This window comes from Paenibacillus sp. cl6col (assembly GCF_900102125.1).
GTDB lineage: Bacteria > Bacillota > Bacilli > Paenibacillales > Paenibacillaceae > Paenibacillus_B > Paenibacillus_B suaedae.
In genome coordinates, this window is record NZ_FNAZ01000010.1 from 57,672 (window position 1) to 115,342 (window position 57,671).

The 57,671-nt window shown below is 49.9% G+C and carries 17 protein-coding genes (2 of these 17 cut by a window edge); 16 read left to right on the top strand and 1 reads right to left on the bottom strand.

What is annotated here, in order from left to right; translation table 11 throughout:
- On the bottom strand, window positions 1-470 hold the 5' portion of the coding sequence (rluF, locus tag BLS15_RS22760) for a 23S rRNA pseudouridine(2604) synthase RluF (RefSeq protein WP_021252566.1). 244 nt of this gene lie to the left of the window's left edge; the window shows 470 of its 714 coding nt (coding positions 1-470); its start codon is at window positions 468-470; the stop codon falls past the left edge of the window.
- A 335-nt stretch (window positions 471-805) separates the two neighbouring features.
- Here rluF and BLS15_RS22765 point away from each other — a divergent pair, with 335 nt between their 5' ends.
- The 16 genes from BLS15_RS22765 to glpK form a co-directional block, all read left to right on the top strand.
- Window positions 806-1,621 (top strand): MBL fold metallo-hydrolase, encoded by an 816-nt coding sequence (locus tag BLS15_RS22765; protein WP_321163052.1) that lies wholly within the window; start codon window positions 806-808, stop codon window positions 1,619-1,621.
- 284 nt (window positions 1,622-1,905) lie between these two features.
- Complete coding sequence (locus tag BLS15_RS22770) at window positions 1,906-2,382, top strand: hypothetical protein (protein ID WP_021252564.1); 477 nt, start codon at window positions 1,906-1,908, stop codon at window positions 2,380-2,382.
- Window positions 2,383-2,620: 238 nt separating this feature from the next.
- Complete coding sequence (locus BLS15_RS22775) at window positions 2,621-2,998, top strand: SH3 domain-containing protein (protein ID WP_021252563.1); 378 nt, start codon at window positions 2,621-2,623, stop codon at window positions 2,996-2,998.
- A gap of 15 nt (window positions 2,999-3,013) precedes the next feature.
- Window positions 3,014-3,409 (top strand): DUF6508 domain-containing protein, encoded by a 396-nt coding sequence (locus BLS15_RS22780; protein ID WP_021252562.1) that lies wholly within the window; start codon window positions 3,014-3,016, stop codon window positions 3,407-3,409.
- Window positions 3,410-3,622: 213 nt separating this feature from the next.
- Window positions 3,623-4,753 (top strand): amidohydrolase/deacetylase family metallohydrolase, encoded by a 1,131-nt coding sequence (locus tag BLS15_RS22785; protein WP_090513865.1) that lies wholly within the window; start codon window positions 3,623-3,625, stop codon window positions 4,751-4,753.
- Complete coding sequence (locus tag BLS15_RS22790; RefSeq protein ID WP_021252560.1) at window positions 4,707-5,819, top strand: DgaE family pyridoxal phosphate-dependent ammonia lyase; 1,113 nt, start codon at window positions 4,707-4,709, stop codon at window positions 5,817-5,819. The genes BLS15_RS22785 and BLS15_RS22790 overlap by 47 nt, the downstream gene beginning before the upstream one ends.
- Window positions 5,812-6,567: a 2-dehydro-3-deoxy-phosphogluconate aldolase gene (locus BLS15_RS22795; protein WP_090513869.1), complete on the top strand. Its 756-nt coding sequence runs from the start codon at window positions 5,812-5,814 to the stop codon at window positions 6,565-6,567. The genes BLS15_RS22790 and BLS15_RS22795 overlap by 8 nt, the downstream gene beginning before the upstream one ends.
- Complete coding sequence (locus tag BLS15_RS22800; protein WP_021252558.1) at window positions 6,560-7,597, top strand: sugar kinase; 1,038 nt, start codon at window positions 6,560-6,562, stop codon at window positions 7,595-7,597. The genes BLS15_RS22795 and BLS15_RS22800 overlap by 8 nt, the downstream gene beginning before the upstream one ends.
- 9 nt (window positions 7,598-7,606) lie before the next feature.
- Window positions 7,607-8,320, top strand: a complete 714-nt coding sequence (locus BLS15_RS22805; protein ID WP_028532443.1) for a GntR family transcriptional regulator — start codon at window positions 7,607-7,609, stop codon at window positions 8,318-8,320.
- 639 nt (window positions 8,321-8,959) lie between these two features.
- Window positions 8,960-28,921 (top strand): non-ribosomal peptide synthetase, encoded by a 19,962-nt coding sequence (locus tag BLS15_RS22810; protein WP_090513872.1) that lies wholly within the window; start codon window positions 8,960-8,962, stop codon window positions 28,919-28,921.
- A 166-nt stretch (window positions 28,922-29,087) separates the two neighbouring features.
- Window positions 29,088-50,858 carry a non-ribosomal peptide synthetase gene (locus tag BLS15_RS29640; RefSeq protein WP_254777388.1) on the top strand — a complete coding sequence of 7,257 codons (21,771 nt, stop codon included), beginning with the start codon at window positions 29,088-29,090 and terminating at the stop codon, window positions 50,856-50,858.
- A 409-nt stretch (window positions 50,859-51,267) separates the two neighbouring features.
- On the top strand, window positions 51,268-53,079 hold the full coding sequence (locus BLS15_RS22835; protein WP_021252552.1) for an ABC transporter ATP-binding protein: 1,812 nt from the start codon (window positions 51,268-51,270) through the stop codon (window positions 53,077-53,079).
- Window positions 53,076-54,917 carry an ABC transporter ATP-binding protein gene (locus BLS15_RS22840; protein ID WP_021252551.1) on the top strand — a complete coding sequence of 614 codons (1,842 nt, stop codon included), beginning with the start codon at window positions 53,076-53,078 and terminating at the stop codon, window positions 54,915-54,917. Before BLS15_RS22835 ends, BLS15_RS22840 begins: the two co-directional genes overlap by 4 nt.
- A 223-nt stretch (window positions 54,918-55,140) precedes the next feature.
- Window positions 55,141-55,701 (top strand): glycerol-3-phosphate responsive antiterminator, encoded by a 561-nt coding sequence (locus BLS15_RS22845; protein WP_021252550.1) that lies wholly within the window; start codon window positions 55,141-55,143, stop codon window positions 55,699-55,701.
- 173 nt (window positions 55,702-55,874) lie between these two features.
- A complete protein-coding gene (locus BLS15_RS22850; RefSeq protein WP_090513875.1) occupies window positions 55,875-56,675 on the top strand; it encodes an MIP/aquaporin family protein in 801 nt (266 codons plus the stop codon).
- 139 nt (window positions 56,676-56,814) lie between these two features.
- A protein-coding gene (glpK, locus tag BLS15_RS22855; RefSeq protein ID WP_021252548.1) for a glycerol kinase GlpK crosses the window boundary here: on the top strand, window positions 56,815-57,671 show its 5' portion. 634 nt of this gene lie beyond the right edge of the window; only the first 857 of its 1,491 coding nucleotides appear in the window; it begins with the start codon at window positions 56,815-56,817; its stop codon lies off the right edge, out of view.

A 57,671-nucleotide genomic window follows, 5' to 3' on the forward strand; every position in this document is an offset into this window, starting at 1 on the left:
GTTGTACCTAATATTTTGACACCCTCTGACATCCTCTTCAAGAATTCAGGAGTAATTGGCTTGTCTACTGTAACGATATATTCCTTTTCGTGCTTATTTTCAGCACGCAGAATTTCGTTAACAATGTCGCCATCGTTTGTAAGTAGAATTAGGCCCTCTGAATCTTTATCCAGGCGTCCAATATGAAATATTCGTAATGGATGGTTGACGAAATCAACAATATTCCCCTTTACACCTTTTTCTGTTGTACTAGTGATGCCTACAGGTTTATTTAAGGCAATATAGACATTATGTTTTGCTTCTCGGTTTTGGATTGGATTGCCATCTACTCGAACGTCATCCCCTGCTTCAACTTGGCTTCCTATAGTTGCAAGTTTACCATTAATAGTAACTCTTCCATCGGTAATTAATTTATCGGCACCTCGTCTAGATGCTTTTCCAGATTCACTTATATATTTATTAATACGCATGCTGACACATCCTTAATGAGAGGATTATTTAATTAGATACTAACTATACTTTATTTTAAGGATGAATCACATACTATTATTCAGATATAACGGATAAAAATTTCTTCCAAAAGTATCCGTCTCTTTTCTGCAGGAGTTATTATTAAATTTAATTAAAATTTTATTTTCTTAAATAGTTAAAAGGTTAATTTACTTATATTCTAAATAGAGAAGGCTGTATTGTTGGAAGAATAACGATAAGAAGGAGTTTATCGAAACTCCTCGAACTTTTTTAATTTAAGAGAGAATAAATTAGGGGATTAAAGGCGCGAATAATAAGGGGAAAAGGAAGGTTCATGATGATTCAATTCCAAAAAGATAATATTACTGTTTTTCAAAGTGCACTATATATGACTACCACGGCAATCATTCAAACTAATGAAGCAATCATTATGACGGATCCGAATTGGTTGCCTACCGAAATTGAAGAAATTAAGTGCTATATAAATAAAATGAAAGGTGATAAGCAACTATATATTATTTACACACATAGCGATTTTGACCATATTATTGGGTCGGGGGCCTTTCAAGAAGCTAAGGTAATTGCATCTAAACAATTGGATAAAAATCCGAATAAAGAAGACAGCATTCAAAAGATTAAACAATTTGATCAAAAGTACTATTTACATAGAAGCTATTCACCCGTATATCCAACGGTAGATATTGTTGTTTCAGCGGATGGACATAAATTAGAATTAGATTCGATAGCTATGACATTTTATCAAGCACCTGGTCATACGAATGATGGTTTATTTACAGTGATCGAGCCATATGGTCTATTTTGTTCTGGAGATTACCTGTCAGATGTTGAGTTTCCGTTCATTTTTAGCAGTTATGAAGACTATGTAAATACTATCAATAAAGCAGAAAATATTTTGCTAAATCATCAAATAACGACTCACATACCTGGACATGGATCGACAACACAGTATCAGGAGGAAATTCAAAAAAGGATAAACAGTTCAAAATATTACTTAAAACAGCTTCTTCATGATAACGAAGAGTTAGAAAAATACTTAAGCAGGGAGTATCCATTTTTTGAAGGAATGAAAAGCATTCATGCTGACAATAAAGAGATGGTCAAGGTGCCTTCCCCTCCTTCAAGCAGCTAAATGTCTGCATGAACTGCTCCTTCGTAATCGATACGGTCGATCCAATTTGGTTAAATACAGCATGCGATTGGCGGATTGGAGCGTTTTGCTTGCCCCGCTAGATGAGGGGATTGGATGCAACAACGTCGTATATCTAGAGAGACATTTGTTAATACCAGTCTATGTGAACACCATTTAATAAACCAGCAAATTTGCCAGTCGAAATTTTCCCTTGAATCATCATTTTTGGCATTAGTTTTGATAAGAGAATTAGGAAACCAAAGAAAGAGAAATGAGGGATCGAAGTGTCGTATATCGTTGATTTTAAAAATGTGTCTACGGTTGGTTTAGAATCTTCACCTGTAGCAGAAACACTTGCTGGTTTACGTGCTAACGAAGCCCGTTACTTCATGAATAAATACAAACATGAATTTACGGTTGTACCAGCTAGCGAAAGTCAGGAGAACCTTGATTACGTGAACCGAATCTTGAAAGAGGAACGTGATATTGAGTTTGCGGCCAAACCTTTAGAAACGTCGCACTTTCAAGTGGAAAATATTCAAATCACCTACGTTTTTTATGAGGATGGCCTTGGACTCAATGTCATGTATACGGTGGATGACCCGAAGAAGCGAGCTGTTGGATTTAAGCTTTCTGAGGGGATGGAGGTACCAAAGGAGTTAGAGGGGAAGTTTAAGTTTGCCAGACAGAAATCAAAATTGGCGGGAACAATTCGGGGATCGTATTTTGTGATTAAAGGAGAATATGAATATACATTGTGACAATATGCAGGCCATCCACACTGGATGGCCTTAAAATTTGCCGTTAAAGAAGCGCGATGAACTGTATTACAAGTAAGGCGAGAATGATGTTTTGAGGGATGTGAAAGTTCAGCCTCAGCAGCTAGTACGCGGGGTAAGTAACGTTTCATAATATCGAACATTTGTTCTTTTCCGGGAAAGGCTATGATGGTACAATACTCGTATGTGAAGCAGTAATTACATGATGAGGTGTGTACAAATGAATGATTATATCGTGATCAAGAAGCATAGATCCAATTATCCCAATCCGCTGACGTTAATAAAGGGTCAATCCGTCATTATGGGTGAAAAATATGAAGGGCCTGAATATTGGGAGAACTGGATTTTCTGCACGACACAATCAGAGGGAAACCAAAAAATCAGCGGATGGGTTCCGATGCAGCTCCTTGACACTAAGGGGACGGAAGCAATTGTCATTGAGGATTATACCGCACGAGAATTGAATGTTGATGAAGGCGATCAGCTCGTGGGTCATAGGGAGCTGAATGGTTGGAGATGGTGCACTCATCGGATGAACTCCGAAGAAGGATGGGTACCAGCGGGAAATCTACAACTTGCAGACGAATATTTTTTGTAAAGGGTGGTTAGCGCATTGAGTGACATTCATATTCTAACAAGGACAGAAATAGAAAGACTCCTCGTTTTCATTGATTGTTTACAAGACGCCGATCATGAACATATTCGAATCGTGAACGGGTATCCTTGTGAAAGTGAAGTGGTTACCGCATTTCGAAAAGCGCTTGATGATAGCGGATTTTTGATTGTGTTTGATTGGAAAGCTTGGCTCGCGGAGCACGAAACCTATCAGGACATCAGGAATAATATCGATGAACAAATTAGGAACGCGGATATCGATACGCTTCGTAAACTTATGACCTGCTATATTCGTGGCGATCGATTCAATGAAGGAATGTTCGCAGCCGTTATTCAAAATGGGAATGTTTCGATAATTTTGCGTCGATTAAGAGAGTTATTTCCGGAGGAATAAAGAGCACTATTAGGTGTCTAGTCAACGAGTTATGGCGAAAAAACGATAACTCGTTTTTTATATCCATAAACATTATAACGTTATATTGACGTCGGTGACATGCGGTGCTACTATGAATTCAAACATTATAATGTTTGGCTTGGCCTTAATTCAACCATTATGAAATCAAGTTGTTAGATTGATAGATTGTTTACACGAAGCGAGGTGAGCAGCATGAGCGAACGGATCGTCGTAAGAGGCGTGAAGTGTGTGGACGGCACAGCAATAGACATCGTAGTCGAAGATGGAATTCTCTCCGCCATAACGGAAGCAGGCAAGGGTCAAGGTGGCCGGATATTGGATTACAGCGGAATGAATACATACGTATCAAGTGGCTGGATTGATATGCACGTCCATGCCTTCGAGGAATTTGATCCTTATGGCGACGCTATTGATAAGATAGGTGTCGAGCAGGGAGTTGCGACCATCATTGACGCCGGAAGCTTGGGGGCAGAGCGAATAGGGGAACTGAAGGAGAAGGCGGAACAATCTGTCACGAATGTACTGGCATTCCTCAATATCTCCAAAATTGGGCTGAAGCGTATCGATGAATTATCGGATATGTCTTGGGTCGATCAATCAGCGGTGAAGGAAGCGGTAGAACGATATAAAGACTTCATTGTTGGCCTCAAAGCTCGGATTAGTCGAAGTGTTGTGCTGGACAGCGGCATTGAACCGCTTCGCAAGGCACGGCAGTTTTCCGAAGACATGGGGCTCCCTGTTATGGTGCACATCGGGTCAGCACCTCCGGATATTGAAGAGATCGTTCCTTATTTGCAGCAGAAGGATATCATCACACATTATTTAAATGGTAAAGCAAACAACTTATTTGATGCGAAGGGAGAACCGCTTCATGTGCTGAAGGAGGCGGTAGCACGCGGTGTCCATCTTGATGTTGGACACGGAACGGCGAGCTTCTCCTTCAAGGTAGCGGAAGCGGCTAAGTGTCATCACATTCCCGTGGATACAATCAGCTCAGACATTTATCGCGGCAACCGGCAGAACGGTCCTGTATACAGCTTGGCGCATGTGCTGTCGAAGTTCTTGTACTTAGGGTATACGCTTGAAGAAGTGATCGGCGGCGTGACGACACGTGCTGCGGGATGGTTAGGCAAGCCGGAGCTTGGTCGCATTCAAGTAGGAGATCGCGCGAACTTGACGCTGTTCGAAGTACGCAATGAGCCAATTGAACTCATCGATTCAGAAGGCGATGTCCGTATCGGGCATCAACATATCGTAACCAAGGGAGTGTTTGCAAATGGCGAGTACGTTGCATGTAAAGTACGGACTGAAGCGCGTCATTAATGCCAGCGGACGCATGAGTATTCTCGGCGTATCGGCGGTGTCCGATACGGTAATGGAAGCGATGAAGATCGGCGGACAGAGCTATGTGGAAATTTCCGACCTTGTCAATAAAGCAGGCGATTACGTTGCAGCGCTCATCGATTCCGAAGCAGCCGTTATTGTCAACTCAGCATCAAGCGGGATTGCACTGTCTGTTGCGGCAATCGTGACGCAAGGCAACCGCCGCAAGAGTCTTCGCCTGCATCAAGATCCGATTGAGAAGAACGAGATCATTATTTTAAAAGGTCATAATGTCCAATACGGTGCACCTGTCGAGACGATGGTCTACTTAGGCGGCGGGAAACTCGTGGAGGTTGGGTATGCGAACGAAGGCAAGGCTGAGCATATCGAGGATGCCATTCATGAGCACACCGCGGCAATTCTCTATGTGAAATCCCACCATGCTGTGCAAAAAAACATGATATCCGTTGAGGAAGCTTGGGAAGTCGCGCAGCGTAATGGGGTACCGCTCATCGTCGATGCGGCTGCGGAAGAAGATTTGCACAAGTATGTGCAGGTATCTGACCTTGCGATCTATAGCGGCTCCAAAGCAATTGAAGGTCCAACGACAGGCATAGTAGCGGGCAAACGTCAAGCCATCGAATGGGTGAAGGTACAGCTTCACGGGATCGGGCGGAGCATGAAGGTAGGCAAAGAATCCGTGTTCGGACTGCTGCAGGCTTTGGACGAATATATGGTGAAGGAAGACAAGAGCGAACAGGAGAAGGCAGAGCTTGCCAAGCTTATGCCGCTGAATGAGCTCCAGGGTGTCACATGCACGATTGTACAGGATGAAGCGGGGCGTGCAATATACCGTGCTCGCATTCAGATCGATCCTGCTCTGGCCAGCACGACGGCGAAGGACGTTGTGAAGGGCTTGCAGGAAGGGGAAATCGCTATTTATACCCGTGACTACGGGGTTAGACAAGGATACTTCGATATCGATCCGCGTCCGCTTATGGGGGATGACATGGACGTCATTGAGTCACATATTCGCAAATTAGTGGGAGGGCCTACTCATGTCTAATATGGATAAACGTTTATACAAAGGACGCGCGGCGCTTAATGTGCTGGCAAACAGTGTGGAAAATGCAAAGGAAATTTTCGAGGCGGCAGAAGGTCATGTACTTGTTGGCGTCCTGTCCAAAAATTATCCGACGGTTGAGTCGGCTGTAGAAGCGATGAAGGAATACGGCGCTGCGATTGACGATGCAGTTTCAATTGGACTCGGGGCTGGCGACAATCGTCAAGCGGCAGTAGTGGCAGAGATTGCGAAGCATTATGGCGGCGGTCATATCAATCAAGTATTCCCTTCGGTTGGGGCAACACGCGCGAACTTGAATGGCAAGGATAGCTGGATTAACAGCTTGGTATCGCCGACTGGGCAGGTGGGATACGTTAACATTTCGACAGGTTCAGTAAGTGCGGATCAGGCAGACAAGGCCATTGTTCCTATTAAGAGTGCAATCGCGCTTGTACGTGATATGGGTGGGAATGCATTGAAATACTTCCCGATGAACGGGCTTGCCTGCGAAGAAGAGCTTCGGGCGGTTGCAAAGGCGTGCGGTGAAGAAGGGTTAGCACTAGAGCCGACGGGCGGCATTGATCTGGATAACTTCGAAGCGATCCTGCGCATTGCACTGGAAGCGAAGGTGCCCATTGTCATTCCACATGTGTACTCTTCAATCGTGGACAAAGCAACGGGCAACACGAAGGTAGAGGATATTCGCACTTTATACGCTGAGATGAAGAAATGGGTCGAGTATTATGCCTAATGTGCCTAAGCTGGGCATGAAGAAAATAGCGGCCTTCGGCGAAGTGATGATGCGACTGACGGTGCCTGGCGTGGAGCGATTAAGCCAAGCCAATCATCTGGATTACTCGTTTTCGGGTACAGGCGTCAACGTTAGCTCGCAGCTTGCTCGCTTCGGCCATGATGCCTATTTGATATCGCGGCTGCCAGACAATCCGCTTGGCGAAGCTGCGGAGGCATATCTGCGCAAGCTCGGGATAGGCACGGCATTCATTAGCCATGGCGGCAAATATATCGGCATGTACTTTTTAGAACAAGGATTCGGTCCCCGTCCTGGGCGCGTAACTTATACAGATCGGCTTGGAAGCAGCTTCAATACGGCGCCCGATGATGTGTATCCATACAGTGGGATTGCTGGCAGCATCGATGCGATTCACTTCTGCGGCATTGCACTCGCGATGAATGATGGTGTTCGCCAACATATGAAGGCATTAGCTGCCGCCGTTAAGGCTGCGGGAGGTACTGTCATCTTCGATTGCAACTATCGTCCTGCGCATTGGGGCGAAGAGGGCTATGTGAAGGCAAGGGCACATTATGAAGAGATGCTTAGGTTCGCGGACATTGTCATGATGAATGAGAAGGACGCGATGCTGACGCTCGGGATGGAGACTGAGAAGACGGAGCGGCGCGAACAGCTGGAGGAGTTGATTCCTCGAGTTGCGAAGCTGTATAATATTTCGGTCATAGCAGGTACTCACCGCGCTATTCACGAGAATCAGACGCATTCCTTGCAAGGCTTCATGTATAAGCAGGATTCCTTTACCTTCTCGGAACGATTAACGTTTGCGGTTCATGATCGGATCGGAGCGGGGGATGCCTATACATGCGGTATTTTGCACGGAGAATTCCAAGGCTTCGCTCCAGAGCAGACGGTAGAGTTCGCCGCTGCTTCCAGCATGCTTGCACACACATTTGAGGGTGATACACCAATGGCCACGGAGCGTGAGGTGCTGCGAGCGATGGTGGAGTCTGGGATAGATGTAGAAAGGTAGGCAGTAACATTGAGATTGTCACGCAACAAACGTCCCTTGTACGTACAGGTAAGAAATATTTTGCGAGAGCGCATTTTGCACGGTGTATATCCGCTAGGGACATACATCCCTTCGGAACCGCAGCTTGAAGAAGAGTTCCATGTTAGCAAAATTACAGTGCGCAATGCAATTATTGAGCTTGTGCAGGAAGGGTATGTGGAGAAAGGAAGCGGCAAGGGAACCAAGGTCATTCGCAATACTTCCGTCTCGAAGCTGTCCAAATGGAAGCGGTTCACGGAAATCCTAGTCGAAGAAGGCCACAAAATTCAGAAAAGAATCATTCGGGCCGAGGTCATACACAATGAAGCAGGAACGATTCCATTTCAGTTGTTCGGAGGACATTGCCTGTGCATTGAACGGGTATATGATTTGAACGGAACGCCATATATTCACTATACCCATTATGTAAGGCTGCAGGAGGAAGGGCTCGATCTATCTGAATTGAGCGAGCAGTCGCTGTATGAATGGCTCGAAGATCAACATATCGAGCTTGGAAAATATAAAGACGAGTTTGCTGTTGCGACTGCACCAGAGGCTGCGAGATCAATACTAGAAGTCAATCACGAAATGCCGCTATTAAAGCGTTCCCGCTATTCATATGACATTGACGGGGCGTTGATTGAATATAGCGAAGGATATTATCATACGGAACTTCACAGCTATGTTGTCAATTATGATGGTTAAATCCATACCTGTTCGAATCAGATGTACGTAAATTCATAAAAGACAGAAAGCCCGCTCTTCATGCAGATTTCAGTTCGATTGCATAGGGGAAGAGGGATTTCTGTCTTGTTTTGTTTGGGGGATTGTACAGCAGTGGGTGAATTGTGAAAAATGATTGACAGAAAACGGTGATCATTTACAAAAAATTAAAGAATTATGCTAATTTATAGTAAATGATATTGTTAATGGCCTCAATACTGTATATAATACGTTATGGAAATCATTAACTTTCTCTACAGAAGGTGCATCTTCTTCCTCCATAGGGTTACACATGTAGAGTTTTATATGAGGAGGTGTCCAGCATCACAAGCAATGCCTAATTCGAGCCTCATAAATGTCTATATTCGTTTCTGCCTCTATACTACTTCGTCACAATTTGTCAGGAACAGGTTTTGCCCGTAATCCAACTTAGATCCCCATCACAGTTTACGATTTTTCAACAATAGCCTTGATAACCACGATCATGACGAGCAATTACAACTTCATATAGCCATGTATCTTATCTCTTCTGCGGATATGATTGTGAACTCTTTTGGAACAGAATCCACTGATGATGTTTCCGGACGCTTACGAATATTTTTCGAATAGGGGAGAGTCAACGTGAACGCGAATCCTAACGAATGGTATCCTTTGACGCAAGCGCAGCGCAGAATCTGGTACACAGAAATGATGCATCCTAATACGTCAGTTACTACCGTTGCTGGAACAATGTACATACGAGGCAAGGTAGACGTTGAGATTTTGAAAATGGCGATATATCAAGTGATTATGCAGCATGATGCCTTCCGAATACGAATCGCAATGACAGACAATCAGCCGAAGCAGCAATTTGCTCCCGTAGAGCAAATCGTCCCTCACGTTGATTACTTAGAGTGGGATAATCAGATTGAAGCTGAGAGCTGGTTACAGCGATTTAATCATATTCCTATCCATATGTTCGACCCAGCGTTATATCACTTTGTCGTATTTAACGTCAATGATGAGGAAGCATGGTTCAATTTGAAAATGAATCATATTGCAACGGATGGCGTCTCTTCTCATCTTATCGCTTATAAAATCATGAAGAATTATACCGCAATGGTGAGTGGCAACGCGGACACGGATGAACAAGAGAGCACTTACCTGGATTACATATTCGCGGAACGAGAGTATGAACAATCTGATCGATACGCGAAAGATAAGGCTTATTGGCTGGATAAGTTCAGCACAATGCCAGAAGTGATAGGTATCAAATCTTACCCTCCTCATTCAATCGGCACTGAGGCCAGTCGGACAAGCATCACGGTTAGCGGAGAAATGTACGAGAAGCTTTACCGATTTAGCCAGCAGCACAATATCAGTCTCTTTACTCTATTTCTAGGTTCTTTATACGCATTTCTATATAAGACGACAGGGAACAACGATATTGCTGTCGGTGCCGCTTATGCGAATCGAACTTCCAGGCAAGACAAGGATGCGCTGGGCATGTTCGTAAGCACGGTAGCCGCTCGTTTGACGATTTCCCCAGACCAAGATGTACTAACCTTCCTACATAACGTTGCCAAAGAGCAAAAAGCAATTTTGCGGCATCAGAAGTATCCTTACAACCAGCTTATTCTTGATTTAAGAGAGCAAAATAATAGTGTTGAGATTCAGGATTTGTACCGTATTTCCATCGACTATATGCCGATACGCTGGTCCAGTCACGGAGAACTAGCCGCCCGCCAACGCAGCAGCTTTTGCGGTCATGAGGTAGACGATTTTGCAGTTCACGTAGAAGATATGGTGGATGATAATCAGATCATTTTCAATATCGATTATCGCAAACAGTTGTTCGAAGAGCATGAAGTCATTCGTATTATCGATCAAATGATGACCATCGTTGATCAGATGTTGAGTAATCCGAGCCAGAGCTTGCAGCAGTTGTCCATGATCAGTGATAAGGAAGCTCAGATCATCCTGACACGCTTCAGCAACGGGAATTGGTCAACGCCGCAGCCAGTTGGACGAACGATTCACCAGTTGTTTGAGGAACAGGTCGAACGCACGCCTGATCAGGTTGCTGTCGTGTTCGGAGATCGGCACCTAACCTACAAGGAACTGAACGAACAAGCCAATTGCTTCGCTCGAACATTGCGAGCCCATGGTGTAGCAGCAGAGCAATTCGTAGGCATCATGGCAGACCGCTCGATTGAGATGGTCGTCGGTATACTTGCAATATTGAAGGCGGGTGGAGCCTACGTTCCGATAGATCCTGAATATCCAGAAGAGCGCATTTTATATATGCTGGAAGACTCTAATGCAAGAGTACTCGTATCGCAAAGTCATTTACAGACACGGCTCGGTTACACAGGAACATGGGTATTGCTTGATGATGAGAACGACTATGAAGCAAACCGCGATAACTTGGAGTCGGTCAACGAAGCACATCATTTGGCTTATGTCATCTATACATCCGGTACAACTGGCAAGCCGAAGGGCGTCATGATTGAGCATAAGCAGATTACAGCCTTGGGGGATGCATGGAAGCATGCCTATCAATTAGATGAATCGGGAATTCGGACGCTGCAATGGGCAAGCTTCTCCTTCGACGTATTTACGGGAGACATGGTACGAGCGCTGCTGTACGGAGGCGAGCTTATCATCTGCCCAAGCGAAGCGCGAGCTAATCCTGAAGCGATATGCGAGCTAATCGCAAGACATCGCATCCACATATTCGAATCAACCCCAGCCCTCGTTATTCCGTTGATGGAATATGTGCATGAACATGGCAAGAATGTAAGCAGTCTGCGCCTGCTCGTTGTTGGCTCGGATCATTGCCCGGCTGCGGAATATCGCAAGCTGATTGAACGGTTCGGTTCGCAAATGAGAATCCTGAACAGCTATGGCGTGACTGAGGCTTGCGTCGATGCGTGCTATTACGAGAGAAATTGTAGTGCGGATTCCATCACAATGCTTCCGATAGGCAAACCACTGCCTTCGGTATCCATGTACATTCTAGACGAGAACAAGGCGCTTCAGCCAATTGGAATTGTAGGAGAGCTCTACATAGGTGGAGCCGGTGTCGGCAGAGGTTATTTGAACCGTGATGACTTGACAGCAGAAAAATTCGTTGATGACCCCTACTCACAAGGAAAGATGTATCGGACAGGTGATTTGGCAAGATGGCTGCCGGACGGAAACATCGAATACCTTGGAAGGCTCGATCATCAAGTCAAAATTCGGGGTAACCGGATAGAAATAGGAGAAATTGAAACGCGCATGCTGCAAACATCACTCGTGCGGGAAGCCGTTATCGTAGCGCGCGAGGATGAAAATGGACTGAAAGCTCTGTGCGCCTATTATGTTGCCGACAGCGAGATATCCGTACAGCAATTGCGTTCAACCCTAGCAGAACAAGTACCGGATTATATGATTCCGTCTTATTTCATGAAGCTGGAACGATTGCCGCTTACGCCGAACGGCAAAATCGATCGGAATGGATTGCCTGCACCGTCTGGTCAGGACTATTCCGGCAAGATTTATGTGGAGCCTCGTAACCAAGCGGAACAAACGCTGGCTAGCATCTGGAAAATGGTGCTTGGAGTCAAGCGAGTGGGTATTTTGGATCATTTCTTCGAGCTAGGTGGAGATTCGATCAAGTCCATTCAAGTATCTTCTCGCATGCAGCAAGCTGGATATAAGCTGGATATCCGGGATCTGTTCAAGTATCCGACCATTGAACAAATAAGTCCACATCTGGTGGAGGTTCAGCGAAAAGCTGAGCAGGGAGAAGAGAGTGGTGAGGTTGGGCTCACTCCTATATTGCGCTGGTATTTTGATCGAGATGAAGTGAGTCTGCATCATTACAATCAATCCATAATGCTGCACCGCAAGGCTGGATTCGATGAAGCGGCACTTCGCAATGCATTGCACAAGATAACGGAACATCATGATGCGCTGCGCATGGTATTCCGCCGCACGGAACAGGGAGAATACGCGGCCTGGAACCGGAGAATCGAAGAAGGCGAGCTTTACCGTCTTGATGTGTTGGATATCAAGGAACGTTCCGCTGGCGTAGAAAGCGAAGAATCTCTTCACAACATGCTCATAGCTGAAGCCAATGTGATTCAGGCGGGGTTCGATATAGAGGCAGGGCCACTTGTAGGCGCAGGATTGTTCCGCTGCCCAGATGGAGATCACCTGCTTATCGTCATTCATCATGCTGTTATTGATGCCGTATCTTGGCGAATTTTGCTCGAGGATCTCGCCACCGGATACGAACAGGCACTTCAAGGCAGCGAGATTCGTCTCCCTGACAAGACCGACTCCTTCCGGTTATGGTCAAGAGAGCTTTCAGCATATGCACAGCAGTCTAACATGAACGAGGAGCTGAAATATTGGCACCAAGTCGCACAGACGACGATTACTCCACTGCCGACGGATTATGCTGGGATTGCTCTTCAACGAGATAGCGAATCGGTCACGGTTGAATGGAGTGCTAGTGAGACCGAACTGCTGTTGAAGCAGGCGCATCGGGCCTATAACACGCAGATGGACGATCTTCTCTTAACGGCACTCGGCATTGCATTCCGGAGATGGTGTGGGCATGAGCGCATCCGAATTAATTTGGAAGGACATGGTCGGGAGTCGATCCTGCCAGATCTTGATATCACACGCACGGTAGGCTGGTTCACGAGTGAGTATCCGCAGCTTCTCGAGGTGGGCTCTGAGGAAGAACTGCCGCGAATCATCAAGTCGGTCAAAGAAGATTTGCGCAGCATTCCGAATAAAGGGATTGGTTACGGCATTTGTCGATATTTATCCAACACGGGTATTTGTGAGGTTTGGGGAACAGCTCCTGAGGTCAGCTTCAACTACTTGGGGCAGTTCGACCAAGATTTCCAGAACAGCGGGTTTTCTCCATCGCCGTATTCTACCGGCAGCAATATTGGGGGAGATCAGCTAAGACCTTATCTGCTGGACATGAATGGCATGGTCTCGGACGGCAAATTGCAGCTCGACATCAGCTATGGACGGACGCAATATCGTGCTGAGACGATTGAGCGATTGGCAAGCTTGATTCGGGACAGCTTACTTGAAATCATCGAGCATTGTGTGGCCAAGGAGCGAACAGAGCTCACGCCAAGTGACGTGTCATTGCAGCGCATTAGCATTCAAGAGTTGGAGCAGATCGTTGAACGGACAAGCGGTATCGGTGAAGTAGAGGATATCTATGCATTAACGCCGATGCAGAAGGGAATGTGGTTCCATACAGCTATGGACAGCCAGGCGGGGGCCTATTTCGAGCTTACACGCTTAACGCTTGAGGGAACGCTGAACATCGAAGCCTTCGCTGCAAGCTGGAATGAACTGGCGGCTCGGCATGCTGTATTCCGTACCAACTTCCTCGTCGATTCGAATGGCGAACCACTGCAAGTTGTATTTCGGAGCAAGCGCATCAGCGTGAAGCACGAAGATTTGCGTTCCCTGAATGCATATGAGCAGGCTGTGGCGATTGAGAACGAAGCGGCCAAGGAACGCGAACAAGGCTTTGACCTTGAGAATGGGGATGTCATGCGCGTGTCCGTACTCCAGACGGCAGACGAAGTGTATGAAGTTCTATGGATCTCCCATCACATCGTCATGGATGGATGGTGTCTCCCGCTCGTCGCTGCTGAAGTATTCAACACGTACTCCGCGCTGGTGGAAGACAAGAAGCCGATTCTTGCTTCGGTACCTTCCTATAATCATTACATTCAATGGCTGGAGCGGCAGGATGAATCCGCAGCCGCGGCCTATTGGAACAATTATTTGTCTGGATTTGAAGAGACGACAGAACTTCCGCATAGCAAGGGGCGCAGACATTCTGGTCAATATGAAGCAGGTCAGGTTCAGATCGATCTAGGCACAAGCCTGAGCCTTGCTCTCAATCAAGTTGCAACGCAGCATCAAGTGACATTGAATACATTGCTGCAGGCATCATGGGGAATTTTGCTCCAGAAATACAACAGAACTTCAGATATTGTATTCGGCAGCGTTGTATCCGGCAGACCGGCAGAACTAGTCGGAATCGAAGAGATGATTGGTTTGTTCATTAACACGATTCCCGTGCGTGTGAGCAGTCAGGCGCAGGAGAGATTTGCAGAAGTAATGACGCGTATGCAAGAAGATGCATTGTCATCTGCCAAGCACGACTACTATCCGTTGTATGAAATCCAAGCACAGTGCACCCTGAAGCAGAATCTCATAACTCACATCATGGTGCTTGAAAACTATCCGATGGAGCAGCAGCTCGATCAATTTAACAGTTCAGACGGCAGTGGACTGAAGCTGACAGACGTTACCGTAACAGAACAGACGAATTATGATCTGAACCTCATCATCATACCTGGCGACAATATCGTCATTCGCTTCGATTTTAATAAACAAGCACTCGAAGAAGCGGATATGAATGTGTTGAAGCAGCATCTGTTGCATGTACTGGAACAAGTTGCATCGAATCCGCGAATATCCATAGGAGAGCTGCAGCTGGCGACGGATGAAGAGCGTGCCGTAATGATGAGCGAATTTAATGATACGTTCGTGGCTTATCCGCGCGAGAAGTCGATCCATCGATTGTTCGAGGAGCGAGCTGAACATGAGCCAGACGCGCTAGCTGTCGTGTTTGGAAATGAACAGATGACCTACGGAGCGTTGAATGCCGCAGCCAATCGAATGGCTCGGAGACTCCGGCATGCCGGGGTAACGAACGGTGAACTGGTTGGCATCTGCGCGGATCGATCGCTGGATATGGTCGTCGGCTTACTGGCAATTATGAAGTCCGGCGGGGCTTATGTACCGATCGACCCGGCTTACCCTCAAGAGCGGATTAGTGCAATGCTCGAAGATACATCCATTACGACGATGGTTACACAGAAGCATCTGTGCAGCTTATGGCCTGAACATTTTAACGTGATCGTGCTGGATGTTAACGAGACAGACGTAAGCAACTTAATGGAAGATATAGAAAGTACAAACCTGTCTATTGATGGGGCTGGAGACGATTTGGCATACATCATCTATACGTCAGGGTCTACGGGAACACCGAAAGGGGTTTGCGTAACGCACCGCGGGGTGGTCAGGCTCGTATGCGGCGCGACGTATGTCGAGATCGACAGTTCGGATGTCTTCTTGCAAGGTTCCACAATCTCGTTCGATGCAGCAACCTTTGAAATATGGGGAAGTCTGCTGAATGGGGCTGCGCTGGCCATCTTGCCTTCTGGCAATGTGTCGCTTACAGATTGGAGCGAAGCGATTCAGCGTCATCGGGTGACGACGTTGTGGATGACAGCTGGTTTGTTCCAGGTCATGGTTGAACAGCAAATCGAGGGCTTCTACGGAGTCAAGCAGCTGCTTGTGGGCGGAGATGTTGTATCTCCTACACACGTGCGTAAAGTGATGGAGAAGCATAATGGTATAAGGGTGATTAATGGCTACGGGCCGACGGAAAATACAACCTTCACCTGCTGCCATACCATTACGGCTGCTGATTTGGATCGAGGCTGCTCGATTCCGATTGGCCGACCGATTAGCAATACGCGAGTGTATGTGCTGGATGAAGCTGGGAACGCCCTTCCTGTTGGCGTATGTGGAGAGCTGTATGCGGGCGGGGATGGCTTGGCACGAGGATACTTGAATCGTCCGGAATTGACAGCAGAGAAATTCGTGAATGATCCATTTATCCCAGGTGAACGCTTGTATCGGACAGGCGATTTGGCGAGATGGCTGCCAGACGGTTCAATCGAATTTATCGGGCGCTGCGACGAACAAGTGAAGATTCGCGGTTACCGGATTGAACCAGGTGAGGTATTGGCCTATCTTCTGCGGATCGATGAAGTAGGCGAGGCGGCTGTAATCGCGCGGGAGGATTCGAGTGGACAGAAGGAGCTATGCGCCTATTTCACAACGGAAGCTGAGCTATCAGCTAGTGGACTAAGGGAGACACTGGCTCGTGAACTGCCAGCTTACATGATCCCGTCGCATTTTATTCAGATTGAAGAACTTCCTTTGACACCTAACGGCAAGGTGGATCGCAGAGCTCTGCCTCAACCAGGGGAAGGAATGCATTTGAATATTCAAATCCAGCCGCGCACGGAACTGGAAGCTAAGCTCGCACTCATCTGGAAGGATGTGCTTGGTCTCGAGAACGTAGGCGTTACAGATTCATTCTTTGAACTGGGCGGCCATTCCTTGCGCGCGACGACCCTCGTCAGCAAGGTGCATCGGGAGTTGAGTGTTGTGCTGCCACTGCAGGATGTATTCCGCTACCCGACGATTGAACAAATGTCTCTCGCCATACAGGGGATGCAGAAGGAAAGCTTTGCATCCATACCTCGGGTGGAAGACCGAGAGTGGTACCCGGTATCTTCCGCGCAGAAGCGGCTGTTCGTTCTTCATCAGATGGAGGGCGCAGAACTGTCCTACAATATGCCGGGCGTCATGGCGATTGAAGGCAAGCTCCATCGCGATCGCTTGGAGGCGGCATTCCGCAGCTTGATAGCAAGACATGAAGTGCTGCGTACCGGGTTCGAAATGCACAACGGGGAACCCATGCAGCGAATTTACAGCGATGTAGAATTTACTGTCGAGCATTGGATTGTTGGAGCTGCATCGGAAGCGGAGTCAGTCATTCGCTCGTTCGTACGGGCGTTCCAATTGAATAAGCCACCACTGCTTCGGGTCGGACTGATCGAAGTGGACGCAGGTCGGCACCTGTTGCTGTTCGATATGCATCATATTATTTCGGACGGGGCATCCATGGGCATTCTGCTAGATGAATTCGTTGCACTGTATAGCGGCGAACAATTGCCTGAATTGCGTCTTCAGTACAAGGATTATGCTTCGTGGCAGCATTCGGAAGCATACTTGTCCAAGATGGAAGAGCAGAAGGCGTATTGGCTGGAGACATTGCGAGGCGAGCTTCCAGTTCTGCAGCTACCAGTGGATTACACTCGGCCTGCATTCCGCAGCTTTGCAGGAAGCACGTTGGAATTCATTGTTCCTGCCGACAAGACGGACCAGCTTAAGCAGCTTGGAGCGGGTTCGGATGCCACGATGTACATGGTGCTGCTGGCGTTGTATACGGCCTTGCTTCACAAGTATACCGGACAAGAAGACGTCATCGTGGGGATGCCGATAGCCGGTAGAACGCATGCAGACATCGAGCCGCTTATCGGTATGTTCGTCAACACACTTCCACTTCGCCATTATCCGGCTGGAGAGAAGACGTTCCGCTCCTTCCTAGGGGAGGTTCGGCAATCCACATTACAAGCATATGAACACCAGGAATATCCGTTCGAGGAGCTTGTTGATCATATTCAACCGACAAGAGATGTAAGCCGTAATCCAATATTCGATACTGTGCTCGTCCTGCAAAATACAGAAAAAGGCGCATGGTCCATCGATGGGCTTGCCGTGACGCCGAATCCGATTGAGCATGCCGTTGCTAAGTTCGACCTTACACTTCATGTCGAAGAAGATGTCGATGGCCTGGCGTGCAGTATTGAATATGCAACCGCCTTGTACAATCGAGAAACGATTGAACGGCTGGCATGCCATTTCAATCAATTGCTGGAAGCAGTCATAAGCAATCCCGATGCTCGGTTGGAGCAGCTTGGCATCATAACGGAGACAGAGAAGCAGCAATTGTTCGAACAGTTCAACGATACGTCAGCGGATTATCCGCGTGATAAGACGATTCACCGACTGTTCGAGGAACAGGTCGAAAGAACGCCTGATGCGATTGCTGTAACGGGAACAGACGGATTCTTGACTTACCAGGAGCTGAATGAACGGGCTAACAGCTTGGCGTGGGTACTGCGTGCAGAAGGCATCGGGGCAGACAAGCTGGTAGGCATCATGGCCGAGCGTACGACTGATATGCTTGTGGGGCTAATCGCCATACTCAAGGCCGGAGGAGCTTACGTACCAATCGATCCCGAATATCCAGACGAGCGCATCAGTTATATGCTGAGCGATTCCGGGGCAGATATTTTGCTATTGCCTCGACATCTGCGGAATCAAGTCGCCTATGAGGGCACCGTGTTGTTCCTTGATGACGAGCAGACATACAGCGGGGACAAGTCCAACCCGCCATCAGTCAACAAACCTTCCGATCTGGCTTATGTCATCTATACATCGGGAACGACTGGCAAGCCGAAGGGTACATTGATTGAACATAAGAACGTCGTGCGGCTGTTGTTCAACAGCAGAAATCTGTTCGACTTCCGTTCAACCGATACATGGACGCTGTTCCACTCCTTCTGCTTCGACTTCTCGGTATGGGAAATGTACGGCGCTTTACTATACGGAGGGAAATTGGTGGTTGTTCCGCAGCTGACAGCCAAGAACCCTGCCATGTTCCTACAGCTGCTGGCTGAAGAGCGGGTAACGATTTTGAATCAGACTCCGACCTATTTCTATCAATTAATAAGGGAAGCACTTACGGATGGAAGCCCAGAATTGAACATTCGAATGGTGATCTTCGGCGGAGAAGCGCTGAGTCCGCAGCTGCTTAAGGACTGGAGAGCGAAATATCCGCGCACGCAATTGATTAATATGTACGGGATTACTGAGACAACGGTTCATGTCACGTACAAAGAGATCACGGAAGCCGAGATCGAGCAGGCAAGAAGCAATATCGGATTCCCAATCCCGACCTTGCGCATCTATATTCTGGATGCGAATCGACAATGCGTGCCGATAGGCGTGGCTGGGGAAATGTTCGTCGCAGGAGAAGGGCTTGCACGTGGATATTTGAATCGCCCTGAGTTGACCGCGGACAGGTTCGTTGACAATCCATTCGAACCGGGCAGCAAGATGTACAAGACAGGCGACTTGGCGAAGTGGCTGCCTGACGGCAACATTGAATACCTTGGCCGGATTGATCATCAAGTAAAAATTCGCGGGTATCGAATCGAGCTAGGCGAGGTAGAAGCCCAAGTAACGAAGGTAGAATCGGTTCGTGAAGCCGTTGTTGTTGCACGAGAGGAGAATGGCGAAAAGCTGTTGTGTGCATATTTCGTGGCGGATCGGCAACTGACCGTAGGGGAAATGAGAACCGAATTGGCGCAGGAGCTGCCAACTTACATGATTCCATCCTACTTCGTGCAGATGGAGCGGATGCCGCTTACCTCCAACGGGAAGGTTGACCGCAAGGCGCTGCCTGCACCGGAAGGCAGCATCAACACGGGCAAGGAATACGTCGCGCCGCGTACACCAATGGAAGCTAGCTTAGCCCGCATGTGGGAGGAACTGCTTGGAATTGAGCAGGTCGGCGTGACAGACAATTTCTTCGAGCTAGGCGGACATTCCTTAAGAGCAACTGCGCTGGTTAACAGGGTGCACCAAGAGATGAATATCCAGTTGCCGCTGCGCGATGTGTTCCGCTTCTCTACGATAGAAGAACTGGCAGCTGCCATGTCCGAGATGGCGGAGGAATCCTATTCTTCGATACCAGTTGCTGAGGTTCAGGATCATTATCCGGTATCTTCCGCTCAGAAGCGGCTGTACATCCTTCACCAGCTTGAAGGGGCAGAGCAGGGCTATAACATGCCTGGCATCATGCTGCTCGAAGGCGAGTTGGATCGAAGCAGGTTCGAGGCTGCATTCCGCAAATTGATTGCGCATCACGATATTTTGCGTACCGGCTTCGAGCTTGTGCAGGGAGAGGCTGTACAGCGAATACACGATACTGTGGATTTCGCGATTGAATATCGGAAAGTCGAAGAACAAGAGGTTCAGCAGCAAGTAAAACAGTTCATCCGCACATTCGAGCTTGATAAGCCGCCGCTGCTTCGTGTCGGGTTGATCGAGATTGCGGGGACGAAGGAACAGCATGTGCTTCTGTTCGATATGCATCATATTATTTCCGACGGGGTATCGATCGGTATCGTGCTGCAGGAAATCATGCGGCACTATCACGGGGAACAGGTACCGCCGCTTCATATTCAATACAAGGATTATGCGGCATGGCAGCAATCAGAGGCCCAGAAGGAACAGTTGAAGCATCAGAAAGCTTATTGGCTTGGCCAATTCCAAGGTGAATTGCCGATATTGGAGCTGCCAACAGACTATGCTCGTCCAGCCATGCAGCAATACGGCGGTCTGACGCTGCCATTTAGAATCGATAAGGACGTGGCAGATGGTTTGAACCGAATTGCCGCTGACACCGGAACGACATTGTACATGGTTCTCCTAGCTGCTTATACCGTCATGCTGCACAAGTATACGGGCCAAGAAGACATCGTGGTCGGAACACCGATTGCCGGCAGAACACATGAAGAACTTCAACCGTTAATTGGCATGTTCGTCAATACGCTTGCCATTCGTGCTTATCCGGAAGGTGCTAAGGCATTCCGTTCCTATCTGGATGAGATTAGAAGCACAATGCTGGGGGCCTACGAGCATCAACAGTATCCGTTTGAGGAATTGGTGGAAGGGCTGCAGTTGACTAGGGATTTAAGCCGCAATCCGCTGTTTGACACCATGTTCGCCCTAGACAATACGGACATGAAGGCTGATTCCCTGGGCGAGCTTCAAATGAAGCCATATCCGCTGGAATACACAATATCGAAGTTCGATGTGAGCTTGGATGTGAAGGCAGATGAGGCGGGGCTGGATTGCAGCTTCGAGTATGCGACTTCCTTGTTCAAATCAGAGACGATCCACCGCATGGCAGAGCATTTCAGCCAATTGTTGAAGGACATCGTCAATCACCCGGATGCGCAACTGGGCGAACTAGGAATGCTTACCGTGCAGGAGAGCGACGAGATCTTGCAGGTGTTCAATCCAACCCATTCATTGAAAGCTCCTGATGGAACGATACATCGATTGTTCGAAGAACAGGCAGAACGGACACCGGAGCAACTTGCAGTCGTGTTCGGGAATGAACACATGACTTACCGCGAGTTGAACGAACGGGCGAATAAGCTTGCGAGAACATTGCGGGCAGAAGGTGTGGAGCCAGATGACTTAATTGGCGTTATGGCCGATCGCTCGATTGATATGGTCGTGGCAGTTATGGCCGTCTTGAAGTCAGGCGGAGCTTATGTCCCGATTGATCCGGAATATCCGGAGGATCGCATTCGCTACATGCTGGAAGATGCGAAGGCAAGTATACTTCTGACGCAGTGTCATTTACAAGATAAAGTGACCTTCGAGGGAACGTGGGTGCTGCTGGAAGACGAAGCTTCCTATCATGAGGACGATACGAACCTGGAGCCGATTTGCGAGCCTGGCCATCTCTGTTATGTCATCTATACATCGGGTACAACCGGCAATCCGAAGGGAGTCATGATCGAGCATCGTCAGCTCGCTGCGATGGCAGAGGCTTGGAAGGCCGAGTATGAATTGCATGAGCCGGGCATTCGCTGGCTGCAATGGGCGAGCTTCTCGTTCGACGTATTCTCAGGTGATCTCGCTCGCACACTGCTGCATGGAGGAGAGCTTGTACTCTGCCCGAGCGATACAAGAGCGAACCCGGGTGCACTAGCAGAGCTTCTTCGCAGCAGCGGCATTCAGATGTTCGAATCGACACCTGCTCTCGTCATTCCGCTTATGGAGCATGTGTATGAGCATAGCCTGGACATCGATAGCCTGAGATTATTAATTATTGGCTCCGATCTGTGTCCTGCAGATGAATTCCGCAAGCTGCGCGATCGCTTCAGTTCACACATGCGCATTATTAACAGCTATGGCGTCACGGAAGCTTGCGTTGATTCGAGCTACTATGAGCCGATTTCATCAGATTCAGTACGCTCTGTGCCAATCGGTAAGCCGCTTCCTTACGTATCGATGTACATTCTCGGTGAGAACTTGTCGCTTCAGCCTGTTGGTCTGGCTGGAGAGCTGTATATCGCAGGCGCCGGAGTCGGACGCGGATACTGGAATAGGCCAGAAATGACAGCAGACAAATTCGTGCGCGATCCGTTCGCTGACGGTCAACGCATGTATCGTACAGGGGATTTGGCGAAATGGCTGCCGGACGGCAACATTGAATTAATCGGGCGCACCGATCATCAGGTGAAAATTCGCGGCTACCGCATCGAAATCGGAGAGGTCGAATCGAAGCTGCAGGAAACGCCGCATATCCGCGAAGCAGCCGTCGTCGCGAAGGAAGATGGAAGCGGGCGGAAGGTACTGTGTGCTTATTACACATCCGAGCGTGAGCTTACGGCAGGTGAATGGAGAGCTGCGTTAGCGAAGGAATTGCCGGCCTACATGATACCATCGCACTTCATGAGGCTTGAGCGAATGCCGCTTACGCCAAACGGCAAGCTGGATCGCAAGGGACTTCCAGCACCGGAAGGCGCTGCGTATACGGGGACGGAATATGAAGCTCCACGCACGGATGCAGAGATTGCGTTGGCTGCCGCATGGCAGAGTGTCCTGCATGTGGAGCGGGTTGGAACGAATGATCATTTCTTCGAACTGGGCGGAGATTCGATCAAATCGATTCAAGTGTCATCGCGTCTGCATCAGGCTGGATACAAGTTGGAAATACGCGACCTATTTAAATACCCGACGATAGCGCAATTGAGTCTACAGCTTCAGCCGATCGGCAGGATAGCCGATCAAGGCGAGGTGTCTGGAGAGGTCGAGCTTACTCCGATCCAACGCTGGTATTTCGGACTGGATCTAGATGACATGCATCATTATAACCAGTCGTTCTTGCTGTACCGGCAGGACGGATTTAATGAAGTGGCTCTGCGCAAGACTTTACGAACCATCGTGGAGCATCATGATGCGCTGCGAATGGTATTCCGTAAATCAGACGCTGGGGTTACGGCTTGGAATCGGGCAATCGAAGAGGGTGAGCTGTTCGACTTCCTTGCCTTCGATATCGCAAACAGTGGAGATGCCGAACAGGTTATCGAAGCGAAAGCGAACGACATCCAGACTAGCATCGATTTGCAGGGAGGGCCGCTTGTGAAGGCTGGATTGTTCCGCTGCGAGCAAGGCCATCATCTGCTCATCGCGATCCACCATGCTGTCATAGACGGAGTATCATGGCGCATCCTGCTGGAGGATATCGCGGCAGGCTACGAGCAAGCGTGCAAGGGTGACGACATCCGCTTGCCTTCGAAGACCGATTCTTATGCTGCGTGGTCACGGAGTTTAGTCGAATATGCTGCACACACGGATTTGGGTCATGAGCGTAGCTATTGGAGACACGTCTTGAACGCTGGAGCGAATCCGCTGCCGAAGGACTTTGACACAGAATCAAGTCTGCAGCAGGACAGTAATTCCGTCACCGTAGCTTGGAATCAACAGGATACGGAGCATTTACTGAAGCGGGTGCACCGAGCCTATAACACCGATATGAATGAGATCTTGCTGGCCGCTCTCGCGATAGCCATACAGAAATGGAGTGGGCACAATCAAATTCTCGTCAACCTAGAGGGTCATGGACGTGAGCCAATCGCAGGCGACCTAGATATTTCACGGACAGTCGGCTGGTTCACAAGCGAATATCCGGTTCTGCTGCAAGCGGAGCAAGATCGAGGTTTGGCGTACCACATCAAGAGAGCGAAGGAAGAATTGCGGCAGATTCCGAACAAGGGAATCGGTTACGGCATATGCCGCTTGTCTGAGCCGCAAGATAGTTTGGAATGGGGAGCTGCCCCAGAGATTAGCTTCAACTACTTGGGACAATTCGATCAAGACTCGATGGGAAGCGGCATGATGTTGTCTCCATATTCGAAAGGTTCCGATGGAAGCGCCTTGCATACACGTCAATATGTCCTCGACATCAATGGCGCCATAACTGACGGCATATTGACCTTGGATATGAGCTACAGCGAGAAAGAGTACCGCAAGGAGACGATGGAACTGCTGGCAGGCCATTTCCACGAGAGTCTGCTCGAGATCATCGACCACTGTGTCTCACGTGAGCAGACAGAATTGACGCCGAGTGATCTGCTGCTGCAAGGACTGAGTATCGAACAGCTGGAGCAGATTGCTGAAGAGACGAAAGAGCTTGGCATCATCGAAAATATGTACATGCTGACCCCGATGCAGAAGGGGATGTGGTTCCATAACGCTCTCGATGGTCAAGAAGGCGCATCGGGTGCTTATTTCGAACAAACCCGATTTACTCTGCGAGGTGAGCTTGATCCTGCCCTGTTTGCCCAGAGCCTGCACGAGCTGGCTGCCCGGCATTCCGTGCTGCGGACGAACTTCTGCAGCTTGGACGGGGAACCGGTACAGATGGTGTTCCGGGAAGGACGAATTACATTCACGTACGAGGATCTGAGCCAATTGCCAGCTGATGAGCAAGCAGTTGTGATGGAACGTGTTGTCGCGAGCGACAAGCTGCAAGGGTTCGATCTGGAACGCGATCCGCTTGTTCGCGTCACATTGATGCGTACGGAGGCATCTAGCTGCCATGTACTGTGGAGTTCTCATCATATTCTGATGGATGGCTGGTGCTTGCCGCAGTTGACGGACGAGTTGTTCCGCATATACTCAGCTGTCACGAATCATGCAGCCGGAACTACTGAAGCTACTGGAACGGTCGGAATTCCCGGATCTGCCGAATCCATGCGGAACAAAGAGGCCAACCTGCCTGACTATAGCCGATATATCGAATGGCTGGCAGAGCAGGACATGAGTGCGGCGGCAGAATATTGGAACGGGTACTTGGCGGGCTACGAGCAGCAGACACGATTGCCAAATGGGAAGATCACAGGCAAGGATAAGCCATATGTGCTGGAACAAGCGTCCCGCAAGCTCGGAATTGATCTTACTTCCCGTATGATTCGGATTGCCAAGCAGCATCAAGTTACGTTAAATACGCTGCTGCAAGCCGCTTGGGGGATCGTGCTTCAGAAGTATAACGGGACGCAAGATGTCGTGTTCGGCGGAGTCGTATCGGGTCGACCTGCTGATGTTCCGGGTGTCGAATCGATGATTGGACTATTCATTAACACGATTCCGGTTCGTGTAAGCTGCGAAGCCGGCGCAAGCTTCTCAGACGTGATGGAGCAGCTGCAAAATGCGGCACTCGAATCTGGGCGATATGATTATTATCCGCTCTATGAGATTCAATCGAGAACGTCACAGAAGTCGGAACTAATCAGCCACATCATGGTGTTTGAGAACTATCCATTGGACGAGCGAATGGAGCAAACCGGAGACGGTAACGACGGAGCTCTCGCTTTAACCGATGTTCAAGCAGCTGAACAGACCAATTATGATTTCAATCTAATGGTAGTGCCGGGTGATGAACTTATCATTCGCTTTGATTTCAACTCGGAAGTGTATGATCGCGGTCATATGGAACGGCTGCATCATCATCTGATGCATGTACTGGAGCAAGTAACAGGCAATCCTGCAATCTCCATTGCTGAAGTGCAGCTCTCTACCGAAGCGGAGAAGGCAGAAGTCCAATCTGCATTCAATGACACAGCTGTCGACTACCCTCGCGAACAGACGATTCATTGGATGTTCGAAGAGCAGGTGCAGCGGACGCCGGATGCTGCAGCAGTGCTGTATGGGGATGACGTCATAACCTACCGAGAGCTGAACGAACGTGCGAACCGGCTGGCAAGGACGCTGCGTGCGGCAGGGGTTGAACCCGATCAGATTGTCGGTATTATGGCAGAGCGTTCTCTGGAGCTAATGGTTGGCATTATGGGGATTCTGAAGGCAGGAGGCGCCTATGTGCCTATCGCACCGGATTATCCAGAGGAACGCATTCGATATATGCTGGACGATTCCAAGGCTCAGGTGCTGCTTGTTCAAGGAAGCGCGGGAGAAGAGGTTGACTTCGCGGGCCGCATCATCAATCTGGATGATGCAGAAGCATACGATGAGGACGGTTCGAATCCTGAGCCAGTCAACAAGCCGACCGATATCGCCTACATCATCTATACGTCGGGAACGACCGGACGTCCAAAAGGGGTTATGGTCGAGCATACTTCGGTCATCAACCGCTTGCTGTGGATGCAGAAGCGCTATCCGATAGGATCGGAAGATACGATTATGCAGAAGACGGCGATCACGTTTGACGTATCGGTCTGGGAGCTGTTCTGGTGGGCATTTGTCGGCTCGAAGGTGCTTATGCTTTCAGTCGGTGGGGAGAAGAACCCACATGCGATTGTGGATGCGATTGAGCGTCACCGAATAACGACGATGCACTTCGTTCCATCCATGCTGCACGCGTTCCTTGAGCATGTGGAGCAAATGACAGATGCAGAGCGTGAGCGCGGTCTCGCACCGCTGCGGCAGGTGTTCACGAGTGGCGAGGCACTGCTTGCCTCACAGGTCGAGCGGTTCCACCGTTATATTGCACCTGCAAGCGGAGCGCAGCTTATTAATCTATACGGGCCGACTGAGGCGACGGTGGACGTAACGTACTTCGACTGCGAGCCAGGCCAGACTTATGTAAGTGTGCCGATTGGCAAGCCAATTGACAATACGAGCATTTATATCGTGAATGAGCATAATCAAGTGCAGCCGATCGGCGTTGCTGGTGAACTGTGCATCGCGGGAGTGGGGTTGGCGCGCGGTTACTGGAACCGTCCAGAGCTGACAGCAGAGAAATTCGTTACAATTCCTTCCGTCGGCGAACGGATGTATCGAACCGGAGACTTGGCACGGTGGCTGCCTGACGGCAATATCGAATACTTGGGCCGAATCGACCATCAAGTGAAAATCCGCGGATATCGGATTGAATTGGGCGAGCTGGAGACTGCACTGCTGAATGTCCAAGAAATTCGGGAGACGGTTGTAGTTGCGCGAGAAGAGGAAGACGGACAGAAATCACTCTGCGCCTATTATGTCGCAGATGGCGATCCAACGGTAGGTAACCTTAGAGCGGCGCTTGCTGCTGAACTGCCAAGCTACATGATTCCATCGTACTTCATTCAGCTGGAGCAGATGCCGCTGGCGCCGAACGGCAAGCTTGATCGTAAAGCGCTCCCTGCTCCGAAGGACGTGATTCAGACGGGAACTGATCACGCCGCACCACGAACAGCATTGGAAGTGAAGCTCGTTCGCATATGGCAGGAAGTACTCGGTCTCGATCAAATCGGAGTGAAGGACGACTTCTTCGAATTGGGCGGGCACTCCTTGCGCGCAACTGCGTTGGCAAGCAAGGTAAGCAAGGAAATGCACGTTGCTCTTCCGCTGCGGGATATTTTCCACTATTCGACGCTGGAAGCGATGGCGCAGGCGATCGGCGAGTTGGAGAAGCAGGAGCACCGAGCGATTCCTATCGCGCCAATGGCCGAGCATTATCCATTGGCTTCAGCCCAGAAGCGGTTATACATTCTTCACCAGGCTGAAGGAGCGCAGCAGAGCTACAACATGCCGGGGGCGATGTCCGTAAGTGGACACATCGATCGAAATCGACTGGAAGCGGCGCTGCTGCGATTGATTGCACGCCATGACACACTGCGCACAAGCTTCGAAATGGTTGATGGTGAGCCTGTACAGCGCGTACACCAGCACGTTGATTTCGCGTTAGAGTATTCGACTGCGAGAGAGAAGGATATGGAGCAGGTTGCCAAGCAGTTTGTTCGCGATTTTGATCTGGAGCAGCCTCCACTACTGAGAGTCGGACTTGTCCAACTTGAGCAAGAAGAACAACATCTATTGCTGTTCGATATGCATCACATCATATCGGACGGGATCTCTATGGACATATTGGTTGACGAGCTTGCTCGCTTGTACGACGGAGAGGAACTTCCTCCACTTGAAATCCAGTACAAAGATTATGTGCTGTGGCAGCAGGCAGAAGCAAGCAGCGAGCAGATGAAGGAACATGAAGAATACTGGCTGCGGACATTGGGCAATGAACTTCCGTTACTGGAGCTGCCGACCGAATTTGCAAGAAGCGAGCAGCGCAGCTATGACGGAGATAAGCTGCACTTTGCGATTGATGGGCAGTTGAACGAGAAGCTGCAGCGCTTGGCATCCCAATCGGGAGCAACCCTATATATGGTGCTGCTGGCGGCTTATACGACCTTGCTTCATAAATATTCAGGACAAAATGACCTGGTTGTGGGTACCCCAATTGCGGGGAGAACCCATGTAGATGTAGAACCGCTAATCGGGATGTTCGTCAATTCGCTTGCGATTCGCAATTACCCAAATGATGTCAAGACGTTCCGCAGTTATTTAGAGGAAGTGAAGGAATCGACGCTGAGCGCCTTCGAGCATCAGGATTATCCGTTCGATAAGCTGGTGGAGCAGTTAGAGGATGCTTGGGTTCCAGGCCGTAATCCGGTATTCGACACAATGTTCGTCCTGCAGAACGCAAAAGCGCGCACGATCAACCTGGGTAAATTGGCCTTCGAGCCTCTAATTCCATCACATACGGTTGCGAAATTCGATTTAACCTTGGAAATGGCTATCGAAGACGGCATGCTGAGCGGGCAGTTTGAATATTGCACAAAGCTGTTTTCCGCCAACATGATTGCGAATTTCGCAGAAGACTTCTTGGAAATTCTATCTCAAGCTTGCGAGCAGCCTGACATCCGCTTGGAGGATATTCAGCTGAGCGGCAGTGCTTATCAAGAGGAAGAATTGGAAGAAGAAATTGACTTTGCATTCTAAATTGCTGCATTTGACACTGTTGTTCGGTTGTTAACGCGTCATTCATGACACTAGGATTGGATTTCGTTCATTCGGGCTGCGTGCAATGGATTGACAGGCACGTACCCGGATGGACGGATGCCGTCCTCTAGGGGCTTTACTTGATTTGAGAGGGGAGATGATCAGAATGGCTTTTGATAAAGAAATCGAATTTTGGAAAGCGAAACTCGATACTGAAGATACGCCTACGACTTTGCCCTACACGAGCACTCCAAGCAGTGAAGCGGCACGACATTATTCCGTTTCTGTTACGATGCCTGCTGAAATTTCGGAACGAATTATTCGCATGTCTAAGGGCTCGCATCAAGCAGCCTTCATGATTTTACTAGGTGGCATCCAATGCTTGCTGCACAAATACACGAGCGAGAATCGCATCGTCATCGGCATGCCTATTGTGCGAAAAGCAGGGGAGAAGAGACTTCCCATCAATCAAGTCGTCCTATTGAAGGAGAATGTCAATGAAGAGCTCACGTTCAAATCCTTGCTTACTTCACTGAAACAATCCTTTACAGAAGCGATTCGACATCAGCATATCCCCTTCCGGCTCATAACTGAGCAGATGAATGTACAAGAAAAGAATGGCTTGCCTGTCATCAATACGATGGCAGCTCTGAAGAATATACATACCGTTAACTTTATTCCAACGGTTGTTGCAGATGTATTGTTCCAATTTGAGTTCGAAGCTGAGAACCTCCTTTTGAGCGTTGTATATAACGAACGTGTCTATGACTCGGTATTTATATCGCAAATCATTGAGCATTTGCAGCGCGTGCTGAGCATCGTATTGCTTGAGCCAAATACGAATTTGGGGGATCTTCGCTTACTTTCGGATGAGGAAACATCGCTGCTCCTGCACGGATTTAATACGACGGCTGCAGAGTATCCACGTGACCGAACAATTCATGAACTCTTCACGGAACAAGCACGTCGCACGCCGGATGCTGTTGCGGCAGTTTATGGGCAGCAACAGTTAACATATGCCGAGCTAAATGGAAGGGCGAACAGGCTGGCGCGTACGTTACAGAACGCTGGCGTTCGATCCGATCAGCTCGTTGGCATCATGGCCGAACGGTCGCTCGAAATGATTGTAGGCTTGCTAGCCATCATGAAGGCTGGTGGGGCCTATGTTCCAATCGACCCTGAATATCCGCAGGAGCGCATTCGTTATATGCTCGAGGATTCGGGAGCGCAGACGCTACTGCTTCAAGACCATCTTCGCGAGCGTGTCACCTATGAGGGCACGATCGTGGATATGAATAGCGAACATAATTATCATGACGACGGGACGGAACTTGCCTCTGTGTCCGATTCAAGCAACTTGGCATATGTCATCTATACATCGGGCACGACAGGCAATCCGAAAGGGGTCATGATTGAACATAGAAGCGCAGTCAATGCGCTGTTGTGGAGAATTCGGACATACGGGCTTTCTTCCTCCGACCGGATTCTGCAATTGTTTTCATTTTCCTTTGACGGCTTCGTCATGAGCGCGTTCTGCTCATTATTGTCCGGCGCAGGTTTATTTTTACTTAAGGAAGAGGACGCGAAGGATCCGCTCGCCTTGCATGGCGCTATCAGCCAATCAGGAATCACGCACTTCATTTGCGTACCAAATCTATACGGAGCGCTGCTCAATGTGATGCAGGCCGAGTCTGTGTCTACGCTGCGTACAGTGACATTGGCTGGCGAGAGTGTCAGCAGTGCATTAGTAGCTAGAAGCAAGGAGCAGCTTCCTAATGTGAAGCTGTTTAATGAATATGGTCCAACAGAGAACAGCGTCGTGGCGACCTGCGCAATTGGCCTCGAGAAGGATCAACCCATCACCATTGGTACACCGATCTCTAATGCGAGTGTGCTCATTTTGAATACTTCTGGGGAGTTGCAGCCGTTACATGTGCCGGGCGAATTATGCATAGCCGGTGAGGGGCTGGCGAGAGGTTACTTGAACCGTCCCGAATTAACGGAAGAGAAATTTGCCGCTCATCCATTTGTGCCAGGAGAACGCATTTACCATACTGGTGATTCCGCCAGATGGCTGCCGAACGGCACAATTGAATATTTGGGACGGATTGATCACCAAGTCAAAATCCGTGGATTCCGTATCGAGCTGGGCGAAATCGAGTCGAGCTTGAAGAAGATAGCGGGTGTGCGAGAGGTCATCGTGGATGCTAGGCCGGACGGTAATGGCCAACATATGCTGTGTGCGTACATGGTAGCTGACGCTGAGCTTACTGTGACGGAATTAAGGGAGGCGTTGTCTTCCAATCTGCCGGATTACATGATTCCTTCTCACTTTGTGCAAATGGAACAGCTGCCACTTACGCCAAGCGGCAAGCTGGATCGCAAGTCATTGCCCGATCCCCAAGCTAACATGGCTATTGGCACGGAGTATATTGCGCCTCGTACTCCACTTGAAGCACGACTTGCGCAAATCTGGCAGGAGTCGCTTGGTGTGGAAAGGGTCGGCATCAAGGATAATTTCTTCGCCCTTGGCGGACACTCGCTGCGGGCAGCTACATTGGCAAGCAAGCTTCACAAGGAGTTGAACGTCAATGTGCCGCTTCGGGATTTGTTCCGAAATCCGACGATCGAAGAATTGGCTTTGCTTATGGATGGGATGGAGCAGCAGGAGTTCAGCGCGATTGAACGGGTGAAGGAAAGCGAGTATTATTCGGTATCTTCAGCGCAAAAGAGGCTGTATGTCCTGCAGCAGCTCGAAGGTGCGGAACAGAGTTACAATATGCCGGGTGCCATGCTGCTGGAGGGACTGCTGGATAGAGAACGCCTCGAAGCCTCATTCCGCAAGCTGATTGCACGACATGAGACACTGCGTACCGGATTCGAGCTGATGGACGGAGAACCGGTGCAGAAGGTGTATCAGGATGTAAGCTTTGCCATTGAATATATGCAGACAAGCGAGGCGGAAGCGGCGCAGAAAGCCCGCGAATTTATCCGAGCGTTCGACTTGATGACTCCGCCGTTGATGAGGGTTGGCTTAATTGAAATGGCACCGGATCGACATGTGCTCCTCTATGACATGCACCATATCATTTCTGACGGTGCATCTATGGGAGTCGTAGTAGAGGAGTTCGCTCGGTTGTACGGGGGTGAGGAGCTGCCACCGCTGCGTATTCAATATAAAGACTTTGCCGCTTGGCAGCAGTCGGAAGCACAGCAGAAGCGTTCGAAGCAGCAGGAGACCTACTGGTTGCAAACATTTGGCGGAGAACTGCCTGTACTTGAGCTTCCAACGGATTACGCGCGTCCAGCCATTCAGAGCTACGAAGGGGAGACCTATGAATTTACGGTCGATTCGGATATAAGTACGGCATTGCAACGCCTCGCAGCGGATAGCGGAACGACGTTATACATGGTTCTGCTCGCAGCTTACACGGTGCTGCTGCATAAGTACACGGGTCAGGAAGATATTGTCGTCGGCACGACGAACGCAGGGAGAATGCACGACGATTTGCAGCCGCTTATTGGTATGTTCGTCAATACGCTCGCAATTCGCAATTATCCGGCTGGAGAATCGACGTTTCGTGCTTATTTGGAACAAGTGAAGGAGCAGGCGTTAGCTGCATTTGAACATCAGGAGTACCCATTCGAAGAGCTTGTTGAGAAGCTTCATGTTACAAGAGACATGAGCCGCAACCCGCTGTTCGATACGATGTTCTCCCTGCAAAATATGGAGAACAAGGATTTTGAACTTCCAGGACTCCAATTGAAGCCGTATGGCTTCGAACACCAAATATCCAAGTTCGATCTCAGCTTGGACGTTGCGGAAGGAGCGGATGGGCTCGCTTGCAGCTTGGAGTATGCTTCGTCCTTATACAGACAAGACACAATCGTAAGAATGGCGGATCATTATCGACAGCTGCTTCATTCAATTGCACAGTCGCCTGAGGCGCAAATCTCCGTGCTCGGGATGTTGACGCCGGGTGAGCAAGAGCAAATTCGATTCAAGTTCAATCATGATCCGTCAGAAATGGAGCAGAAGCACACGGTTCATCAACTCTTTGAGGAGCAGGCCGCTCTTACACCGGAACGAACTGCGGTCGTGCATGAGAATGAACAACTGTCGTATCGGGAGTTGAACGAGAGGGCGAACCGTCTGGCACGTACGCTTCGTCAACACGGCGTGCAGCCGGAGCAGCTTGTCGGCATCTTGGCAGACCGTTCGTTGGACATGATCGTGGGCATTATGGCGATCTTGAAGGCAGGCGGCGCTTACGTTCCAATTGATCCGAAATATCCGGAAGAACGTATCCGTTACATGCTGGAGGATTCCAAGGCAAACGTATTGGTGACGCAGAGCCATTTACAGTCTCTCTCATCGTTTGACGGTACATGGGTTCTACTTGATGATGAGTCATCCTATGCTGAGGATGCTGCCAATCTTGTGTCCATCACTGAACCACAACACCTGGCTTACGTCATTTATACATCGGGCACGACGGGACAGCCGAAGGGTGCGATGATCGAGCACAGACAACTGACAGTTATGGCGAAGGCTTGGGAACGTGAATATGGTCTGCGGGAAGAGAGCATTCGCTGGATGCAATGGGCGAGCTTCTCATTTGACGTATTTTCAGGTGATTTGATTCGTGCGCTGCTGCATGGCGGGGAACTGGTTCTTTGCCCTGAGCATGCACGTGCGAATCCGGCTGAAATCTACGAATTGATCCGGAAGCATCGTCTTCATATGTTCGACTGCACGCCGTCTATCGTCATTCCGCTTATGGAATATGTGTATGAGAACAAGCTGGATATCAGCAGCTTGAAGCTTGTCGCCGTTGGATCGGACTATTGCCCGCCGGATGAGTTTCAGAAGATGCTGGATCGATTCGGTTCGCAGTTCCGCATCATTAATAGCTATGGCGTGACTGAGACATGCATCGATGCCAGCTATTATGAACCAACGACTCCAACTGTTCCAAGAGCGCTGCCGATTGGAAAACCATTGCCGGGTGTAACGATGTACATTATGGACGGACAACGTTCCTTGCTTCCGGTTGGTGTCATCGGTGAGCTCTATATCGGCGGCCCATGCGTCGGTCGCGGGTATTGGAATCGTCCAGAGATGACGAGCGAGAAATTCGTCGCAGATCCATTCCTGCAGGATCACCGAATGTACCGCACAGGGGATTTGGCTCGCTGGATGCCGGATGGCAACATCGAATATTTAGGCCGTATCGACCATCAAGTGAAAATACGCGGTTACCGCATTGAGATCGGCGAAGTCGAGTCCAAGCTTCTCAAGGTGGAGACTGTTCGGGAGAGTGTCGTCGTGGCGCGTCAGGATCCGAACGGGTCAAAAGCATTATGCGCTTATTTCGTTGCGGATCGCAAGCTGACGGTGAGTGAACTGAGAAGCGCATTGGCCGATGAATTGCCCGCATATATGATTCCATCCTATTTCGTTCAACTGGATCGCCTGCCGCTCACACCGAACGGGAAAGTCGATCGCAAGGCGCTGCCTGCCCCGGAAGCGGGTGCGCACACGGGGATTGAATACGTGGCGCCACGCACGGAAGAGGAGTTAGCGCTGGCGAATGTATGGCAAACCGTCCTTGGTATTGAACGAGTCGGTGTGCTGGATCATTTCTTTGAGCTTGGAGGCGACTCCATCAAGTCTATCCAAGTTGCTTCCCGATTGCAGCAAGCAGGCTATAAGCTTGAAATTCGGGATCTGTTCAAGTATCCAACGATTGCCCAACTGGGATCCCACTTGCAGAGGGTAAGCAAGGTTGCAGATCAGGGCGAAGTATCAGGTGACGTGCCGCTTACACCGATTCTTGGATGGTTTTTCGAACAGCAGTTTGCCGACGCGCATCACTATAACCAGTCGATCATGCTGTACCGGAGAGAAGGCTTTAACGAAGCGGCAATCCGCAATGTACTTCAGGCAGTAACGGAACATCACGATGCGCTGCGCATCGTATTCCGACGGAATGATCAAGGTGATTATACAGCTTGGAATCGCGCAATCGAAGAGGGGGAATTGTTCCATCTGGAAGTTCTGAACCTTACTGGCTCAGCATCAGGTGATCATGAGCAGAATGTTCGGCAGATCATTGAAGCCAAGGCCACGGAGATTCAGCGCAGCTTCGACCTGCACGATGGGCCGTTGGCAAGAGCCGGATTGTTCCGTACCGATGAGGGGGATCATCTTCTGCTTGTCATGCACCATGGCGTTGTTGACGGTGTGTCCTGGCGCATCTTGCTGGAGGATATCGCTACTGGATATGAACAAGCGTTGAAGGGAGAGCCTGTTCGGCTGCCTGCCAAGACGGACAGCTTCCGCACATGGGCGAATCAGCTCGCGTCATATGCACGAAGCGAAGCCATGATAGAGGAACAAGTCTTCTGGGAACAGGCAGAAGCGAATGCAACGAGTATTTTGCCTTTGCCGAAGGATTTCGAAGCGGAGACATCCTTGCAGCAGGATAGCGAGTCGGTCGTAGTGGAATGGAGCCGGGAGGAGACGGATATGCTGCTGAAGCATGTTCACCGGGCTTATAACACGGACATGAACGACATTCTGCTCGCGGCGCTCGGCATGGCTATACAGCAATGGTGTGGACATGAGAAAGCCCTAGTTACACTTGAAGGACACGGCCGCGAAAATATCATGCCGGAGCTTGATATTTCGCGCACTGTGGGGTGGTTCACGAGTGAATATCCATTCCTGCTCGAGAGCGATCCGAACAAGAGTTTGTCCTATCGAATCAAACGAATGAAGGAAAATTTGCGACGTATTCCGAATAAAGGCATCGGTTATGGCATTCATCGATATTTATCGGACTCAGGTATGTCTGGTACGGAAAATGTATCACGATCAGAAGCATCAGCTCAGCCAGAAATCAGCTTCAACTATTTGGGACAATTCGATCAGGATTTGCAGAACAATGAGATGGAAGTCTCTCCATATTCGGGCGGCGCAGAGATAAGCGTTCGTCAGGCTCGTAACACCACACTTGATTTTAACGGGATGATATCGGCTGGGGTTCTTGCATTGGAAGTGAGCTACAGCAGCAAGCAATACCGCCGCGATACGATCGACCGACTGGCAGGATTGCTGAAGGGAAGTTTGCAGGAGATCGTTGCCCACTGCGCATCGAAAGATAAGCCAGAATTGACACCAAGTGACGTATTGGTTAACGGGCTTGGTATTGAGGATCTGGAGCGTATTGCGGAGCAGACGAGGGATCTCGGGGACATCGAGAACATTTATGCACTGACGCCGATGCAGAAGGGAATGTGGTTCCATAATGCGATGGACGGTCAAGCGGGCGCTTATTTTGAACAGACTCGCTTTACGATTCAAGGAGAGCTTGACGTTCAGCTATTCGCAAGCAGCCTAGATGTACTCGCGACGCGCCATGCGGTGCTTCGCACCAATTTCTTCAGCGGCTGGAACGGAGAATTGCTGCAAATTGTATACCGGAACAAGAATCTGGAGTTTAGTTACGAGGATCTAACGGAATTGCCGGAGCATGAGAAGCAGGATCGAGTTGAAGCGATGGCGCAAGCTGACAAGCAGCGGGGCTTCAATCTGGAGCGCGATGCGCTCATGCGGGTGTCCGTGTTGCGGACGAGCGTGAACTGCAGTCATGTCATTTGGAGCTCTCATCATATTCTGATGGACGGCTGGTGCTTGCCGCAGCTCACGCAAGAATGGCTCGAGACGTATTCCGATTCCGTAAATGGACGGTCAAGCAGCCGATCGGGAGCATCGCCATACAGTCTCTATATTGAATGGCTGTACAAGCAGGATTACACAGCTGCATCCCAGTATTGGAGCGACTATCTGTCGGATTACGATCAGCAAACAGTTCTTCCTCAGAAGAAATCGAGCGGGCGCAGCGATGTATATATTGCTGACAATCTCGTATTTGAACTGGGCGAGGCTTTAACTGCGAAGATGCATCGGGTAGCGAAGCAGCATCAGCTGACGCTGAACACGCTAATGCAGGCGGCATGGGGCATTATTTTGCAGAAGTACAACAATACCGGCGACGCTGTATTCGGCGGAGTCGTATCGGGCAGACCGGCGGAAATCCCAGGCATTGAATCCATGATTGGACTATTCATTAACACCATTCCGATTCGTGTTGTGTGTGAAGCGGATGACAGATTTGCCGACGTGATGAAGCAACTTCAGGAGAAGGCACTGGAGTCAGGGCGGTATGATTATTATCCGCTGTATGACATACAGGCGCTCAGCGCTCATAAGCAGGATTTGATTAATCATATTCTGGTGTTCGAAAATTACCCGATGGAAGAGCAAATGGAACAGGCTGGTGATGAGCGGGGACAATTGAACATTACTGACGTGCGGGTGGCCGAGCAGACGAGCTATGATTTCAATCTCGTAGTGATGCCTGGCGAGGATATGATGATTCGCCTCGAGTACAATGCCTCCATGTATGCTCGAGCAGATATGGAGAGAGTGCGGCAGCATCTGATTCATGTCCTTGAGCAGGTAACAGCTGATCCGGCCATTGCTGTGAAAGATGTCCGTCTGGCGACCGACGACGAGAAGGCAGAGCTTCTGACGGCATTCAATGATACGGAAATCGAATATCCTCGCGAACAGATGATTCATCGGATGTTCGAGGAGCAGGTTCAGCGGACGCCGGATGCGACGGCGGTGTTGTACGGAGCAGATACGATGACCTACCAGGAGATGAATGATCGTGCCAATCAGTTGGCGCGGACACTGCGAGCAGCAGGCGTTGTTCCGGATCAGATCGTCGGCATTATGGCGGAACGATCGTTAGAGCTAATGGTTGGCATCATGGGGATATTGAAAGCTGGCGGCGCTTATGTGCCGATCGCGCCGGATTATCCAGAAGAACGCATCCGATATATGCTGGACGATTCCGAGGCTCAAGTACTGATTGTTCAAGGCAGCGTGGGTGATGCAATTGATTTTGCTGGCCGCGTTATTAATCTGGATGATGCTGACTCGTACGATCAGGATAACTCAAACCTTGAGGTGGTCAACAAGCCAACCGATATCGCCTACATCATCTATACATCTGGTACGACCGGACGTCCGAAAGGGGTTATGGTCGAGCATACGTCAGTCATCAACCGCTTGTTGTGGATGCAGAAGCGGTACCCGATTGGCGCGGATGACACGATTATGCAGAAGACGGCGATCACGTTCGACGTATCTGTTTGGGAGTTGTTCTGGTGGGCATTTGTCGGCTCGAAGGTGCTTATGCTTCCAGTTGGCGGGGAGAAGAATCCGGCAGCAATCGTTGAGGCGATCGAACAGTACGAAATTACGACGATGCACTTCGTGCCATCAATGCTGCACGCCTTCCTCGAGCATATCGAGCAGCTGCCTGAGGCAGAGCGTGATCGTCTGTCTCCACTCCAGCAGGTGTTCACGAGCGGTGAGGCGCTGTTGGCATCGCAGGTCGAGCGATTCCATCAGTATGTTGTACCTGCCAGCGGAGCACGACTCATCAATCTGTACGGTCCGACAGAGGCAACGGTAGATGTCACGTACTTCGACTGCGAACTAGGCCAAACGTATGTGAGTGTGCCGATTGGCAAGCCGATTGACAATACACGCATCTATATCGTGAACGAGCACAATCAAGTACAGCCGATCGGCATCGCGGGCGAACTGTGCATCGCGGGCGTCGGATTGGCGCGCGGATACTGGAACCGTCCAGAACTGACAGAAGAGAAATTCGTATTGGTGCCTTCCGTGGGTGAACGGATGTACCGAACGGGTGATCTCGCGCGGTGGCTGCCAGACGGCAACATCGAATATTTAGGACGGATTGATCATCAGGTGAAAATCCGCGGCTATCGAATCGAGCTTGGCGAGCTGGAGACTGCGCTGCTGAATATTGACGCGGTTCGGGAGACAGTCGTCGTTGCGAGGGAAGACGAGAGCGGACAGAAGTCACTTTGCGCCTACTATGTAGCAGACGGAGAAGTAACAGTAAGTGACCTGCGAGCCGCACTTGCCGCCGAACTGCCGAGCTACATGATTCCATCATACTTCGTAAGGCTGGAGCAGATGCCGCTGGCGCCGAACGGCAAGCTGGATCGCAAAGCTTTGCCGGTACCAGAGAGAAGCCTTCAAGTTGAATCGGAATATGTTGCGCCGCGCACGGAAGCGGAACAGATGCTGGCAACCGTATGGCAAGCCGTACTTGGCATCGAACGTGTCGGGATAACCGATCACTTCTTCGAGCTTGGCGGAGATTCTATCAAGTCCATTCAAGTGGCAGCAAGAATGCAGCAGGCGGGCTTCAAGCTTGAAATTCGCGACTTGTTCAAATACCCAACGGTTACACAGTTGGTTCCATACATGCAGCCGATTAATCGAACGGCTGATCAGGGAGAAGTAGTCGGTGAGGTGCCGATGACACCGATTCTTCATTGGTTCGAGCATCAGCAGTTTGCGAATCCGCATCATTTCAATCAGTCGGTAATGCTGTATCGCAAGGATGGCTTTGTCGCAGATGCAGTGCGCAAGGCGCTTCATAAGTTGGTTGAACACCACGATGCGCTTCGTATTGTAATTCAGAGAACGGAACAAGGAGAATTTTCGCTCTGGAATCGATCCCTAGTAGAGGGCGAACTCTTCAGTATGGAAGAGATCGATTTAACGGATCAGTCGGATTTCGCCGCAGCGATTGAAGCGGAAGCAAACCACATTCAAGGCAGTATTGATCTACAGGCAGGGCCTTTGGTCAAGGCAGGCTTATTCCACGGCAGTGATGGTGATCACTTGCTGCTCGTTATCCACCACGCAGTCATCGATGGCGTGTCTTGGAGAATATTGCTTGAGGATCTCGCATCAGGCTACGAACAGGCGCTGAATCAACGCCAAGTACGTCTGCCGATGAAGACGGACAGCTTCCGTACATGGGCGGAACAGCTAGTAGAGTACGCGAATAGTCCAGCGATGGATAAGGAATCTGCTTATTGGCTCGGCGTCGCGCAGACGGAAGTGGCCGCCCTGCCTAAAGACAGCGAGTGCACGGTTTCCTTGCAGCGCGACAGTGAATCCGTCGTGCTCGAGTGGAATCGGGAAGATACAGAACGGCTTCTGAAGCATGTTCACCGTGCTTACAACACCGAAATGGATGATATTCTGCTCACAGCGCTTGGCAGGGCACTCATGAAGTGGCGCGGCATCGAGCGCATACTGGTTACGCTGGAAGGGCATGGTCGCGAGTCCATTATACAAGGCATGGATATTACGCGGACGGTTGGCTGGTTTACGACCGAATATCCGTTTGAGCTCGGGATGGAAGCGAACGACAGTCTTGGATCTCAGATCAAGAAGGTAAAAGAGGATTTGCGCCGCATTCCGAACAAAGGAATCGGGTACGGTCTGTTCCGGTATTTATCCAATTCGGGCAAACAGGCTTGGAATGATGCGCCAGCGACACAAATTCGTTACAACTACCTGGGACAGTTCGATGCGGACTTGAGTAATAACGAACTGAGTGTATCTCCATATGCAAGCGGTTCGGAGATTAGCGATGAGCAGGAGCGCAAGTATCCGCTCGATATTAACGGCGTGATCGCAGAAGGCCAATTGACACTGGGATTAAGTTACAGCGTCAAGGAGTATCGCAAAGAGACGATGGAGGAATTGGGCGATTTCCTTACAGAATCATTGAAGGAAATTATCGCACACTGCGAATCACAGGAACGGACGCAATTGACGCCAAGTGATGTCTTGTTTAAGGGACTTAGCTTGGAGTGGCTGGATCGGATATCTTCGCAAATGCAGCATATCGGCGAGATCGAGAATGTATATGCATTGACGCCGATGCAGAAGGGAATGTGGTTCCACAGCGCGATGGACAGTCTGACGGGGGCGTACCATGAGCAGACGATGTTCACATTGGAAGGTACGCTTGATGTGGAACTGTTCTCCAGCAGTCTGAACGAATTGGCGAAGCGGCACGCTGTGTTGCGAACGAACTTCATTAGCGGCCCTCAAGGCGAACCGGTACAAGTCGTATTCCGGAACAAACCAATCGGATTCTCGTTCCAGGATGTGCGCGCTTTGAATGAAGAGGAGCAGCAATCCTTCATTAAGGAAGCGGTCAGCAGTGACCAACTGCTTGGCTTCGATCTCGCACAAGGTGCCCTGATGCGCGTATCGGCTATCCGTACAGGGGAATTGAGCTGCCGTGTACTGTGGAGCTCTCACCATATCTTGATGGACGGCTGGTGCCTGCCACAGCTGATGCAAGAGCTGTTCGATACGTATGCCGCCTTGCTGCAGAAGAAGTCGCCGGATAGAACAGCGGTTCCAGCTTACAGCCAATACATTGAATGGCTAGGGCAGCAGGACGAGGAGGCGGCCGGGACTTATTGGTCTGCATACTTGGCTGATTACGATCAGGTAACAGAGATCCCGCAAGAATCATCGGCGGGAATCGATAGCGAACCATATAAGGCTGAAAAATGGAGTCGTGAATTGGATGCTGGCTTGAGCGCATCCATTAGCCGGACGGCGAGACAGCATCAGGTTACGCTTAATACTTTACTGCAAGCGGCATGGGGCGTTATTTTGCAAAAATACAATGGCACAAATGATGTTGTTTTCGGCAGCGTCGTATCAGGCAGACCAGCAGAGGTGCCAGGCATTGAGACGATGATCGGCTTATTCATTAATACGATTCCGATCCGCGTCAAGTGCGAGGGAAGCACCAGCTTTGCGGAACTGATGGGGCTGCTTCAAGAACAAGCGCTGGAGTCCGGCAAGTACGATTATTATCCGCTGTATGAGATACAATCTCGCAGTGCGCTGAAGCAGAATGCGATCAGACAAATTATGGTGTTCGAGAACTACCCGATGGACGAACAGCTAGAGCAGGCGGGCGGTGACGAGCACGGTATGCCATCCTTAACTGATGTAGCGGTGGAGGAACAGACCAATTACGACTTCAACTTGATCGTTGTACCGGGAGAACAAATCTCTATTCGGTTTGATTACAATGCTAACCGCTTCGTACAAGCAGACATGGAACGGTTGATGGGGCATTTGAACAATATTTTGGAGCAGATCGTAGACAATCCACGGATTGCGGTAGCAGATCTGGAGCTCGCGACGGAAGCCGAGAAGTCGGAAGTAGTCCAATCATTCAACGATACATTTACGAATTACCCTCGAGACATGATGCTGCATCGCTTATTCGAGGAACAAGCCGAACGACATCCTGATGCAGTAGCCATCTCCTTCCGAGATTTCCAGATGACGTATCGTGATTTGAACGATCGGGCGAACCGATTGGCACGTACACTGCGGGCAGTCGGAGTTGGAACGGATAAGCTGGTAGGCCTCATGTCTGAACGTTCGCCGGATATGATTATTGGTATTCTGGCAATCTTGAAGGCAGGAGGCGGGTATGTGCCAATCGATCCGGAATATCCGGGAGAACGGATTCGGTACATGCTTGAAGATTCCGGTGCGCGAATCATGCTGGCACAGCAGCATTTAACGGGGAAAATTCCAGTCATGGACGCATCACCACTTGATGCAATTATCAATCTTGACACCGAAACATCCTATGACAGCAACGGTTCGAATCTTGAGGCGAACACAGACGCAAGCAGCGAGAACTTAGCCTGTGTAATCTACACATCCGGCACGACGGGTAAGCCGAAGGGGAACTTGACGACGCACCGCAATATTGTACGTGTGGTGAGAGAAACCGAGTATATCGACATCACAAATCATGACAACGTGCTGCAAATGTCCAGCTATGCATTTGACGGGTCGACCTTCGACATCTATGGTGCACTGCTGAACGGGGCCAAGCTTGTTCTTGTACCACATGAGACGCTTCTGGAAGTACGGCAATTGGCTGAGTTGATCGTACAAGAGAAGATTTCGGTTATGTTCATCACGACGGCGTACTTCAACGTACTGGTTGATGTCCAGGCTTCCTGCTTGAGCAATATTCGGGCTATCTTATTCGGTGGCGAACGGGTATCTGTCAGCCACGTTCGCAAGGCGCTCAATCATGTCGCGCCAGGTGCACTCAAGCATGTATACGGCCCGACGGAGAGTACCGTATTCGCGACTTGCCACGATGTGCACGAAGTCACGGAGAATGCGGTGACGGTACCGATTGGACGTCCGATCAGCAATACGTCAATCTATATCGTTGATGCGAACAATAAGCTGCAGCCAGTAGGCGTTGCCGGCGAGTTGTGCGTGGCAGGTGATGGATTGGCACGAGGATATTTGAATCGTCCAGACTTGACGGCAGAGAAGTTCGTCGATTCCCCGTACGTCCAGGGAGAGCGGATGTACCGCACGGGAGACTTGGCGAAATGGCTTCCTGACGGTTCCATTGAATATGTTGGCCGAATCGACCAACAGGTGAAAATTCGCGGATATCGGATTGAGCTAGGAGAAATCGAGGCGCAGCTGCTGAATGTAGAGGATGTGCAGGAAGCGGTCGTCGTCGCACGAGACACTGACACAGGCGAGAAGCAGCTATGCGCCTACTATGTAGCGATGCGTCCGCTTGAGGCGAATCATTTGCGCGAAGTGATGGGTCAAGCTATGCCAAGTTATATGCTTCCAGCGCACTTTATTCAGCTGGAACAGCTTCCACTCACACCGAACGGCAAGGTAGACCGCAAGGCGCTGCCGGCTCCGGAAGAAGGACGGAGCGGAGAGACTTTCGTTACGCCGCGGACGCCGCTTGAAGCACAGCTTGTTCAAATTTGGCAGGATGTGCTCGGTATTAGCAGTATAAGCGTGACGGATCATTTCTTCGAGTTGGGTGGTCATTCCCTGAAGGCGACGCTGCTCGTAAACAGACTGCATCAGGAGCTTAATATCGAGTTGCCGTTGAAAGACGTATTTCAATATCCGACGCTTGAAGTGATGGCGAAGCGACTCAGCAATGCGGAGGGAAGCAGGCATGTGAGTATCCCGGTGGCGGCTCCAAGCCAGCATTATCCGGTGTCTTCGGCTCAAAAACGCTTGTATATTCTTCATCAGCTTGAAGGGGCGGAACTGAGTTACAACATGCCGAACATGATGCTGCTTGAGGGAGCTGTGGATCTTGGGCGATTGGAAGAAGCCTTCAAGAGACTGATTGAGCGCCATGAAACGCTGCGCACTGGATTTGAGATTGTGAACGGCGAGCCTGTGCAACGGATTTACCCGGAAGTAGACTTCGCAATCGAGCATGTGCTCGCCAGCGAGGAAGGTGCTTCGAAGCTTATGCAGCAGTTTGTGCGTTCCTTCCAATTGGAGAAACCGCCTCTGCTGCGAATCGGAATTATCGAATTGTCCGAAGAACGTTCCATTCTCATGTTCGATATGCATCATATCATCTCAGACGGTACGTCGATGGGCATTCTCATCAATGAGTTTGTCCACTTGTACAGTGGGGCAGAGCTTACGCCGCTGCGGATTCAATATAAGGATTACGCCGTATGGCAGCAATCGGATACTCAGCAGAAGGCAATGAAGCTGCAAGAAGGATATTGGCTGAAGGTGCTGGGTGGAGAGCTTCCGGTGCTGGAAATGCCGACGGACTCCATTCGTCCGACAACGCAAAGCTTCCGCGGAGATTTGCTGCAGTTCGATCTAGATCCAGTAAGAAGTGCGGGGCTGCGGAGAATTGCAGCGGAGAACGGAGCCACAATGTACATGGTGCTTCTTGCGCTGTACAAGACGATGCTGCACAAGTATTCCGCTCAAGAGGACATTATCGTAGGTACGCCGATCGCAGGCCGGAACCATGGAGACTTACAGCCGCTTCTCGGTATGTTCGTCAATACGCTGGCCATTCGAAGCTATCCGGCTGCCAGCAAGACTTTCTTATCCTATTTGGATGAAATAAAAGAAACAACGCTTGGCGCCTTCGAGAATCAGAATTATCCATTCGAAGCATTGGTCGAACAGGTGCAAGTGATGCGCGATATGAGCCGCAATCCGGTATTTGATACGATGTTTATTTTGCAAAATGCGGATCAAGGTGAAATGAAGATCGATGGGGTACGACTCCAGTCGGTGCCGAATGAACACACCGTATCCAAGTTCGATTTGACCTTCCAAGCGGAAGAGGATGAAGCGGAAATCGTGTGCAGCATTGAATACGCAACAGATTTATTCAAGCGAGGCACGATTGAGCGAATGGCAAGACATTTCGAACAATTAGTCGATGCGGTGCTGGATAACCCGCAAGCAAGTCTGTCTAACTTGAGCATGGTAACCAATGAGGAAAAGGCGCTGCTTCAGGATAAGTTCAATGATACGGATATGGCGCATCCAAGCGACAAGACGGTTCATGAACTGTTCGCGGAACAGGTGGAGCGGACACCAGATGCTGTTGCTGTCGTCTCTGGCTGCGAGCAATTAAGCTACGGAGAGCTCAACCGGAAGGCGAATCAGCTAGCGTGGAAGCTGCGTGAGTATGGGGTGACCGCAGAGCAGCCTGTCGGGATTATTGTCGAGCGAACGCTGGATACAGTCGTCGCAGTGATGGCCGTACTCAAAGCATCGGGCACATTCGTACCGATCGATCCCGAGTATCCTGAGACGCGTATTCGCTATATGCTGGCAGACAGCGGGGCTAAGCTGGTGTTGGCGCAATCGGAGCTGCCGGGGATCATTCCTGATGACGTCCGCCTAATTGATGTACGCGATGAGTCCCTGTACCAAGGCGACGGAGCTGACGTACCGAATGGCAGCAAACCGTCCAACCTGCTCTATATCATCTACACATCCGGAACGACGGGCAATCCGAAAGGGGTCATGCTGGAGCACGGCAACATGGTCAACCTGCTGCATTATCAGCAGAAAGGCACGAACATTCCGATGCCTTCGCGGATCTTGCAATATGCGTCCGGCAGCTTCGATGTATGCTATCAGGAAATGTTCTCTGCGCTCTTGTTCGGCGGAAGCTTGTATATGGTCGACAATGAGATGCGCAAGGATCCGGTGCGCTTGTTCCAGGAAATCGAAAAGCATGAAATCGACGTGTTGTTCATTCCAGTGGCGTTCCTGAAATTCATCTTCGCCGAGCCAGAGTGGGCCGAAGCATTCCCGCGCTGCGTTCGCCATATCATTACGGCGGGCGAGCAGTTGGTCGTGACACCGCAAGTGCAGGCGTGCTTAAAGCGACTCGATATCTGCCTGCACAACCATTACGGGCCATCAGAGACTCATGTCGTGACGACCTACACGATGACGCCGGAAATTATCGAGGTTGGTCTGCCGCCAATTGGCAAGCCAATTGCGAACACGAGCATTTACATCGTGAACGACAGCTTCGAGCTGCAGCCGATCGGCGTGAAGGGCGAGCTCTTCGTATCCGGGGCATGTGTCGGACGCGGGTACTGGGGAAGAACGGACTTGACGGAGGAGAAGTTCCTAGATAACCCGTTCGTCCCTGGTGAGCGGCTATACAAGACAGGTGACGTAGCGCGCTGGCTTCCAGACGGCAGCATCGATTATGTGGGCCGAAGCGACCATCAGGTGAAAATCCGGGGCTTCCGCATTGAGCTGGGCGAGGTGGAATCGCAGCTCTTGCATGTACCGGCGGTACAGGAGGCGACCGTGGTGGCACTGGAAGATCATGCGGGCCAGAAGCAGCTGTGCGCGTATTTCACAGCAGAGCGCTCGCTCACGGCAGGCGAGCTGCGGGCAGCATTGTCGCAGGAACTGCCAGGCTACATGATTCCGTCCTACTTCGTACAGTTGGAGCGGCTGCCGCTGACGCCGAATGGGAAGATCGATCGGAGAGCGCTGCCGAAGCCAGAAGGCGGCATTGAGACTGGAACGGAGTATGTCGCGCCGCGTACAGATACGGAAGCAAGACTTGCACGCATTTGGCAGGATGTATTGGGGTTACCAAGCGTAGGCGTGAAGGACAACTTCTTCGAGCTGGGTGGTCACTCGCTGCGGGCAACGACGCTGGTGAGCAGGCTGTACAAGGAAATGAACGTCAACTTCCCGTTAAGAGGTGTGTTCCGTCATCCGACCATCGAGGAGATGGCGAAGGCGATAACCGAGATGCATCAAGAACTTTACACGGAAATACCTATCGCTGAGGAAAAAGCCTATTATCCGTTATCTTCAGCGCAGAAACGGCTGTTCATTGTAAGCCAGCTGACAGGAGCCGAGGTAAGCTATAACATGCCGGGAGTGCTGATTCTCGAAGGAGAGCTGGATCGTGCGCGATTCGAACGGGCTTTCCAGAAGCTGATCGACCGACATGAATCGCTGCGGACAAGCTTCGAGACGGTACGCGGTGAGCCTGTGCAGCGCATTCACTCGCAGGTGGAGTTCGCTATCGAATATCACCTTGCAGCAGAACAAGATGCAGAGGCGCTGATCACTCATTTCGTACGTCCATTCCAGCTTAATCAAGCACCGCTGCTCAGAGTCGGATTGATTGAAACTGGACATGAACGTCATATTCTGATGTTCGACATGCACCATATCATTTCCGATGGCGTAACGATGGGGCATGTCGTGAATGAATTCTCCCGGATATATGCAGGCGATCAACTGCCGGCGCTGCGTATCCAATATAAGGACTATGCTGTATGGCAGCAATCCAATGAATATGCAGAGAAGCTTGCGCATCAGGAATCCTATTGGCTGAAGCAATTGGACGGAGAACTGCCGACGCTCGAATTGCCGACCGATTATGTGCGACCGGCTGTACAGCAGTTCGAAGGGGATGTGGCCTTGTTCACCTTAACGAACAGTCAGGCCGAGCAGTTGCAACGATTAGCGGCAAACTACGGCGCAACCTTATACATGGTTCTGCTTGCAGCATATACCGTGATCCTGCACAAATATACGGGACAGGACGATATCATTGTCGGTACACCGATCGCGGGCCGCAACCATACGGAATTGGAGCCGCTCGTTGGGATGTTCGTCAATACGCTCGCCATTCGCAATTATCCAACTGGTGAGAAATCCTTCGCAGAACTGTTGGCCGAGGTGAAGGATACGGCCCTCGCCGCATTCGAGAATCAGGATTATCCGTTCGAAACGTTGGTAGAGAAGGTTCATAAGTCTAGGGACATGAGCCGAAATCCAGTGTTCGATACGATATTCAGTGTAGAGCATGAACAGCAGAGTTCCTTCCATATTGATGGGCTTCGGATAAGTCCATACCCGCACAGCCATTCTGTCGCGAAGTTCGACTTAACCTTCCATGCCGAACAGAATGAAGAAGGGATACTATGTGGTCTAGGGTATGCGACTGCTTTATATGCGAAAGAGACCGCGAGGCGGATGGGAGAACATTTCGTGCAATTAATAGATGCCATCATCGCAGAACCGAATGCGAAGCTGATGTCTCTGAATATGATGAGCCTGCAGGAAAGAGAGCAGGTCAAGCTGGTATTTAATGATACGATAACGAATTATCCGCGGGAGAAGACGATTCAACATTTGTTCGAGGAGCAGGCAGAGAAATCGCCGGATGCGGTTGCCGTCCAATTCGGAGGAGAAGGGCTCACATACCGCGAGTTGAATGAACGGTCGAATCGCTTGGCGAGAACACTGCGAGGTAAGGGTGTAAAAGCCGGCCGCTGCGTAGGTCTAATGACGGATCGTTCGCTAGACATGATTGTAGCGATTATGGCGACCCTGAAGGCAGGCGGGGCATATGTGCCAATTGATCCGGACTATCCAGAGGAACGCATTCGATACATGATCGACGATTCGGGAACATCGCTTCTAGTCGTTCAACGTCATTTGCAGGCGAACCATATTCCTGCGGATTGCATGGTTGTACTTGTAGATGATGAGGGCTCCTACCACGCAGACGGCACGAATCTGGAGCAGCATAATGGGGCTTCTGATCTCGCCTACGTCATTTATACGTCAGGTACAACGGGAATGCCGAAGGGGAATTTAACAACTCACCGCAACATCGTTAGAGTAGTGCGGGATGCGAAATATATCGAGATCGATCAGCATGACACGGTGCTGCAATTATCCAGCTACGCTTTTGACGGCTCGACTTTCGACATATTTGGCGCCTTGCTGAATGGAGCGAAGCTTGTCCTGATAACGCGCGAGGTAGTACTCGACGCTGGACGATTGGCCGACACCATCGAGAGCGAGAAGATTTCGGTCATGTTTATTACCACCGCCTATTTCAATCTGCTCGTCGACCTGAGAGTGGACAGCCTGCGCCATATGCGTGCGATATTGTTCGGTGGGGAGCGCGCATCTGTGAGCCATGTGCGCAAGGCGCTCCGGCATTTGGGTCCAGGCAAGCTTAAGCATGTATATGGGCCAACGGAGAGCACCGTATTTGCGACTAGCCACAACGTTGATGAAGTAGCTGACAGCGCCGTTACCATACCGATCGGACGCCCAATTGGCAATACGGCCGTATATATTGTTGGCGAGGGAGACGTTCTGCAGCCGATTGGTGTAGCTGGTGAGTTATGCGTAGCGGGCGATGGAGTAGCCATAGGATATTTGAACCGTCCAGATTTGTCAGGAGCCAAGTTCGTGAATAATCCGTTCGTTCCGGGTGATCGCATGTACCGAACGGGTGACTTGGCAAGATGGCTATCAGATGGAACGATAGAGTATGTGGGACGGAAAGACGATCAGGTGAAAATCCGTGGTTATCGAATCGAGCTTGGTGAGGTCGAAGCTCATCTGTTAGACCTTGAGGCGATTCAAGAAGCTGTGGTCATCGTCAGGGAGGAAAGTGACGGGCAGAAGCGCCTATGCGCTTACTATGTAGCAGCTCGTCTGATTACGGCTGGTGAGATGCGGATAGCTTTGGCTCAGCAGCTCCCGGGATATATGCTTCCATCCTACTTCGTACAGCTCGATAAGCTTCCACTGTCACCGAACGGCAAGGTGAACCGGAAGGCACTTCCGGCCCCTGAATTGCATGTGCAGGCAGCCTCGGAATACGTGGCCCCGCGCACGCCGCAAGAAGTACTGCTTGCTCACATATGGAGGGAGGTGCTCGGGCTAGGTCAGGTAGGCGTTAAGGATAATTTCTTCGAGCTTGGCGGTCATTCCTTAAGCTTAATGAGGCTAGTGGAGCGCGTCTATACCGAGACTGAGGTTGAAATCCCAATTCACAGCGTATTCCGGGAGCCGACAATTGAAGCGATGGCGTACGAAATGTTGAAATCTGAACTTGCTGGCAAGGCAGGAAATCACTTCATGAAATTGAACGAAAACGGTCATATCCCTGTCTTCTGCTTCCCTCCGGGACTTGGCTACGGTCTCAGCTACTTGGAACTGGCCAAGCAGCTGGATCATCACTGCATCCTGCATGGCATTGACTTTATCGATGATGCTGAAACTCGGGAGGAACTGCTTGAACGATACGTGAATGCGATCCTTGCTGTTCAACCGCAGCCGCCATTTATATTGTTAGGCTATTCTCTAGGTGGCAATCTGACGTTCGAGGTTGCGAAAGCGTTGGAGTGCCGAGGGTATCCGGTGTCGGATGTCATCATGGTTGATTCCTTGCGGAAGCTGAAGGTGCATGAAGTAGACGAATTCGACGGCGACATCGATCAAATGATTGATGGTGTGGAGGAACTGAAAGAAATGCTGGTTCACCATCCTCTTCTCCGCGATCAAGTTAAGAACAAGATGAGGGCGTACTGGTCGTACGCGACTGAACTCGTTAACTCCGACATCATTGATGCCAATATTCATGCACTGATGGCGGAGCCATCCGAGGTGAACCAGGCAGACGGGGAGCAGCTCGCGACATGGCAGGAGGCTACTCGCGGCAGGTATGCGGAGTACAACCTACGCGGTGTGCACGAAGAAGTGCTTCAACCGCCTTTCTTGGAAGCGAACGCTAATGTCATGCAAGCAATCATTCGGCATATTCTCGAGCAAACAATGGTTACCCACTAGTTGTACAGATTTCTGGCACCTGATGAAGAAAGGCATGCTTGCAGGCCTGCATCAGTTGGCGATAAGTAGCTGAATGCACAATGCACACAGATTGCTGAAGTACAAAGGCTGCTGATGTACACAGATTGCTGAAGTACAAAGGCTGCTGATGTACACAGATTGCTGAAGCACAAAGGCTGCTGATGTATACAGATTTCTGAAGCACACGAGCTCCTGTTGCATACAGCTTGTTGATGCATACAGCTAACTGATACACACAACTATCTGATGTACATAGACCAACTGATGCTCATAGCCTGCTCATGCGCACAGACTGCTCGACTTCGGCGAAGGCAATGTTTGAATGCTGTAGAAGGGGGCAGTTTGTGAGCGGTGCCGCGACTATGGGACACAAAGGGGAGACCGTAACGTGAAGCAGCAAAAAGAAAAAGGTGTGTTTGCCCTATGGAAGTCCGTGGCATGGTTAGTATCATTCGCGAAGTCGCACAAGGGCTGGTTAATTGCTGGTATGCTATGTGCCATTGCTGCGGCGGTGATCGAAATATGGACGGGCAGTCTGATCCAACAACTGACCGCCAAGGCTGAACGAGGGGATGGGCAGGTAGTTATCAACACCGTGTATATGGTGCTTGTCGTTATTGCAGTAGGCGTTCCCGCGAAGTACATGATGACATTCGGCATTGAAAAAGGGAGCGCCCGTGCAATGCGGGATGTACGCAACTCCATGATGCGCCATATCGGGAAGCTTCCTGTCCATTATTTGGACAAGCAGCATTCGGGCGATATGGTCTCGCGATTCACAAACGACATGCAGATCATTAATCAGTTCATGATACGCGACTTGCCGCAATGGTTCTATCATCCTCTGCTGTTTATCGGATGCTTTGCTTATTTGCTCTGGATCCGGTGGGAGCTTGTGCTGCTTAGCGTATTACTTGTGCCGGTCTCTTTGTTCGTATCTCAGTGGATTGGCAAGCAGCTGCAGCAATTGACAGAAGAAGCGCAGGAGAGCACGGGACAGATGAATGCTATCGTGCAGGACACATTGAACGGTATGGTGCTTGTCAAAAGCTATTTGCTGCAAGGCATGTTGTTCCGATCCTATCAATCGCTGCTTCAGCTCACCCTACTCAAGAAGCTGGCCGTCAGCAAAAGAGAAGCCATCATTACGCCGATCTTATTTACGCTAATGATGAGTCCGGTCGTCTTTTCCGTTCTATATGGAAGTTATTTAATTTCACAAGGCTCGTTCAGCACAGGAGAGCTGATTACATTCCTTTACCTGCTCAATCTATGTCTCGAGCCGCTGCAAAACATTCCGACGCTTATCACACATACGTTTGAGATGGGTGGTGCATTGAAGCGGATTTATGATGTTGCATCCCAGCCTGTCGAACAGCAAGGAGAGAAGCTTGCAGACGAAAGTTTGAATGATGGTGGCATACGGGATCAAATGCCGATCACCTTTGAACAGGTTAACTTTGCCTATGAGAAGGATTCACCGTTGCTGCTTCGGAATTTGAGTTTCGCGGTAGAGCCGGGGAAGACCGTGGCGTTAGTCGGCGTCAGCGGCGGCGGGAAGAGCACTGTAATGAAGCTGATATGTGGATTTTATTCATTGCCTAGCAACGGAGGAACGATACGCGTATATGGACATTCCGTATCGAATTGGAATCCAGAAGAGTTGCGTTCGAACCTGTCTGTCGTCACGCAGGATTCTTACTTGTTCAGCGGAACGATAGCCGACAATATCGGATATGGCAGGCCTAATGCTGCGTTTGATCATATTGTTGAAGCAGCTAAGGCTGCTCATGCGCACTCTTTTATTATGGAACTCCCGGATGGCTATCAGACGGAGGTCGGAGAGCGTGGAGGCTTGCTGTCAGGTGGACAACGACAGCGAATTACGATTGCGCGTGCAATCTTGAAGGATGCGCCTATACTGCTGCTCGATGAGCCGACATCTGCCTTGGATACGGAGTCTGAACATCTCGTTCAACAAGCGCTCGACACGCTCATGCAAGACCGAACAACGATCGTCATCGCACATCGCTTGTCAACCATTCAACACGCAGATGAAATATGGGTGATGGAAGGCGGAGGGATCGTCGAAGCAGGAACGCACGATGAATTATTGGTCAAGGGCGGCGCTTACGCCAGCTTATATCATCGACAATTCTCTGCTGAGCCATCAGGGCGGGAGGAGGTGGCCTGCACGTGAGACTATCTGACATGATTACATATGGGAAAGAAATAGTCGGCATGATGAATTTCATGAGCAAAAAGCATAAGCTGCATTATTACATTGGTATGATTGCGAGCGGCGCCGTAAACACCCTGTTTATTTTATCCTTCAGCTTGTTAGTGCAGAGTCTGGTTAATTATGCCGAGTCAAATGATATATCCCTTATGTATGGAGGACTGTACATTTTGGGGGGCTCCATTCTGCTATTGAACCTGATAGCTCCGCCGTTCACGTATTTGTTTCATCGAAGTGTGGAACTGACGCTGGCGAACATACGTGAGCGCTTGTATCGGAAGATGTGCAGCCTGCGAATGTCAATGCTTGAGCGAACCCACAACGGTGAGCTGCTGTCCCGGATGAATAATGATGTGTCGACACTGGAAGTGACCTACTGCGGCATCCTGTTTGCTATGCTGCTCGAGATTATGATTAGTTTTGGCTCTATCATCATGATGTTCGCGCTGCATTGGCAATTTGCTTGCGTTTCTTTACTCGTGCTGCTCTTATCCTTCTATATCAGCTCGCGCTTCGTAAATACGGTACGGAATCTATACGACCGGCATCTGCATGTCACCGCTAAGCTGACTGAGAAATTCTCCGACTTTCTTGGTGGGATTCAGTTGGTAAAGCTGTTCCGCATTCGACCGATCTATGGACAATATGAAGCGTTGAACGAGCAAGTAACGGAACTATCGAGTCAGATTGCCCATAAGAAGGGGCTGCTCGCAGCGGTCAATCATTTCGTCAGTTACATTACGTTTTGCGGAATTATTGTTATTGGGAGTTTGCTGTATGCATACGGGTTCATTTCAATGGGGACGGTAGCGGCATTGGCCGTGCTGCAAATTCACTTGACTCATTCGTTCATGAATGTCGGCTCTACGATGTCGCTTATCCAAAACTCGTTGGCTGGTGCAAGACGAGTCCAGGAGCTGCTTTATGAAGAAGAAGAGCCGGAGAGATTCGGCAGTGAGATCAAGAGTGAAGATGCCATACTTGATATGACCCTTAGACCTGATCTGAACAACGACACTGTGAAACAAACTGGTACAATTAAAAAGGCCGACGACATCGATAGTCATACCAACACGGCAGCACCGATGCTCGAACTAGATGATGTTGAATTCTCCTATGCTGCTGGAAAAACAGCCATATCCCAAGTATCGATGAAGGTATATCCGGGACAAGTGGCAGCTATCGTTGGCGCCAGCGGCAGCGGGAAGAGCACACTGATTAAGCTGCTGCTCGGATTTTATCCGGTTGAAAGAGGAGATGTTCGCCTCCTAGGCAAATCATTCGGGCATTATACGCTGGAGGAAATTCGGAAGTTGATTGCCTATGTGCCGCAGGAAGCATTTTTGTTCAGCGGAACAATCGAAGAGAATATCCGTTACGGCAACCCACAAGCATCTCATGAGGAAGTGGTGGCTGCAGCGCAGGCCGCATACGCCCATCATTTTATTGAGGAGCTGCCAGATCAATATCAGACTTCAGTAGGGGAGCGGGGTGCCTCCTTGTCTGGCGGGCAGCGTCAGCGGATTGCAATTGCACGAGCATTGCTCAAAAATGCACCGATCCTGCTCCTTGACGAGGCGACGTCTGCGCTTGATACGGAATCGGAGCACTGGGTGCAAAAGGCATTGCAGCAGTTGATGCAGGGGAGGACGACCATCATGGTTGCCCACCGCTTGTCGACTGTGGAACATGCGGATATTATTTTCGTCATGAAGGAGGGAACCGTTGCGGAGCATGGCACGCACCGAAGCTTGCTCCAACATGGCTCCTATTATGCGAGCCTCCAAGGACAGGCTTAAATTCCTATTCTGGAAGTGTCGAAATATAACCTGACATAGAACCTTCGATCCTAATAATCGGAGGTTCTTTTCATTTATTTCACTTCCTGGTGGCTGTGTAAGCGTGTAAGATATAAAAATACTTGCATATGAGCAAGATCACACTTACTATTAGAAAGGTAAGAACAGAATTACCACAGCATAGGAATAACTTGAGATCGATTCAACCGAAGGGGCTCGACCAATGAATTTTTATGAACAGCGAATATTGCCCGCATCGAGGCAAATGAAAGACTTGGAGAAAGCCGTAGCTTCACCATACGAATATTTGGTCCTGCTCGATGTCCATATCGCTCAACTCAAGCACGCCTGCAGTATGGTGCATCAAGCGAACAAGAAATTATTCTTGCATATCGATCTGATCCAAGGACTTCAAAGCGACGCTCACGCGACGGAGTACCTCTGTCAGGAGTATCGGCCGTACGGGATTTTGTCGACAAAATCCAGCGTCATTCAAAAAGCGAAGCAAAAAGGCGTCGTAGCTGTGCAGCGCATCTTTTTGATCGACAATAGCGCTCTGGAGAAGAGTTGCAAGCTGCTTCAGACGACGCAGCCCGATGTCATTGAAGTATTGCCAGGGGGCATGCCGAACGTCATTCGCAAAGTAAAAGAACGAACAAGCCTACCAATTTTGGCAGGGGGGTTCATCTCGACGAGCGAAGATGTGGAGCTCGCTCTGCAGGCTGGTGCCGAGGCGGTTACAACCTCAAATACGAAATTATGGACAAAATATGAAAAAAAGTGATTGACAACGCTTACAAATTTAAATAAAATTTGAATCAAGTTAATACTGTTACGGAGACTTGGAGATCTACTTTCAAACGCGTTGTCATCTCTGCTTGCAGCAGATGCGACGTGTGCTTGAACGTAGGTCTCTTTGCATTTTCTTAACAGGAATGTACAACAGGAGGGGTCAATATGTCGGCGTTTTGGGGAGAATTTATTGGAACCATGATACTGATTGCACTCGGCGGGGGCGTATGTGCAGGGGTATCGCTAAAGAAATCGTATGCCGCTAATTCGGGCTGGATTGTCATTACGATGGGATGGGGTTTGGGTGTCGCAGTTGCGGCGTATTCCGTAGGTACGATAAGCGGAGCCCATCTCAACCCAGCACTTACATTGGGGCTCGCTTTTATTGGGAATTTTCCATGGGCTGATGTACCGTCGTACATAGCGGCACAGATGCTAGGTGCTATTGTGGGAGCTGTTCTTGTGTTTCTGCATTATTTACCGCACTGGAAACTGACAGAGGATCAGGGGGCGAAGCTGGGTGTATTTGCGACAAGTCCAGCCGTCTATCATCCATTCTCCAACTTAATTAGTGAAATGATTGGAACGTTCATTTTGGTTCTCGGTATTTTGGCGATTGGCGCCAACAAGTTCACGGATGGTTTGAATCCACTGATTGTTGGATTTCTCATTGTCAGCATAGGGTTATCATTGGGAGGAACAACGGGATACGCCATCAACCCTGCACGCGACCTGGGGCCGCGAATCGCGCACATGCTGCTGCCGATCGCAGGCAAGGGCGGTTCCAATTGGAAATATGCCTGGATACCTGTTGTTGGGCCGCTGCTCGGAGGTTCGCTCGGTGGGCTGTTTTATAAAAATGTATTTTTAGGTCAGTCTGATGCAGTAATATGGGCAGTATCGGGTACCGCACTTGTTATCCTTGTATTTTCGCTGTTCTTGTCTAGAAAAAATGTTGTTCGATAAGTGCTATCGCTAGGGTATTGTCAACAATTTTTCCGTGCTGTGCTTGCTTACTCAATCCTCTTGCATGGATCACGATGAAATGAATCATGATGATTCAACAGATAGGGATTCACCACTACTGAATATGGGGGAATTTTATATGGAAAAGTACATCTTATCTCTTGACCAAGGCACAACGAGCTCCAGAGCCATCTTGTTCAACAAAGAAGGACAAATCGTCCACGTTTCCCAGAAGGAATTTACGCAAATTTTCCCTGAACCGGGCTGGGTAGAGCACAACGCACAGGAAATCTGGGGAACGATTTTGGCTGTCATCGCGACATGCCTCATTGAATCCGGCGTAAAGCCAAAACAAATTGCAGGCATCGGTATTACGAACCAGCGCGAGACGACTGTCGTGTGGGATAAGGAATCCGGCCGTCCGGTATACAATGCGATCGTATGGCAATCGAGACAGACGAAGTCCATCTGCGATGAATTACAGGAGGCAGGTTACGGGGAACTGTTCCGCTCCAAGACGGGGCTTCTCATTGACTCTTATTTCTCGGGTACTAAGGTCAAATGGATTCTCGATAACGTTCCTGGCGCGCGGGAAAAGGCAGAGCGTGGCGATCTATTGTTCGGGACAATCGATACATGGCTTATTTGGAAGCTCACGGGCGGCAATGTGCATGTAACAGACTATAGCAACGCTTCACGTACCCTTATGTACAATATACATGAGCTGAAGTGGGACGATGAACTGCTGGAGCTGCTAACGATTCCGAAGCAGATGCTTCCAGAGGTGCGTTCTTCTTCCGAAGTATACGGTAAAACGGTGGACTTCCATTTCTTCGGGGAGGAGATTCCGATTGCGGGCGCTGCGGGAGATCAGCAAGCGGCACTGTTCGGGCAAGCATGTTTCCAGCAGGGCATGGCCAAGAACACGTACGGCACGGGATGCTTCATGTTGATGAATACTGGCGAACAGGCTGTGAAGTCCTCTCATGGGCTGCT

Bases quoted from the DNA above. Each gene is read 5' to 3' on its own strand.
- BLS15_RS22765 (WP_321163052.1), top strand. From the start codon at position 806: ATGATGATTCAATTCCAAAAAGATAATATTACTGTTTTTCAAAGTGCA.
- BLS15_RS22775 (WP_021252563.1), top strand. From the start codon at position 2,621: ATGAATGATTATATCGTGATCAAGAAGCATAGATCCAATTATCCCAAT.
- BLS15_RS22785 (WP_090513865.1), top strand. From the start codon at position 3,623: ATGAGCGAACGGATCGTCGTAAGAGGCGTGAAGTGTGTGGACGGCACA.
- BLS15_RS22790 (WP_021252560.1), top strand. From the start codon at position 4,707: ATGGCGAGTACGTTGCATGTAAAGTACGGACTGAAGCGCGTCATTAAT.
- BLS15_RS22795 (WP_090513869.1), top strand. From the start codon at position 5,812: ATGTCTAATATGGATAAACGTTTATACAAAGGACGCGCGGCGCTTAAT.
- BLS15_RS22800 (WP_021252558.1), top strand. From the start codon at position 6,560: ATGCCTAATGTGCCTAAGCTGGGCATGAAGAAAATAGCGGCCTTCGGC.
- BLS15_RS29640 (WP_254777388.1), top strand. From the start codon at position 29,088: ATGGCTTTTGATAAAGAAATCGAATTTTGGAAAGCGAAACTCGATACT.
- BLS15_RS22845 (WP_021252550.1), top strand. From the start codon at position 55,141: ATGAATTTTTATGAACAGCGAATATTGCCCGCATCGAGGCAAATGAAA.
- BLS15_RS22850 (WP_090513875.1), top strand. From the start codon at position 55,875: ATGTCGGCGTTTTGGGGAGAATTTATTGGAACCATGATACTGATTGCA.